The organism is Micromonospora sp. NPDC048839 (assembly GCF_040649915.1).
GTDB lineage: Bacteria > Actinomycetota > Actinomycetes > Mycobacteriales > Micromonosporaceae > Micromonospora.
In genome coordinates, this window is record NZ_JBEZGL010000006.1 from 111112 (window position 1) to 166475 (window position 55364).

Annotated in this window: 56 protein-coding genes (2 of these 56 only partly in view); 21 read left to right on the forward strand and 35 right to left on the reverse strand. The window is 70.6% G+C overall.

Features of this window, described 5'->3' with window-relative positions; genetic code table 11:
- From AB0C25_RS13685 to mqnC, 3 genes are all read right to left on the reverse strand, one after another.
- Positions 1-1209, reverse strand: partial view of an LPXTG cell wall anchor domain-containing protein gene (locus AB0C25_RS13685; RefSeq protein WP_357372912.1) — the 5' portion only. Its footprint begins 123 nt before the window's first position; 1209 of the gene's 1332 nt are visible here — the first part of the coding sequence; its start codon is at positions 1207-1209; the stop codon falls past the left edge of the window.
- A 584-nt stretch (positions 1210-1793) separates the two neighbouring features.
- Positions 1794-3008 carry an LPXTG cell wall anchor domain-containing protein gene (locus AB0C25_RS13690; RefSeq protein WP_357372914.1) on the reverse strand — a complete coding sequence of 405 codons (1215 nt, stop codon included), beginning with the start codon at positions 3006-3008 and terminating at the stop codon, positions 1794-1796.
- Between the two features lie 280 nt (positions 3009-3288).
- Positions 3289-4479, reverse strand: coding sequence for a cyclic dehypoxanthinyl futalosine synthase (mqnC, locus tag AB0C25_RS13695; protein WP_357251484.1), 1191 nt, complete (start codon positions 4477-4479; stop codon positions 3289-3291).
- A gap of 167 nt (positions 4480-4646) precedes the next feature.
- On the opposite strand from mqnC, the gene AB0C25_RS13700 reads away from it, so the two are divergent.
- Together AB0C25_RS13700 and AB0C25_RS13705 are read left to right on the forward strand one after the other, a co-directional pair.
- Positions 4647-5042 (forward strand): hypothetical protein, encoded by a 396-nt coding sequence (locus tag AB0C25_RS13700; RefSeq protein WP_357372916.1) that lies wholly within the window; start codon positions 4647-4649, stop codon positions 5040-5042.
- A 39-nt stretch (positions 5043-5081) separates the two neighbouring features.
- Positions 5082-5609 (forward strand): hypothetical protein, encoded by a 528-nt coding sequence (locus tag AB0C25_RS13705; protein WP_357372918.1) that lies wholly within the window; start codon positions 5082-5084, stop codon positions 5607-5609.
- 211 nt (positions 5610-5820) lie between these two features.
- On the opposite strand, the gene AB0C25_RS13710 is transcribed toward AB0C25_RS13705, so the two are convergent.
- The 7 genes from AB0C25_RS13710 to paaA all read right to left on the reverse strand — a co-directional run bounded on the left by AB0C25_RS13710 (position 5821) and on the right by paaA (position 10149).
- Positions 5821-6222, reverse strand: coding sequence for a hypothetical protein (locus AB0C25_RS13710; protein ID WP_357372920.1), 402 nt, complete (start codon positions 6220-6222; stop codon positions 5821-5823).
- Complete coding sequence (gene paaE, locus AB0C25_RS13715) at positions 6219-7328, reverse strand: 1,2-phenylacetyl-CoA epoxidase subunit PaaE (protein ID WP_357372922.1); 1110 nt, start codon at positions 7326-7328, stop codon at positions 6219-6221. The genes AB0C25_RS13710 and paaE overlap by 4 nt, the downstream gene beginning before the upstream one ends.
- A complete protein-coding gene (paaD, locus tag AB0C25_RS13720) occupies positions 7325-7798 on the reverse strand; it encodes a 1,2-phenylacetyl-CoA epoxidase subunit PaaD (RefSeq protein WP_357372924.1) in 474 nt (157 codons plus the stop codon). Before paaD ends, paaE begins: the two co-directional genes overlap by 4 nt.
- Before the next feature lie 92 nt (positions 7799-7890).
- Positions 7891-8616 (reverse strand): 1,2-phenylacetyl-CoA epoxidase subunit PaaC, encoded by a 726-nt coding sequence (gene paaC, locus AB0C25_RS13725; protein WP_357372926.1) that lies wholly within the window; start codon positions 8614-8616, stop codon positions 7891-7893.
- Positions 8613-8777 (reverse strand): hypothetical protein, encoded by a 165-nt coding sequence (locus tag AB0C25_RS13730; RefSeq protein WP_357372927.1) that lies wholly within the window; start codon positions 8775-8777, stop codon positions 8613-8615. The genes paaC and AB0C25_RS13730 overlap by 4 nt, the downstream gene beginning before the upstream one ends.
- On the reverse strand, positions 8774-9061 hold the full coding sequence (gene paaB, locus AB0C25_RS13735; RefSeq protein ID WP_355027413.1) for a 1,2-phenylacetyl-CoA epoxidase subunit PaaB: 288 nt from the start codon (positions 9059-9061) through the stop codon (positions 8774-8776). The genes AB0C25_RS13730 and paaB overlap by 4 nt, the downstream gene beginning before the upstream one ends.
- Positions 9058-10149 carry a 1,2-phenylacetyl-CoA epoxidase subunit PaaA gene (gene paaA / locus AB0C25_RS13740; protein ID WP_357372929.1) on the reverse strand — a complete coding sequence of 364 codons (1092 nt, stop codon included), beginning with the start codon at positions 10147-10149 and terminating at the stop codon, positions 9058-9060. The genes paaB and paaA overlap by 4 nt, the downstream gene beginning before the upstream one ends.
- A gap of 367 nt (positions 10150-10516) precedes the next feature.
- Here paaA and AB0C25_RS13745 point away from each other — a divergent pair, with 367 nt between their 5' ends.
- Together AB0C25_RS13745 and AB0C25_RS13750 are read left to right on the forward strand one after the other, a co-directional pair.
- Positions 10517-11509 (forward strand): hypothetical protein, encoded by a 993-nt coding sequence (locus tag AB0C25_RS13745; RefSeq protein WP_357372931.1) that lies wholly within the window; start codon positions 10517-10519, stop codon positions 11507-11509.
- Positions 11509-12471, forward strand: coding sequence for a hypothetical protein (locus AB0C25_RS13750; RefSeq protein WP_357372933.1), 963 nt, complete (start codon positions 11509-11511; stop codon positions 12469-12471). The genes AB0C25_RS13745 and AB0C25_RS13750 overlap by 1 nt, the downstream gene beginning before the upstream one ends.
- An 81-nt stretch (positions 12472-12552) precedes the next feature.
- Here AB0C25_RS13750 and AB0C25_RS13755 read toward each other — a convergent pair whose 3' ends face one another.
- From AB0C25_RS13755 to AB0C25_RS13765, 3 genes are all read right to left on the reverse strand, one after another.
- Positions 12553-13404: a menaquinone biosynthesis protein gene (locus AB0C25_RS13755; protein ID WP_357372935.1), complete on the reverse strand. Its 852-nt coding sequence runs from the start codon at positions 13402-13404 to the stop codon at positions 12553-12555.
- 90 nt (positions 13405-13494) lie between these two features.
- Positions 13495-14973 carry an MFS transporter gene (locus AB0C25_RS13760; RefSeq protein ID WP_357372937.1) on the reverse strand — a complete coding sequence of 493 codons (1479 nt, stop codon included), beginning with the start codon at positions 14971-14973 and terminating at the stop codon, positions 13495-13497.
- A gap of 40 nt (positions 14974-15013) precedes the next feature.
- The gene (locus AB0C25_RS13765) at positions 15014-15592 is read right to left on the reverse strand and encodes a winged helix-turn-helix domain-containing protein (RefSeq protein WP_357372939.1); all 579 of its coding nucleotides are present in this window, start codon (positions 15590-15592) and stop codon (positions 15014-15016) included.
- 324 nt (positions 15593-15916) lie between these two features.
- Here AB0C25_RS13765 and AB0C25_RS13770 point away from each other — a divergent pair, with 324 nt between their 5' ends.
- Together AB0C25_RS13770 and AB0C25_RS13775 are read left to right on the forward strand one after the other, a co-directional pair.
- The gene (locus AB0C25_RS13770; protein ID WP_357372941.1) at positions 15917-17167 is read left to right on the forward strand and encodes a DUF222 domain-containing protein; all 1251 of its coding nucleotides are present in this window, start codon (positions 15917-15919) and stop codon (positions 17165-17167) included.
- A gap of 397 nt (positions 17168-17564) precedes the next feature.
- Positions 17565-19964: an AAA family ATPase gene (locus tag AB0C25_RS13775; RefSeq protein ID WP_357372943.1), complete on the forward strand. Its 2400-nt coding sequence runs from the start codon at positions 17565-17567 to the stop codon at positions 19962-19964.
- Positions 19965-19998: 34 nt separating this feature from the next.
- On the opposite strand, the gene AB0C25_RS13780 is transcribed toward AB0C25_RS13775, so the two are convergent.
- Both AB0C25_RS13780 and AB0C25_RS13785 read right to left on the reverse strand, forming a co-directional pair.
- A complete protein-coding gene (locus AB0C25_RS13780) occupies positions 19999-20610 on the reverse strand; it encodes a hypothetical protein (protein ID WP_357372945.1) in 612 nt (203 codons plus the stop codon).
- Entirely contained in the window at positions 20607-20783 is a 177-nt protein-coding gene (locus AB0C25_RS13785) for a hypothetical protein (RefSeq protein ID WP_357372947.1), read from the reverse strand. Before AB0C25_RS13785 ends, AB0C25_RS13780 begins: the two co-directional genes overlap by 4 nt.
- A gap of 239 nt (positions 20784-21022) precedes the next feature.
- On the opposite strand from AB0C25_RS13785, the gene AB0C25_RS13790 reads away from it, so the two are divergent.
- The 3 genes from AB0C25_RS13790 (at position 21023) to AB0C25_RS13800 (ending at position 23657) form a co-directional block, all read left to right on the forward strand.
- On the forward strand, positions 21023-22048 hold the full coding sequence (locus AB0C25_RS13790) for an ABC transporter ATP-binding protein (protein ID WP_357372949.1): 1026 nt from the start codon (positions 21023-21025) through the stop codon (positions 22046-22048).
- 10 nt (positions 22049-22058) lie between these two features.
- Entirely contained in the window at positions 22059-22796 is a 738-nt protein-coding gene (locus AB0C25_RS13795; protein WP_357372951.1) for an ABC transporter permease, read from the forward strand.
- Between the two features lie 96 nt (positions 22797-22892).
- Positions 22893-23657 carry a VOC family protein gene (locus AB0C25_RS13800; RefSeq protein WP_357244012.1) on the forward strand — a complete coding sequence of 255 codons (765 nt, stop codon included), beginning with the start codon at positions 22893-22895 and terminating at the stop codon, positions 23655-23657.
- A gap of 16 nt (positions 23658-23673) precedes the next feature.
- Here AB0C25_RS13800 and AB0C25_RS13805 read toward each other — a convergent pair whose 3' ends face one another.
- The 3 genes from AB0C25_RS13805 to AB0C25_RS13815 form a co-directional block, all read right to left on the reverse strand.
- Complete coding sequence (locus tag AB0C25_RS13805; protein ID WP_357372953.1) at positions 23674-24504, reverse strand: ABC transporter ATP-binding protein; 831 nt, start codon at positions 24502-24504, stop codon at positions 23674-23676.
- On the reverse strand, positions 24501-25529 hold the full coding sequence (locus tag AB0C25_RS13810; RefSeq protein WP_357244126.1) for an iron ABC transporter permease: 1029 nt from the start codon (positions 25527-25529) through the stop codon (positions 24501-24503). The genes AB0C25_RS13805 and AB0C25_RS13810 overlap by 4 nt, the downstream gene beginning before the upstream one ends.
- Positions 25530-25737: 208 nt before the next feature.
- Positions 25738-26667, reverse strand: coding sequence for an ABC transporter substrate-binding protein (locus AB0C25_RS13815; RefSeq protein WP_357372955.1), 930 nt, complete (start codon positions 26665-26667; stop codon positions 25738-25740).
- A 353-nt stretch (positions 26668-27020) separates the two neighbouring features.
- On the opposite strand from AB0C25_RS13815, the gene AB0C25_RS13820 reads away from it, so the two are divergent.
- A complete protein-coding gene (locus AB0C25_RS13820; protein ID WP_357372957.1) occupies positions 27021-27323 on the forward strand; it encodes a hypothetical protein in 303 nt (100 codons plus the stop codon).
- 59 nt (positions 27324-27382) lie between these two features.
- Here the strand turns inward: AB0C25_RS13820 and AB0C25_RS13825 are convergent, their stop codons facing one another.
- A complete protein-coding gene (locus AB0C25_RS13825; RefSeq protein WP_357372959.1) occupies positions 27383-29263 on the reverse strand; it encodes a M14 family metallopeptidase in 1881 nt (626 codons plus the stop codon).
- A 212-nt stretch (positions 29264-29475) separates the two neighbouring features.
- Here AB0C25_RS13825 and AB0C25_RS13830 point away from each other — a divergent pair, with 212 nt between their 5' ends.
- Complete coding sequence (locus tag AB0C25_RS13830; RefSeq protein ID WP_357372961.1) at positions 29476-30813, forward strand: C39 family peptidase; 1338 nt, start codon at positions 29476-29478, stop codon at positions 30811-30813.
- Between the two features lie 68 nt (positions 30814-30881).
- Here the strand turns inward: AB0C25_RS13830 and AB0C25_RS13835 are convergent, their stop codons facing one another.
- From AB0C25_RS13835 to mqnE, 3 genes are all read right to left on the reverse strand, one after another.
- Positions 30882-31184, reverse strand: coding sequence for a DUF4229 domain-containing protein (locus AB0C25_RS13835; RefSeq protein ID WP_357372963.1), 303 nt, complete (start codon positions 31182-31184; stop codon positions 30882-30884).
- 73 nt (positions 31185-31257) lie between these two features.
- A complete protein-coding gene (locus tag AB0C25_RS13840; RefSeq protein WP_357372965.1) occupies positions 31258-31695 on the reverse strand; it encodes a hypothetical protein in 438 nt (145 codons plus the stop codon).
- A 23-nt stretch (positions 31696-31718) separates the two neighbouring features.
- Positions 31719-32888 carry an aminofutalosine synthase MqnE gene (gene mqnE, locus AB0C25_RS13845; RefSeq protein ID WP_091395685.1) on the reverse strand — a complete coding sequence of 390 codons (1170 nt, stop codon included), beginning with the start codon at positions 32886-32888 and terminating at the stop codon, positions 31719-31721.
- Between the two features lie 238 nt (positions 32889-33126).
- Between mqnE and AB0C25_RS13850 the strand changes: the two genes are divergently transcribed.
- The 4 genes from AB0C25_RS13850 to AB0C25_RS13865 all read left to right on the forward strand — a co-directional run bounded on the left by AB0C25_RS13850 (position 33127) and on the right by AB0C25_RS13865 (position 39564).
- Positions 33127-34740, forward strand: coding sequence for a C40 family peptidase (locus AB0C25_RS13850; RefSeq protein ID WP_357372967.1), 1614 nt, complete (start codon positions 33127-33129; stop codon positions 34738-34740).
- A 114-nt stretch (positions 34741-34854) separates the two neighbouring features.
- The gene (locus AB0C25_RS13855) at positions 34855-36591 is read left to right on the forward strand and encodes a hypothetical protein (protein ID WP_357372969.1); all 1737 of its coding nucleotides are present in this window, start codon (positions 34855-34857) and stop codon (positions 36589-36591) included.
- Positions 36592-36955: 364 nt separating this feature from the next.
- The gene (locus AB0C25_RS13860; RefSeq protein ID WP_357373364.1) at positions 36956-38836 is read left to right on the forward strand and encodes a DEAD/DEAH box helicase; all 1881 of its coding nucleotides are present in this window, start codon (positions 36956-36958) and stop codon (positions 38834-38836) included.
- Positions 38837-38943: 107 nt separating this feature from the next.
- Positions 38944-39564, forward strand: coding sequence for a putative glycolipid-binding domain-containing protein (locus tag AB0C25_RS13865; protein ID WP_357373366.1), 621 nt, complete (start codon positions 38944-38946; stop codon positions 39562-39564).
- Between the two features lie 4 nt (positions 39565-39568).
- Here the strand turns inward: AB0C25_RS13865 and AB0C25_RS13870 are convergent, their stop codons facing one another.
- Together AB0C25_RS13870 and AB0C25_RS13875 are read right to left on the reverse strand one after the other, a co-directional pair.
- The gene (locus tag AB0C25_RS13870; RefSeq protein WP_357372971.1) at positions 39569-40660 is read right to left on the reverse strand and encodes a PLP-dependent cysteine synthase family protein; all 1092 of its coding nucleotides are present in this window, start codon (positions 40658-40660) and stop codon (positions 39569-39571) included.
- 159 nt (positions 40661-40819) lie between these two features.
- On the reverse strand, positions 40820-41278 hold the full coding sequence (locus tag AB0C25_RS13875; RefSeq protein WP_357243983.1) for an Lrp/AsnC family transcriptional regulator: 459 nt from the start codon (positions 41276-41278) through the stop codon (positions 40820-40822).
- Between the two features lie 269 nt (positions 41279-41547).
- Between AB0C25_RS13875 and AB0C25_RS13880 the strand changes: the two genes are divergently transcribed.
- Complete coding sequence (locus tag AB0C25_RS13880; protein WP_007454516.1) at positions 41548-41814, forward strand: BldC family transcriptional regulator; 267 nt, start codon at positions 41548-41550, stop codon at positions 41812-41814.
- A 103-nt stretch (positions 41815-41917) separates the two neighbouring features.
- Here AB0C25_RS13880 and AB0C25_RS13885 read toward each other — a convergent pair whose 3' ends face one another.
- On the reverse strand, positions 41918-42547 hold the full coding sequence (locus tag AB0C25_RS13885) for a UbiX family flavin prenyltransferase (RefSeq protein ID WP_357372973.1): 630 nt from the start codon (positions 42545-42547) through the stop codon (positions 41918-41920).
- A gap of 149 nt (positions 42548-42696) precedes the next feature.
- On the opposite strand from AB0C25_RS13885, the gene AB0C25_RS13890 reads away from it, so the two are divergent.
- Complete coding sequence (locus AB0C25_RS13890) at positions 42697-43680, forward strand: terpene synthase (RefSeq protein ID WP_357372975.1); 984 nt, start codon at positions 42697-42699, stop codon at positions 43678-43680.
- Here the strand turns inward: AB0C25_RS13890 and mqnP are convergent.
- Together mqnP and AB0C25_RS13900 are read right to left on the reverse strand one after the other, a co-directional pair.
- Positions 43669-44580 (reverse strand): menaquinone biosynthesis prenyltransferase MqnP, encoded by a 912-nt coding sequence (gene mqnP, locus AB0C25_RS13895; protein ID WP_357372977.1) that lies wholly within the window; start codon positions 44578-44580, stop codon positions 43669-43671. The genes AB0C25_RS13890 and mqnP overlap by 12 nt on opposite strands.
- Positions 44580-46040, reverse strand: coding sequence for a menaquinone biosynthesis decarboxylase (locus tag AB0C25_RS13900; RefSeq protein ID WP_357372979.1), 1461 nt, complete (start codon positions 46038-46040; stop codon positions 44580-44582). Before AB0C25_RS13900 ends, mqnP begins: the two co-directional genes overlap by 1 nt.
- A gap of 228 nt (positions 46041-46268) precedes the next feature.
- On the opposite strand from AB0C25_RS13900, the gene AB0C25_RS13905 reads away from it, so the two are divergent.
- The gene (locus tag AB0C25_RS13905; RefSeq protein WP_357372981.1) at positions 46269-47231 is read left to right on the forward strand and encodes an alpha/beta hydrolase; all 963 of its coding nucleotides are present in this window, start codon (positions 46269-46271) and stop codon (positions 47229-47231) included.
- A gap of 85 nt (positions 47232-47316) precedes the next feature.
- On the opposite strand, the gene AB0C25_RS13910 is transcribed toward AB0C25_RS13905, so the two are convergent.
- From AB0C25_RS13910 to AB0C25_RS13935, 6 genes are all read right to left on the reverse strand, one after another.
- Complete coding sequence (locus tag AB0C25_RS13910; protein ID WP_357372983.1) at positions 47317-48111, reverse strand: ABC transporter permease subunit; 795 nt, start codon at positions 48109-48111, stop codon at positions 47317-47319.
- A 38-nt stretch (positions 48112-48149) separates the two neighbouring features.
- Positions 48150-49115 (reverse strand): ATP-binding cassette domain-containing protein, encoded by a 966-nt coding sequence (locus AB0C25_RS13915; protein ID WP_357372985.1) that lies wholly within the window; start codon positions 49113-49115, stop codon positions 48150-48152.
- The gene (locus AB0C25_RS13920; protein ID WP_357372987.1) at positions 49112-50593 is read right to left on the reverse strand and encodes a PH domain-containing protein; all 1482 of its coding nucleotides are present in this window, start codon (positions 50591-50593) and stop codon (positions 49112-49114) included. Before AB0C25_RS13920 ends, AB0C25_RS13915 begins: the two co-directional genes overlap by 4 nt.
- Before the next feature lie 35 nt (positions 50594-50628).
- On the reverse strand, positions 50629-51075 hold the full coding sequence (locus AB0C25_RS13925; RefSeq protein ID WP_357372989.1) for a PH domain-containing protein: 447 nt from the start codon (positions 51073-51075) through the stop codon (positions 50629-50631).
- 61 nt (positions 51076-51136) lie between these two features.
- Positions 51137-51427, reverse strand: a complete 291-nt coding sequence (locus AB0C25_RS13930; RefSeq protein WP_357372991.1) for a hypothetical protein — start codon at positions 51425-51427, stop codon at positions 51137-51139.
- Positions 51428-51510: 83 nt separating this feature from the next.
- Positions 51511-51837 (reverse strand): LysR family transcriptional regulator, encoded by a 327-nt coding sequence (locus AB0C25_RS13935; protein WP_357372993.1) that lies wholly within the window; start codon positions 51835-51837, stop codon positions 51511-51513.
- Between the two features lie 607 nt (positions 51838-52444).
- On the opposite strand from AB0C25_RS13935, the gene AB0C25_RS13940 reads away from it, so the two are divergent.
- Entirely contained in the window at positions 52445-52615 is a 171-nt protein-coding gene (locus tag AB0C25_RS13940) for an aureocin A53 family class IId bacteriocin (RefSeq protein WP_357372995.1), read from the forward strand.
- Between the two features lie 423 nt (positions 52616-53038).
- Here AB0C25_RS13940 and AB0C25_RS13945 read toward each other — a convergent pair whose 3' ends face one another.
- Positions 53039-53593 (reverse strand): carboxymuconolactone decarboxylase family protein, encoded by a 555-nt coding sequence (locus tag AB0C25_RS13945; RefSeq protein WP_357372997.1) that lies wholly within the window; start codon positions 53591-53593, stop codon positions 53039-53041.
- An 84-nt stretch (positions 53594-53677) separates the two neighbouring features.
- Here AB0C25_RS13945 and AB0C25_RS13950 point away from each other — a divergent pair, with 84 nt between their 5' ends.
- Positions 53678-54154, forward strand: coding sequence for a MarR family winged helix-turn-helix transcriptional regulator (locus AB0C25_RS13950; protein ID WP_357372999.1), 477 nt, complete (start codon positions 53678-53680; stop codon positions 54152-54154).
- 235 nt (positions 54155-54389) lie between these two features.
- Positions 54390-54590: a hypothetical protein gene (locus AB0C25_RS13955; RefSeq protein ID WP_357373001.1), complete on the forward strand. Its 201-nt coding sequence runs from the start codon at positions 54390-54392 to the stop codon at positions 54588-54590.
- Positions 54591-54643: 53 nt separating this feature from the next.
- Here the strand turns inward: AB0C25_RS13955 and ccsB are convergent, their stop codons facing one another.
- Positions 54644-55364 carry the 3' portion of a c-type cytochrome biogenesis protein CcsB gene (gene ccsB, locus AB0C25_RS13960; RefSeq protein ID WP_357373003.1) on the reverse strand. It continues 251 nt past the right edge of the window, so 721 of the gene's 972 nt are visible here — the last part of the coding sequence; the start codon falls outside the window, past its right edge — the gene reads right to left on this strand; the stop codon is at positions 54644-54646.

The window sequence follows — 55364 nt, forward strand, 5'->3', positions numbered from 1 at the left end:
CACACCCGTCACCGGCAGGCCACCACCGCCGGAGCCGCCACCACCGGCAGCCGGCGACGTGCTCGCGCCCGGAGTCGGCGTACCACCCGGACTGGGCGTACCACCCGGGCTGGACGTAGCACCCGGCGTCGGGGTGGCGGTCCCACCCGGGGTCGGCGTGGCGGTGGGCGTCGGGGTGGCCGTGGACGTCGGGGTGGCCGTCGGAGTCGGGGTCGGGGTCGGCTGCGCGGTCAGGTCGACGAAGACGTCGAAGACCGCCTGGTTGTCGATCTCGTCGACCTCGGCGAAGGCCTTGCGCTGGGCGCTGGTCGCCGGCTCGGGCTGCTCCTCGGCCTGACCCGTCGCACCGTCGAGACCCTGCGCGACCAGCTCACCGACCCGCAGCACCGACTCGGTGACGTTCGCGCCGACCGTCACCTTGACGTCCGCCGTGTAGTACTCGCCTGGCTTGATCACCGCGCCGTCGTCCTCGCAGAGCGCCTGCGCGACACCGTTGAAGATCTGCGACGTGCAGGTGTCGGGCAGCGTGGCGAAGGTGACGCCGGCCGGGAGCGTGAGCACGTAGGACAGGCCGGTGGCCTTGCGGCTGCCGTCGTTGTAGACCGCCCAGTCCAACGGCACCGTCTCGCCGCGCTTGACCGGCCGGAGGTCGGGATCATCGCCCTGGACGCCGTTCACCACGACGTTCGCGTAGACGTCCTGCACCCAGCTGGTCAGGTCGTAGCCGGGCTTGCCGACGGTGATGTCGTGCTCGACCGTGTTGTCCTTCTGCTTGGGATCGACGGTGGCCGACTTGATGGTGACCACAAGTGTGCCGGCCTCGCCGCGCGCACCCGTGGAGAAGAGCGGAATGCCGAAGTCCTCGCTGGTGCCGGCCGGCACGTCGCCGAGCGGGCAGGTGAACGTCCTGCCCTTCACCTGGCAGCCGTCGGGCACGACGACCCCGACCTTCTTCTTCAACCGGCTGGTGTCCACGGTGTAGGTGACGCCCTTGGCGGCGACCGTGCTCCGGGTGTTGTCGACCAGGAACTTGAACGGCTTGGCCTTGGCCGCCTTGACGCCCTTGGCCAGCTCCGAGCTGAGCGGCACCAGGGCCAGATCGGCCTGGTCGGCGGCCTGCGCCGGGGCGGCCACGGTGGCCAGGCCACCGGCCGCGAGCAGGGCCACCACGCCAGCGCGGGCCAGGGCCGAGCGGTGGAACGCTGTCATCGGTCCCCCGGGGGTAGGGAAGAAAGAAAGATTGATTGCGGAACGAGCGGACGTTATCGGAGGTCGATCACGCACGCCAGCGTGCGCGGCCCAATTCATCCGTCCGGCCCGGGGTCCGCAGACGGTACGGGCGGGATGGTCACCCATCCCGCCCGTACCGCCGTGCGTTATATGAACGACCCGCCACGGGCCGATGGAGGACAGCCCAGGAACGACCATCGGACCACCCGCCACCAGCACGATCGCGGTGATTCGCGCTCGTCGGTGGTGACGGATACGAGCCGGGACGCTAGCGGCCGACGATCACCTTCACCACCCCGTAGCGGACAGCCTGACGCTGCGTCGGCCGGGACCACCCGTACCGCCGGGGCGAGTCGGCGGGAGCATGAGCCTCGATCAGCCGAACGGCTGGACGTCGACAGGCGTCAGTTGGCCTCGACCAGGGGCAGCGACGTGCGACCGACGCTCGGAGGGTGGCGTGACCCGCGCCCCGGGCACGCGAAAGGCGGGTTGGTCGCCCACCCCGCCCTCGCGTCGTGCCAGCCTGCCGCCACTCTCGTTCAAGTGGTCTCGAAGCGGATACGTCAGTCGGTCGACTTCTCGTCGCCGGGGGCGACCAGGACGACCTTGCGCCGACGGGTGAGCACCAGCAGCGCACCGCCCACGAGCAGGATGATCGCGCCGATGCCACCGATCAGGCCGGCCTGCACACCGGTCACCGGCAACCCACTTCCGCCGCCAGCGCCGCCGGCAGCCGGCGAGGTGGTGGTGCCCGGGGTGGACGTCCCGGACGGAATGGGCGTACCGGTCGGCGTGGGCGTACCGGTCGGCGTGGGCATCGGCGCGGCGGTCAGGTCGACGAACGCCTCGAAGGTCATGTCGTTGTCCCAGATGTCGACCTCGGTGGACGCCTCGGGCTGCCCCGCGGCAGGCTTCAGCCCGTACGCGCTGAGGTCACCCTGGTACTCCAGCACCGGCTCGGTCACGTCGTCGCCGACGGTCACTCGGATGTCCGAGGTGTAGTACTCCCCGGGCTGCAAGACCGCACCGGCATCCTCGCACGACAGCCGCAGCCTGCGTTCCAACAACCACTCGCGGCAGCCCTCCGGCTTCTGCGCGAAGGTGAGGCCCACTGGCAGGGACAGGTCCCAGCGGATGCCCGTCACCTTGCGGCTGCCGTCGTTGTAGATCGAAAAGTCCAGCGGAACCGTCTCGCCCCGCCGCACCGGGCGCAGGTCGGGATCGTCGCCCCGGACGCCGTTCACCACGACGTTGGCCCGGACGCCCTGCACCCAACTGGTCAGGTCGTAGCCGGGCTCGGCGACGATGATCTCGGGGTAGACCGTGTTGTGGGCGAGATTGGGGTCGACGGTGGTCGACTTGATGCTGACCACCAACCTGCCGGCGTTGCCAGGACCACGGGTGGAGAACAGCGGGATGCTGAACCACGCGTCGCTGCCGCCCGGCAGATCGCCGAGTTGGCAGGGGAACGTCTCGCCCTCCACCTGGCAACCGTCGGGCACCACGACGCCAACCATGTCCTTCTTCAACACGCTGGTGTCCACGGTGTAACTGACACCCTTGGCGGCAGCCCTGCTCAGGCTGTTGTCGACCCGGAATTTGAACGGCTTGGCCTTGGCCTGCGTGACGCCCATGGCAAGTTTCCGGCTGACCGGTGCCACGGCGAGATCGGCCTGGTCGTCGGCCTGCGCGGGGGCGGCCACGGTGGCCAGGCCACCGGCCGCGAGCAGGGCTACGACGCCAGCGCGGGCCAGGGGCGAGCGGTGGAACGCTGTCATCAGTCCCCCGGGGGTATGAAGAAAGAATTGGTTGCGGAACGAGTGGACGCCATCGGAGCGACCAGAACCGTCAGACCGTCCGCGACCAGTACGGTTGCGCCGATCTCGGTAACCGACGGCGGCAACGGATACGAGCCGCGATGTTAGCGACCGATGATCATCTCCACCACCCCCACGCCGGGCAGCCTGCCGAAGCGGCGACGGGGACCACCCGTACCGCCGGGGCGTTCCGGCGGGAGCATGACCGGTGGTCAGCCGAACGGCCGGACGTCGACCCGCGTCAGTTGACCTCGACCAGTGGCAGGGACCGGCCCGCACCGCCGCCGGGAAGCGCGATCGAGGAGAAGTGCGACACCACCCGCTCGTCGGTCGGGTCGTCGGCGGGCGTGTGGTGCACCGCGAGCCGGTGGTAGAGGGTGTCGCGTTGGGCGGGGATCCGGTCCGCCGAGCGGATCATGCCGATCAGCTCGTGCAGGTTGGAGCGGTGCCGCGCACCGGCGGAGGAGATCACGTTCTCCTCCAGCATGATCGAGCCGAGGTCGTCCACGCCCATGTGCAGCGAGAGCTGCCCGACGTCCTTGCCGGTGGTCAGCCAGGACGCCTGGAGGTGCGGCACGGTCTCGAAGAAGAGCCGGGCCACCGCGACGAGGCGCAGGTATTCCAGGGTGGTGGCCTGGGTGCGGCCCTTGAGGTGGTTGTTCTCCGGCTGGTACGTCCACGGGATGAAGGACCGGAATCCGCGGGTGCGGTCCTGCACGTCCCGGATCATGCGCAGGTGCTCGATCCGCTCGGCGTGCGTCTCGCCGGTGCCCATCATCATGGTGGCGGTCGACTCGATGCCCTGCCGGTGCGCCAACTCCATGACCTCCAGCCAGCGCTCACCCGACTCCTTGAGCGGCGCGATCGCCTTGCGCGGACGCTCCGGCAGCATCTCCGCGCCAGCGCCCGCGATCGAGTCCAGACCGGCGGTCTTGATCCGGGCGATGGCCTCGTCCAGGCTCACCCCGGAGACCTTCGCCATGTGCAGGATCTCGCTGGGGCCGATCGAGTGGATGACAAGCTGCGGGTACGCCTGCTTGACCGAGGAGAACAGCTCCTCGTAGTACTCCACGCCGTAGTCCGGGTGGTGCCCGCCCTGGAGCATCACCTGGGTGGCGCCCAGCTCGACCGCCTCGCCACAGCGGCGCAGGATCTCCTCGGTCGGGTGGGTCCACCCTTCCGTGTGCTTGGGGGCGCGGTAGAACGCACAGAACTTGCACGCCGTCACGCAGACGTTCGTGTAGTTGATGTTGCGATCGATCAGGTACGTGACGACGTTGTCCGGGTAGCGCCGCCGACGCACCGCGTCCGCCGCCTCGCCCAACGCGTGGAAGGGCGCCTCGGTGTAGAGCAGCAGAGCCTCCTCGGGCGTGATCCGCCCGCCGTCCGCGCCCCGCTGCAGGATGTCGTCGATCTCCCGGCTCACCGTCACGCCCCCGAGCCTACGTCGGCGTCAACTGGTCTCGCCGAACTGGGGACGCTGATGTGACCGCCAACAGAATTCCGTCATATACCCAAGATCAAAATATGATGTAGAAAACCCATTGACATCTTATTTCATCAGCCGCGAAGATATCGGTGAGGTTGAGGAGGCACGATATGAGCGACACAGACACCGCTCCGGGCATCGCTGCCCGCTGTCGAGCCGACGGCGGACTAACGCAAGCAACTCTCGGCGAGTTACGGGACGAGTTGGGCTACCGGAAGCTCGGCCGCTGGGTCCTCGCGGAGATCGCTGAGACGCTCAGAGCTACTGGCCTCGGCTTCTTCCCTCCAGAGCGACTCACTGCCGAACTCAACACCGAGCCGCGCCAGTGGCAGACGGTCTGGATTTACGTTCGGGATGGCGGGCCGCGGGCGCGAGTGATCGATGCCGTGCTTCAGCCCGACGACTGCGATGTACGCGCAGAACTCGACGCCATCGGCACCAAAAACCCGGCAGCGCTGACACCTCAGCAGAGGCTGGATCGAATCCGAGACATCCTCAACGCGTAGGCCAGGGTCAGCGACCACCACAGGAAGGGTCCACGCGCCATGAATGCGCACGTCTTCGTGGACGAGACAAAGGAGCGAGGGCTTCTCGTCGCGGCTGCGGTCGTGCTTCCGGCGGACCTGGCCACTGCCCGCCGGACCATTCGCGATCTGATCCTGCCCGGCCAGCGCCGCATCCACTTCCACAAGGAGAAAGACGACCGACGCCGGCAGATAATCGCTGCTGTCGTCACACTGTCTACCCACGCGGTGATCTTCGACGCGAAGAGACACCGCGACCCCAGGGCCGCCCGCGAGGCCTGCCTCGTCGAGCTCGTGGAGCACGCAGCGAAGATAAACGCCGCACGCCTCGTCCTAGAGCGTGATGACTCGACGTTCCAAGCCGACCAACGCCTGCTCTTCGAGCAGGTGAGAAAGTCGGGGACGTCTGGCAACCTGCGTTACGACCAGCTGAGAGCCCACGAGGAGTGCCTGCTGGCCATTCCCGACGCACTGGCCTGGTGCTGGGCCAAGGGCGGGCGATGGAAGGCGTCCGTCCAGCGCGTCGTCAGGGAGACGCGGCAGGTCTGACCACGTCCGGGAGACGCGAGACCCGGCTCACCCACCGTCCGGAAGGCTGCCGGGTCCACTTCCAAGGGGCTACTGCCCCTGGCACTTGCCAGGCTACCTTCGCCCGTCGCTCACGGACAAGGAATTGGGCCGTTCCAACTCCCGCGCCCCATCCGGCCCACCAACGCCCCTCCCCGCGCACGTTCGCCTCAACGACTGACGTCGGGCTTGCTCAGCTCTCGCGTACCTCGACCCGGATGCCGTACATGTCCCGCAGATCCGCCGCGAGCGTCGGCCCCGCCCAGGCCGGCACGTGCGCCTCCCACCACTGCCGTTCGGCCCGCCCCGGCATCGACTGCTCGGAGAGCACCGCGCGGAACCGCTCGTCCGCCGCCTCGATCCGCTCCCGGACCCAGCCCATCTGCGGAAAGCCGAACAACCTCTCGTCGGTCAGTACGTGCTCGATCGCGTGTCGAACGCTCAGGTCGAACCAGTACTCGTCGAGGTTGTCGTCGTAGCCGTCCTCGCAGAACCCGACGAACTGCTCCCACCCCTCCACGTAGCCGGTTGGACGCCGTCCCCCGGTGACCTCGGCGAACCGCTCGACGAACTCCCGGTCGTTCGGCGCACTCACGCGTCGTAGTCCACGACGAGCTTGTCCGTGGTTGGGCTGGACTGGCAGGTCAGGACGTAGCCGGCAGCCAACTCGTCCGGCTCCAGGGAGTAGTTGCGGGCCATCGTGACCGACCCGTCGACGACCTTCGCCTTACAGGTCGAGCAGACACCGCCCTTGCAGGCGTACGGCAACTCGCCGCGCACCTTCAGCGCGGCGTCCAGCACCCGCTCCTCGCGACCCATCGTGAAGCTCGACGACCTGCCGTCCAGCACGATGGTGACCTCCGTCCCGACGCCCGCCTGGTCCACCGGACGGCGCACCGGCTCCGGCGGCGCGTCGACGTGGAACAGCTCGGTGTGCACCGCCGACTCGGGCAGGCCACGCGCGGTCAGCACGTCCCGGACGTCGACCACCATGGCGTACGGCCCGCAGAGGAACCACTCCTCGATCACGTCGCCCGGCACGATGGTGCCCAGCAACCGGCCCAGCCGCTCGGCGTCGATCCGCCCGGAGAGCAGCGCCGACTCGCCCTGCTCCCGGGACAGCACGTGCACCAGGTGCAGCCGGGTGGGATAGCGGTCCTTCAGATCGGCCAGCTCCTCGGCGAACATGACCGTGTTCGCCGTGCGGTTGCCGTACACCAGGGTGAAGGTGCTGGCCGGCTCGACGGCCAGGGCGGTCGCAACGAGCGCGAGCACCGGGGTGATGCCGGAGCCGGCGACGACCCCGCCGTAGTGCCGCACCCGGTCCGGCGCGAACGCCGTGGTGAAGGTGCCCAACGGCGGCAGCACCTCGACGGTGTCGCCACCGCGCAGCGCCCCGCACGCGAACGCCGAGAAGGCGCCGCCGGGGATCTCCCGCACCCCGATCCGCAACCGGCCGTGCCGGGCCAGGTCGTCGGGGGTGGAGCAGATCGAGTACGACCGGCGCACGTCCGTGCCGTCCTCCGCGGCTCGCCGCACGGTGAGGTGCTGGCCCGCGCGGAAGGCGAAGGTCTCCCGCAGATCCTCGGGTACGGCGAAGGTCACCGCGACCGCATCGTCGGTGAGCCGGTCGACGGCCGCGACCGACAGCGGGTGGAAGACCGGTCGGCGGCGGACCGGACGGGTGATGGTGACAGTCACAGCGCCTTCAGGTGGTCGAAGGGTTCGGAGCAGGAACGGCAGCGCCACAGCGCCTTGCACGCGGTGGAGCCGAACCGGCTGACCTGCTCGGTCTCCGGTGACCCGCACTGCGGGCAGCGGACCGCGAGCGTCAGCGGTACGACGCCGGCGGTGGGCACCGGGGCCGGCGGGGCGATCCCCGCGGCGGCGAGCTTGGCCCGCCCACCCTCGGAGATCCAGTCGGTGCTCCACGGCGGGCTGTAGACGGTGCGGACCTCGGCGTCGGGGTGGCCGGCGACCGCCAGCGCGCGGCGGATATCGGTGCGGATCACATCCATCGCCGGGCAACCGGTGTAGGTCGGGGTGATGGTGACGGTGACCCGGCCGCTCGTCGAATCTTCCTCGACGGCCCGCAGGATGCCCAGCTCGTCGATGGTGATCACCCGGATCTCCGGGTCCACGACACTGGCGGCGGCCTCCCGCGCGCTCACCGTGCCGCCGCCGCTCGCGACTGCCGGGCTCCGCTGCGCTGCACTCCTCGCGCTCACCGTGCCGCCGCCGCTCGCGACTGCCGGGTTCGCGCTCACCACCGCGCTCCGGGATGGGCGCGGTGCAGCACCTGCATCTCGGCGAGCAGGTAGGCCAGGTGCTCGGTGTGCACGCCGTCCCGTCCGCCGGCCGGGGCCCAGCCGCTCTCCGGCCGGGTGAGCGTCGCCTCGGCCAGCACCGCGCCGACGGTCTCGTCGAACGCCGGCCGCAGGGTCGCCGGGTCGACCGGCGCCGCCGGGTCCGCGGCGAACAACTCGTGGGTGTACGGCCACACCTGGTCGACGGCCGCCTGCATCCGACGGTGCGACTCCTCGGTGCCGTCACCGAGCCGCTTCACCCACAACGCGCCATGGTCCAGGTGGTACGCCGACTCCTTGCGCGCCTTCGCGCCGATCGCGGCCAGCCGCTCGTCGGCGCAACCGGCCAGCGCCGTGTACAGCGGCAGCTGGTAGGCCGCCAGGAAGAACAGCTTCGCCATGGTCACCGCGAAGTCGCCGTTGGGCAGCTCGACCAGGAGCGCGTTGCGGAACTCGCGGTCGTCGCGCAGGAACGCCAACGCGTCCTCGTCCCGGCCCGCGCCCTCCAGCTCGCCCGCGTACGACAGCAGCAGCCGCGCCGCCCCGAGCTGGTCGAGGGCGATGTTGGCCAGTGCGATGTCCTCTTCCATCTCCGGCGCGCGGGTCGTCCACTCGGCCAGTCGTTGCGCCGCGACCAACGCGTCGTCGGCGAGAGCGAGAGTGAAGTCGAAGGGCCCGTTCACGCCACCACCTCGCTGCGCTCGGCGGCGACGTGAAGCGCCCCGCTGCTGAGCCGGCTGGTTCGCTCGCTCTGCTCGCTTCCCGCCACCACCTCGCTGCGCTCGGCGGCGACGCGAAGCGCCCCGCTGCTGAGCCGGCTGGTTCGCTCGCTCTGCTCGCTCACAGGTGGGCCACCCCGTCCGGCACCTCGTAGAAGGTGGGGTGGCGGTAGACCTTGTCGGCGGCCGGGTCGAAGAAGGCGTCCTTCTCGTCCGGGCTGGACGCGGTGATCGCGCCGGCCGGCACCACCCAGATCGACACACCCTCCTGACGGCGGGTGTACAGGTCCCGGGCGTTGCGCAGGGCCAGCTCCGCGTCGGGAGCGTGCAGGCTGCCGACATGGGTGTGCGACAACCCGCGTCGCGCCCGCACGAAGACCTCCCAGAGCGGCGAGTGTTCGGTAGTCACGCGGCCACCTTCTCCTTCTGTTGCGCGCGCTTCGCGGCGTACGCCGTGGCGGCCTCGCGGACCCAGGCGCCCTCGGCGTGTGCGGCCCGGCGGTGGGCGATCCGCTCCCGGTTGCACGGCCCGTTGCCCTTGATGACCTGCAGCAGCTCGTCGTAGTCCGGCTGGGTGTAGTCGTACGCCTGCCGCTCCTCGTTCCAGCGCAGGTCCGGATCGGGGATGCGCACGCCGAGGATCTCGGCCTGCTGGACGCACATGTCGACGAAACGCTGCCGCAGATCGTCGTTGGAGAAGCGCTTGATCTTCCAGGCCATCGACTGGGCGGAGTGCGTGGAGTCGCCGTCCGGCGGGCCGAACATCGCCAGCGACGGGTACCACCACCGGTCCACCGCGTCCTGGGCCATCGCCTGCTGCCCCGGGGTGCCGTGTGCCAGGGTGTGCAGGATCTCGTAGCCCTGCCGCTGGTGGAACGACTCCTCCTTGCAGACCCGGATCATCGCGCGGGCGTACGGGCCGTACGAGCAGCGGCACAGCGGCACCTGGTTGACGATCGCCGCGCCGTCCACCAGCCAACCGATCGCGCCCACGTCGGCCCAGCTCAGGGTGGGGTAGTTGAAGATCGAACTGTACTTCTGGCGACCGTCGAGCAGCAGTTGGACCAGCTCGTCGCGGCTGATGCCGAGGGTCTCGGCGGCGGCGTAGAGGTAGAGGCCGTGACCCGCCTCGTCCTGCACCTTGGCCAGCAGGATCGCCTTGCGCTTGAGCGAGGGTGCCCGACTGATCCAGTTGCCCTCCGGCTGCATGCCGATGATCTCGGAGTGGGCGTGCTGGGCGATCTGCCGGATCAGCGTGCGGCGGTACGCGTCGGGCATCCAGTCGCGTGGCTCGATCTTCTGCTCGGCGTCGACCACCTCGGCGAAGTACGCCGCGAGGTCTTCGTCGGGCGCGGGTCCGCCGCGCCGGCCGCGCGCCGCCGCCGCGCGTAGCTCTGCCTCGGCGGCCTCGACCTCGCCCAGCAGGCCGGCTGCGGGCGCGTCGCCCGCAGCGGCGTCCGACGTGTCGGTCGGGGTCGGGAAGTCGTTGCCATACATGGGACAAGTGTTACAGCTGGCTATCCAAGAAGCCATAGGGTGTAACAGGATTCCGACATCCCATCCGTAACGGAATGAGCGCTTTACGTGACCCGGCCGGCCGGATGGCGTCGTGACTTAGGCCACGAAACAAAGGTGAATGCCCGCAAGAACCGCATAACGGTCGCATATCTCGCCTTTATCCCAGGTCGCCTAGTGTCGGGTCCTGGCAAGTCACCCAGCCGGACGTAGACTTTCGGCCGGCACACCGATCGGCTTCAGATGATTGCCGCCAGACAGAGGCCACCTCCCCCGGCCTTGGCGATCGGCCGATCCGTCCGGACAACAAGCCGGTCCCCCGGCCCTGACACCTGGAGTTCACCCACTCATGCGTCCCCGCGTGACCCTGGTGCTCGCCATCACGGCGGTCCTGCTCGGCGGCGTCCTCCTGGTCCCCGCCGCGTACGCCCGACTCTCCAAGGGCGACAGCGGCGGAGGCGGTGGAGGCGGCGCTGCCTCGCAGGTCGCCGCGCCCGCACCCGCCCCGCCGCCGCCGCCGACGCTGGCGGCCGGTCCGGTGTCGGTGGACTTCCAGGGCGACTTCTTCTCCTGGGCTCTGCTGGATCGGCAGACCGGCGCGATCTCCGGGTCGCCGAACATGGCCGCGACCAGCTCCACCGAGTCGATGATCAAGGCGTGGATCGTCTCGGACTACCTGCGGCAACTCGGTGACCGGGAGCCGCCCGCAGCGCTGAAGAAGGCTGCCAGCGTCGCCATCCGGGACAGCAACGATGTCGCCGCCAACAAGGTCTACGCCGCCGCGGGTGGCTCGTACCGGAAATTGCCGAACGGGCAGCCCAGTCCGGTCATCCAGCGGGCGATCAAGATCTGCGGGCTGACGGACACCAAGCGGGGCAGCGTGCCGAAGTACGAGGGCTGGTGGAGCTTCACCCAGATGTCTCCCCGGGACGCGGTCCGGGTCGGCGACTGCATCGCCGACGGCAAGGCCGCCGGTCAGAAGTGGACCAAGTGGGTGCTCAGTGAGATGAGCCAGGTTAGCGGCACCACCGCGGCGAAGGATCAGAAGGAAAAGTCCGGCGGTGGCCGCTGGGGGATCATCGACGGCCTGCCAAAGTCGATCACCGCGCAGGGCCCGGTCAGCATCAAGAACGGGTGGACGCGGATCAACGACGACGCCAGCTGGCACGTCAACTGCCTCGCCGTCACCGGCAAGTGGAGCCTCGCGGTGATGCTGCGCTACCCGATCAAGAACAGTCTCGACTACGGCGCGAAGGTCTGCGCCAGTGTGGCCACCCAGTTGGTCACCCCGCAGCCTGGCGCCGCGCTCAAGGTGCCCCAGCAACCGGTCGGGAAGCTCTGATGGCCGGGAATCGGCGGGCCGACCGGCGTGGCGGCGGCGAGACGTCCCCGCTGCGGCTGGTCGCCATCGCCGTCATCCTGATCGGGTTGGTGCTGGTGTCGCTGCGGCTGCTCCCGGGGTCACCGTTCGAGTCGGCGGCCGCCGCCAAGTGGGGCGACGGCGGCTCCGGCACGAGCGACCGCCCCACCGGCGCAGGCACCAACCGGAGTGCCCGCCAGCCGTCCGCGCCGTCACCGAGCCCCAGCCCGCCGCTGGAGCCGCTGCCGTTCGTGGCCAAGGACCTCAAGCTGGACATCGAGGGCTGGTACTCCTGGAGCGTGCTGGACCGGCGCACCGGGCAGATCATCGGTTCCAAGAACATGAACGAGACAAGCACCACCGCCTCGATGATCAAGTCCTGGATCGTGGCCGACTACCTGCGCCGCGCGGCCGACGCTGGCCAGACGCCCAGCGACGCGAAGCTCGCCGACGCGACGCGGATCATCCGGGACAGCGACAACACCCGGGCCGAACAGTTCTACAACCAGGTCGACCGGGACGCCTCGATCAAGCGGTTGATCTCCATGTGCAAGCTGACCGACAGCAAGGTGGCCCCCGACGGCGGCTGGAGTCGGACGGCGCTCTCCCCCCGGGACACCGCCCGCCTGGGCAACTGCATCGCCACCGGCACAGCCGCCGGGCCGAAGTGGACCAAGTGGCTGCTCAACGAGATGAAGCTGGTCCGCGGCGCTGGTGACTTCGGCATCCGCAAGGCCTTCCCGGCCGACGAGCAGATGCAGATCGCCATCAAGAACGGGTGGATCGACCGGACCAAGGAGCAGGAGATGCACATCAACTGCCTGGCCATCGGCGACACCTGGACGATGGGCGTGATGGTCAAGTACCCGATCAACATGGGCTACGACTACGGCATGAAGAACTGCGAGAAGATCACCGAGGCGCTCCTGCGCCCCGGCACCTGAGCCGCGGCCCCACGCACCACGGGGCCGAGCCGCCGGTCAGCGCCCTGCGGCCTCGCGCGCCGGCGGGGCCGAGCCGGCCGGTCAGCCGGCGAAGAACTCCGGGCCACCTGCCGGCAACTCCGGGGCCGCACCGATCGCGGCGGCTCGCCGGGCCCACTCGCGCAGCCCGGCGACCTGCCGGTCACCGAGCGAGAAATCCAGGGTACGGAAGTACGTGGCGAGCGTCTCCGCGTCGAACGTCTCCCAGCGGGCCGCGGCCTCGGCGACCTGGTCCAGCTCGGCCAGGCAGAGGTCCCGCGAGCGCAGGAACGCCTCGTGCACCTCCTTGACCAGGCCCGGGTGGGCGGCGGCGAAGTCGCGGCGGACCGCCCAGACAGCGAAGACCATCGGCAGCCCGGTCCACTCCCGCCACGCCTGCCCGAGGTCGGTGACGATGAGCCCGCGCTTCGGCGCCTCGTAGTACGCCCGCAGCGCCACGTCCCCGATCAGCACCCCGGCGTCGGCTTCGAGCAGCATCTGCGTCAGGTCCGGCGGGCAGCGGAAGTACTCGGGCTGCACGTGGTACCGCTCGGCGAGCAGCAACTGGGCCAGCATCACCCCGGTCCGCGAGGTCGAGCCGAGCGCCACCCGGGCGCCGTCCAGCTCGTCGAGAGGTCGGGTGGAGACCATGTTGACCGAGAGCACCGGTCCGTCACTGCCCACCGCCAGGTCCGGCAGGAGGAGCAGCTCGTCGGCGTGCTTCAGGTACTCCAACAGGGTGATCGGGCCGATGTCGAGGTCACCGGCGACAAGCGCCGCGCTCAACCGGTCCGGCGAGTCCTTCTGCAGGTCGACGTCGAGCAGGGCACCGGAGCGCATCAGACCCCAGTAGATCGGCAGGCAGTTCAGGAACTGGATGTGCCCGACCCGCGGGCGTGCGATGCGCTCAGCCATGACCCGACCGTATCCCCGGCCTTCGGGTCCGGCTCGGCGGGTCGGCCCGGAGTGGCCAAGCCCGCATCCGCCCTGCTGATCCGCTGGTACCTACCGCCGCTGGCGTGAACGCCGGACCGGCTGCTCGCACACCGGTCCGGCCGGTCTGTCGCACCCCGGTCCGCCCGCCCTGTCGCACACCGGCCCGGCCGGTTTCCCGCGCTCCGGCCCGCGTAGCGCCCGGGCGACGACCGGCACGAACACCAGCACCACCAGGATCCCGGCCGCGCCGGCCACCGCGATCAGCGGCCGGGGCGACGCTCGCGTGAGCAGCGCGCCGCCGAGCAGATAACCGGCCATCGAGCCGCCCTGCACCGCCGCGCCAAAACTGGCGTACGCGCGGGCGCGCATCGCCTCCGGCACCCGGAGAGCGATGAGCAGGCTGGCGAAGACGTTCGCCGCGCCGTTCGCCGCTCCCGCCACCAGCCAGAGCGGCACCAGCACGCCGGCCGTTGGCACCCACGCGGCCAGGAGCACCATCAGGCTGCACCCGGCGAGCGCGACCAGCACTCCGCGGACCAGCGCGCCGTCGTCGTCGAGCCGGCGGGCGAGCCGCGCCGCCAGCCAGCCGCCGGGCAACATACCGGCCATCCAGGCGGCACCAACGAGGCCGTACGTGGTGGCGGAAGCGCCGAGCGTCTCCCGGATGAAGAAAACCTCGATCACGTTGATGCCGCCGATGGCCGCGATCACCACGGCGGTGCTCGCCACCGTGACGAGCATCAGCGGATCCCGTCCCAGTCGCCAGCCCTCGGCCGTACCGCCGGCAGTGGGCAGCTCAACCACGGTCGACCCGGCCGCAGTCGGTGCGGCCTCGGCCTGCGGGCCGGCGATCGGCGCTCCCGAACCGGCAGCGCTCGACGCGGCAGCGCTCGACGCGGCAGCCCTCGACGCGGCAGCCCTCGACGCGGCAGCCCTCGACGCGGCAGCCCTCGACGCGGCGGTTGCGGTTCGGCGACCGCCGCGCCGGGTCCGCAGCAGCAGGGCGGCCGCCACCAGCGCGAGGTAGGTCGCGGCGTCCACCAGCAGCGGTACGCGGGTGCCGAACTGCCCCACCAGCAGCCCGGCCAGCACCGGCCCGCCGAGCGCGCCGAGGGAAACGCCGGTCTGGCTGATCGCGCTCGCCCGGGGCAGGTCGGCCGGGCGGACCATCGCCGGGAGCAGCGCCGCCAGGCAGGGCTGGGTCACCGCGAGCCCACAGGCGAGCAGCGCGACGAGCCCGACCACCAGAACCGGGTGGGCGACGACGGCGAGCAGCGTGCAGATCGCGGCCTGGGCCAGCCCGACGGTCACCAGCAGGGTACGGCTGTCGACCCGGTCGGCGAGCCGGCCGGCGAGCGGAGCCAGCACCACCAGGGGCAGGGTCGCCGCGAGCAGCAGCCCCGACACGGCAAGACCTCCCGCGCCAGCGCCCTGCAGGGCCAGCGCGAGCGCGGTGGCGGCGAGGAAGTCACCGCAGATGGTGGTCCCCCGGGCGGCGGAGGCCAACCAGACATCCGGCCAGCGCGACTCGACAGTTGTGAAGGACATACTTCGAAAATAATCCTTCACAACTGTTCTGTACAGCCCCTCACTGCGTCAGCGGCACCGCCCGGTACTGCACCGCCACGGCGCGAGCGCCCGGCGGCGGGTCGGCGCGGTGTCGTCTGTGATACGGCCTGAACAGCGCAGTGATGGCCTCGTTCAGCCCCGCCAACTCCTCCGCCGTGAGCATGAGCAGCGCCTCGTTGAACAGCGCGGCGTCGTACCACTCGGAGGGCTCGTCTCCGGCGCGGCGCAACCAGTCCCGGGTCCGCTCCATGGCGAGCACGGCGTGCGCCTCCACCACAGCCTGCTCCGCAGCCCGCGCCTCGGGTCCGGCCTCGCGGCCCGCGTCGACCATCAGGCTGGGGCTCGACGTGCGCCACACCCGTTCCCGGGCATCCCCCCGGCTCGGCGCCTGCTCCACCAGACCGAACTTCGCCAACGCCCGCAGGTGGTAACTGGTCGCGCTCGGTGACAGTCCGACGATCTCCGCGCACTCGGTGGCGGTGCCCCCACCCTTACGGCTGAGAAACTCCATGATCGCGATCCGGGCCGGATGGGCCATCGCCCGCATCACCTGCGGGTCACTGACCATCCGAAGCGGCTCGGGACGGGCCTCGTTCATCCCCCCATGATCCCGGCAGGCCCCCCAACCTGCCATCACCCCCCATGTTCGACCTCGGTCCACCTTGGGTCGCAGGGTGGGCGGCCTCGGCGGGGCGGCGGGTCGGGTCGCCATCTGGGCACCTCTCGGCGGAGGGGCGGCGAGGGGTAAGGCGGCATGGCGCGGTGGGGCGGCGCGGCGCGGTGGGGCGGGGCGGCGCGGTGGGGCAGGGCGGGGCGGTGGGGCAGGGCGGCGATTTGCAGGCTCGGTGATCGACGGAAACGATTCCCTTTCGTTGATCATCGGCGGCCCGAAAGTGTCGTACGTCAGTTCTATTCTGTCTTCATGTTGAGGGCGTTGGCGCAGGCAGGAGGTGCGGTCGACGACTGCGCCGAGACCGCGCTCTGGGGGCTCTCCGACGATGAGCTGCTCGCCTCTCTCGACGCGACTCACGTGTTGGCGCAGCGGCTGGCCACCGTTCAGCTCGGGCTGGTCCGCGAGTTGGACGGCCGCGGCCTGGCGGTCGCCCAGGGTGCCTCGTCCACCGCCGTCTGGCTGCGGGAGCGGCTCCGGCTCTCCGGTCGCTCCGCGCGCCAACTGGTCCAGCTCGCCGCCACCGTCGATGCCGCGCCAGCAGCGGTGCGCGACGCGCTGCTCAGCGGTGCCATCACCGTCGACCAGGGTCGAGTGGTGGCCGAGACGATCGCCGCCCTCCCGCTGGAAGCCGACCCCGAGGTGGCGGACAAGGCCACGCAACTCCTCGTCGCCTGGGCCGACCGGTTCGATCCGACCATCCTGAGCCGGCTCGGAGAGCGCGTCCTCACGCACGTCGCACCGGATCTGGCCGACCAGGCTGAGCTGAAGGCTCTCCAACGGGCCACCGAGCGGGCCGAGGCCCGCCGACACGTCACGCTCTCCGAGCAGCACAACGGTCAGGTACGCCTCAGCGGAAACCTCGACACCGAAACCGCGAGCCTGCTACGTGAAGCGATCGACCCGCTCTGCGCCCCGGCCGGTGCGCACGATGATCGCAGTCCAGGTCAGCGCCGTGCAGACGCGCTGGGCGAGATCTGTCGGTTGGCGCTGCGTACGGGTGAGCTGCCCGACAGCGGCGGGGACCGCCCCCAGATCGTGGTGACCGTGTCGCTCGACGATCTGGTCAACCAGGTACGTGCTGGCACCTTGGAGACCGGCACTCGTCTCACGCCGGGCGCGGTCCGCCGGCTCGCCTGCGACGCCAACCTGTTGCCGGCCGTGCTGGGTGGCAACAGTCAGGTCCTGGACGTGGGCCGCCAGCGCCGGCTCTTCACCGGCCCGCTGAGGCGTGCGCTGGTACTGCGGGACGGCGGTTGCGCCTTCCCTGGCTGCGATCGGCCGCCAAGATGGTGCGACGGTCACCATGTCCGACACTGGGTCGACGGTGGGACGACAGCGTTGGACAATGCTGTGCTGCTGTGCGGCTACCACCACCGGTTCGTCCACCGCGGCGACTGGACGGTCCGCATCGCGGTGGACGGCCGGCCCGAGTTCCTCCCGCCTCGCTGGCTCGACCCGCTGCGCGCACCACGCCGCAACCTCTACCACCAGCGCTGCTGATGCCGCCGACCACGCCCACGCCGCCCGTGCCCGTGCCTTGGATGTGCCAGGCCCAGGCCCAGGACAACGACAAGCCCGGCCCAACCCTGCGGCCCCGCGGCCCTGCCGCCCTACCGCTCTGCCGCCCTGCCGCCCTGCCGCTCTACCGCTCTACCGCCCTACCGCCCTACCGCCCTACCGCTCTGCAGCCCTGCGGCGTCTCACCAGGCAACACGCCATCTCGGATGGGTGGTCGTCTGGGTAATTCGTTGGATGCATCGGGTTCGGGAGCGTAAAGTTGCAGGCCGCTTGACGGCCGAGGTGAGCTGCACCGGACTGGACGTCTTCGCGCCGGGCGGCCGGCCATCCGCCCCCGGACACGCGAGCGCGCAGCAGATGTGAACGATGGGACGTCAGCATGCCCGCACCTGATCTCGACACCCAGCTCGACTCGGATCTGTCCGCCGAACGCGCACACCTGGCAGCCTCGCGGAGCGCGCTGCGGCGGATGCGGGAGCGCGCCGAAGCCCTCTTCGCCACCGGTGACCAGGTGGCCGGCGACGCGTACGCGGCGGAGACACTCGGCCGCACCCTGGCCCGTCGGGTGGCCGAACTGGCCGACGACCCGACGACGCCCCTGTTCTTCGGCCGCCTCGACTTTGCCGGATCCACAGACCCCGAGTCCACAGACACCAACGGCACTGACCCGGAGTCCACAGACCCCGACGACACCGACCCCGGCAGCACCGGCATCGGCATCGGCAGCACCGGCATCGGCATCGGCAGCACGGAGACCGCCAGCAGCAGCGGCAGCCGTACCGCGGACGGCAACACCCAGAACAGCACCGCAAGCAGCCGCAGCGCGCACGGCGACACCGACACCAGCAGCACCGCGCAGGGCAGCACCGCGCACAGCAGCACCGCGCACAGCAGCACCGCGCAGGGCAGCAGCACCGCGCAGGGCAGCAGCACCGCGCAGGGCAGGGCCAGCGACGGGGATCCCGGCGCGGTTGTGCGCAGTTCGGGTCATGACGGTCGGCGGTACCACGTGGGGCGGCGGCATGTCGCCGACGACCGCGGCGAGCCCCTGGTGTTGGACTGGCGGGCACCTGTCTCGCGGTCGTTCTACCAGGCCAGTGCGCGGGATCCGCAGGGAGTGGCGGTCCGGCGGCGGTTCGGGTTCAGCAACGGGGTGCTGACCAGTTTCGAGGATGAGCGTCTCGATCGGGGGGAAGAGCTCGGCACGACCAGTCGGATCCTCACCGCCGAGATCGAGCGGCCGCGTGTCGGGCCGATGCGCGACATCGTCGCCACGATTCAGCCGGAGCAGGACGAACTGGTCCGGGCCGACATTGCCGACTCGATCTGCGTGCAGGGCGCGCCGGGCACCGGGAAGACGGCTGTCGGTCTGCACCGGGCCGCGTACCTGCTCTATCTGCACCGGGAGCGGCTGCGGCGGGCGGGTGTGCTGATCGTCGGACCGAACAGGGCGTTCCTGTCGTACATCGCGGCGGTGTTGCCGGCTCTCGGTGAGGTAGAGGTCGAGCAGGCCACGGTGGAGGAGTTGATCTCGCGGATGCCGGTGCGGGCGGTCGAGGCGCCGGCGGTGGCCGTGCTCAAGCACGACGTCCGCATGGCGCATGTGTTGCGACGCGCGCTGGGTGCACAGATCGCTACGCCGACGGAGTCGATCACGGTGTCGGACGGTTCGTTCCGGTGGCGGATCGGGCTGGAGCCGTTGCACCGGATCGTCGAGGAGACCCGCCGGGAAGGGCTGCCGTACGGCACGGGTCGGGAGCGGGTCCGCGCGCGGGTGGTGAGCCTGCTACAACGGCAGGCCGAGGCGCGGCGGGCGGAGTCGCCGAGCGATGCCTGGTTGCGTCGGATGGGCCGCTGCCGACCCGTGGTCGACTTCCTGGACGCGGTCTGGCCGGCGCTCACCCCGGAAGGGCTGGTCTTCGGCCTGCTCTCCGACTCGGGACGGCTCGCCAGCGCGGCGGACGGGCTGCTCAGTGAGACCGAGCAGGCGCTGTTGACGTGGCCGAAGCCGGCCCGCACCGCGAAGGCGACCCGCTGGACCGCCGCCGATGTGGTGTTGCTCGACGAGGCAGCCGGGCTGCTGGAACGGCCCTCCGGTTTCGGGCACGTGGTGGTGGACGAGGCGCAGGACCTCTCCCCGATGCAGTGTCGCGCCATTGCCCGGCGCAGCGAGCACGGCTCGGTCACCCTCCTCGGTGACCTCGCCCAGGGCACCGCGCCGTGGGCGGCGACGGACTGGCGGGAATCCCTCGCCCACCTGGGCAAGCCGGACGCCGTGGTGGTCCCGTTGACAGTTGGTTTCCGGGTGCCCGCCGCGGTGGTCGCGTTCGCGAACCTGCTGCTTCCGGCCCTCGCGGTGGACGTACCGCCGGCCGAGTCGCTGCGCCACGACGGCGGGCTGGACGTGCGTACCGTGACCGACCTGGTCGCGGAGACGGTGGCCGAGGTGCGGGCGGCGCTCGCCCACGACGGCTCGGTGGGTGTGATCGCGGCCGACGACGCGGTCGACGAACTGCGCGCGGCACTGGCCGCCGCCGGTGTCGAGACCGCGACCGCCGACGACGTGGCGGCCGCGGAGCGGGTCACCGTGGTGCCCGCGACGCTGGTCAAGGGCCTGGAGTACGACCACGTGGTGGTCGTCGAGCCGGCCGCGATCGTCGCGGCCGAGCCGCGCGGGCTGCACCGCCTGTACGTGGTGCTCACCCGGGCGGTGTCCCGATTGGCGGTGCTGCACCGCGAGCCGCTGCCCGCCCCACTCGTCGTCGGCTCAGTCGGCTGACCCGGCCGCCGCGACCTTCGCGCCCGGCGCCGGCTCAGCCGGCTGACAGGGCAGCCGCGACCTCGCGCAGGGGGCGGCCGGAGTCGGCCAGCGGCACGTGGAACGACAGCCACGAACCGTCGGCGAAGTCGAGCCGCAGCCGTTTCCAGTTCAACCGGTACCAACCGACCCGTGCGGTCACCGTCGTGCGCGGCGCCGACCCGAGCAGTTCGACGTCGGTCTGCGCCCGTTCGCCCGCCGCCGAACTGGAGAACAACGTGACAGGTGCTGTCGCGCCGAGCAGCAACCGCTCATCGGTGACCCCCAGCACGAGGTCGCGGAGGTCGAAACCCTTCGTCGCCGCGGTCAGGGCGTGGTGCAGCAGCGAGGCCTGTGAGCCCGGCGCGCCTCGGCCTCCGACACCGAAGAAGAGCCAGTCGACGGCGCCGTCCGCCCGGCCGAAGGTGATGTTCGGCGACAGCACGCTGAGCAGGATGCCCAGTACGCTCAGCCCGCCGGGGGCGGGGGGTGCCGCCGGCTGCGGGGGCGCTGCCGGGACCAGACCTCCGCCCACGCGGACCTGGGCCACCGCGCGCACCCGCTCACCGGCGGGTAGCAGCCGGGTGAGCCCTTCGACGTACCGGGCGTGGATCTCGTCGACAATCATCGGTGCCCCTCGTGGCCGCCAGGCCGACGCGAGCCGTCACCCGAGGCGCCGATGACCGCAGCGGCCAACTCCCGGCGCAACTCGCGAACGCTCGCCCCCCGGTCCCGGGAAGCCGTGGCGAATGGCGCCCCGGCCTTCGGCTGGGCGTCCAGCTCGTAGTGCGGGCTCGACACGGACCCTCCTCTGTGTCCTGCGCGACGGGTCGGCCGCCGCGGCTCCCACCATAGGCACCGCCCGCGCAACCGGTGGCCCCGCCCACGACGTCGGGGTCACCGAGCTTTGACTTTGCGTCCTAAGGTTCGGTGCGGGAATCCAACGACGATCTGCTTCCGACCACGCCGGAAGGTCGGGGCCGGTTGGCGTTCGAGGAGCACGCCGAACGGTTCGACCCCACTCCGTCGAAGGAGCAGTCATGACCCTCGTCCGCGCCGACCAGGCCAGCCGCCGGTACGGCGACGTCCTCGCACTCGACCGCGTCGACCTGGAGGTCCGGGCCGGTGAGCTGGTCGGCCTCCTCGGGCCGAACGGCGCCGGCAAGAGCACCCTGATGAACCTGCTGGTGGGCCTGCGTCGCCCCACCTCCGGGCGGGTCGAGCTGTTTGGCGGCGACCCCCGCGACCCGGCGAGCCGCCGGCAGATCGGGGTCACGCCGCAGGAGACCGGTCTGCCGGGCACGCTGCGCGTCGGTGAGGTCGTCGACTTCGTTTCGGCGCACTACCCGGACCCGGTGCCGCGCGGGGAGTTGCTCGACCGCTTCGGTCTGGACGATCTCGTCCGACGGCAGTGCGGCGGCCTCTCCGGTGGGCAGCGCCGTCGGCTCGCGGTGGCGCTGGCGTTCGTCGGCCGGCCCCGCCTGGTGCTGCTCGACGAACCGACCACCGGCCTGGACGTGTCCGCCCGGCACACCCTGTGGGAGGCGATCCGCGCGTTCCATGCCGACGGCGGGACGGTGCTGTTGAGCAGCCACTACCTGGAGGAGGTGGAGGCGCTGGCACACCGGGTGGTCGTCATCGGGCAGGGCCGGGTGCTCGCCGACGACACGGTGGACGCGGTGCGCGGCATCGTCGGCGTACGTCGGGTCAGCCTGGTCACCGACGACCTCCCCGACCTGCCCGGGGTCGTTCGCAGTGAACGGATCGACGGGCGGCTGCACCTGCTCACCACCGACGCCGACGAGTTGGTCCGCGCGTTGGTCACGGCCGGGACCCCCTTCAGCGACCTGGAGGTGCGGCCTACCTCGCTGGAGGAGGCGTTCCTCGCCATCACCAGCGAGGACGCGTCCGGCGGGGACCAACCCGCCAGCGGCGACCGGCCCACCACCGCCGCCGCTGCCGGCGGCCGATCCACCGCCGCCGCTGCCGGCGGCCGATCCACCACCGCCGCTGCCGGCGGCCGATCCACCACCGCCGCTGCCGGCGGCCGATCCACCACCGCCTGAGGAGGCCATCGTGCCGCTTGCCCTGGTCCACGCCCGCTACCAGCTTCTGGAGACCATCCGGATCCCGGTGGCCGTCGTCGGCAGCGCCTTCTTCCCGGCCGCCGCCATGATCTTCTTCGTGGTGCCGTTCGCCCGCGACGACGCGGTCGGCGCCACCTTCGCCACCGCGTCGATGGTCACCTTCTCGGTGATGAGCGCCAACATCTTCCAGTACGGGGTCGGCGTCGCGGAGGACCGCGACCAGCCGTGGAACCCGTACACCCGGACCCTGCCGGCCGGTGCGGCGCCCCGCTTCGCGGGTCGGGTGCTGGCTGGCCTGGCGTTGACGTACCTCTCACTCATCCCGGTCGTGGTCATCGGCGCGACGCTCACGGCGGCCCGGATCACGCTGGCGGCGTTCCTGTTGACCGCTGTCACGGTGGCCGTCATCTCGGTGCCGTTCACGCTGATGGGCCTCGCCATCGGCTACTCGCTGCCGAGCAAGGCCGCGATCGTGGTGGCCCAGGTGGTCTTCCTGCCGCTCGCGTTCGGCGGCGGCCTGCTCTCCGCGCCGGGAGAAGCGCCCGGTTTCATCGAGACGATCGCGCCGTTCCTGCCCACCCGGGGCGCGGCCGAACTGATGTGGTCGGGCGTCGGTGACTACCCCGTCGAGCCGCTGGCAATGATCATGCTCGGCGTCTGGGTGGTGCTGCTCGCCGTGCTCGCCGCCTGGGCGTACCGACGGGACGAGGGTCGCCGGTTCAGCTGACGATTCGTCCGTTTCCGCCCCGCGCCGCAGCGGGACGGTGCCAGGATTCCGGCAGGGGGCCGCCGTGGCCACCCGGGCCGAGAGGGGTCTTTGACCGTGAGCACCGTCCCGCCGGGCACGCCCTGCTGGGCCGACCTGGCCACCCCGGACCTGACCGACGCGCGGCGCTTCTACCCCGAGCTGTTCGGTTGGACCGGCCGGGTCACCCCGGAGCCCGAGGCGGGCGGTTACACGGTCTTCCTGCTCGACGGCAGACCGGTGGCCGGGGCCGGGCCGCCCGCGATCCCGGACCAGGTGCCCATCTGGTCGACGTACCTCGCGACCGACGACGCGGAACTGGTCGCCGGCCGGGTCGAGCGGGCCGGCGGGCAGGTGGTGGTGCCGCCGTTCGAGGTCTTCGACCGTGGCTGGATGGCGGTCTTCGCCGACCCGGCGGGCGCCACGTTCAGCGTCTGGCAGCCGCTGGCGATGGCCGGCGCCGAGGTGTTCAACGTGCCGGGCGCGATGAGCTGGAACGAGCTGGTCACCCCCGACCCGGAGGGCGCGAAGGTCTTCTACGAGCTGGTGTTCGGGTGGCAGCCCGACGATCAGGCGGTCGGCCCGATGACGTACACCGGGTGGCGGCTCGGGACGCAGATCGTGGCCGGGATGATGCCGCCGCTGGCCGACGACTTCCCGGCCGACCTGCCCGCGTACTGGACGGTGTACTTCGCGGTGACCGACGCGGACGCCGCCGCGGCCCGCGCCGCCGAGTTGGGCGGGACGATCCTCGTCCCACCCCGCGACATCCCGGCGGGCCGCTTCGCCGCACTCCGCGACCCCCAGGGCGCCCTCTTCTCAGTCATCGACCTGGGTCCCTGACCCAGCGCCTGCGTGCTCAGGGCCGGGTGGGGCGGACCGGGACCACCAGCGGGCCATGGGCGCCGGGGACGACCCGCACGCTGGCCCGGTAGTGGGTGGCGAGCAGGTGCTCGGTCAGCACCTCGGCCGGGGTTCCGGCGGCCACCACCTGACCGCCGGCGAGCATGACCATCCGGTCGGCGTACTCGCCGGCCAGGGAGAGGTCGTGCATCGTGGCGAGGACGGTCAGGCCGTGCGCGCGGCGCAACTGGTCGACCAGCTCCAGCACCTCCTGCTGGTGACCGATGTCGAGCGCGCTTGTCGGCTCGTCGAGCAGCAGCAGGGTCGCGCCCTGGGCGAGCGCCCGGGCGAGGAACACGCGCTGCCGTTCGCCCCCGGAGAGGGTGGCCAGCTCACGGCGGTGGAAGCCGGTGAGGTCCAACCGACCGAGCACCTCGTGCACGGCGTCGAGGTCGGCGGTCGACTCCCGGCCCAGCGTGGGGATGTACGGGGTGCGGCCGAGCAGCACGTAGTCCAGCACCGACATGCCGGGCGGCACCACCGGGGACTGCGCCACCGTGGCCACCACCCGGGCGCGGTCCCGCCGACGCAGCGCGGCGCTCGCCGTACCGAAGAGGGTGATCGTCCCCTGCGCGGGCAGCAGGCCGCCGACGGCGCGCAGCAGGGTCGACTTGCCGGCGCCGTTCGGGCCGATCACGGTGACCCACTCGCCGACGGCGACGGTGAGGTCGACGCCGGTCAGGATCGGCGTCCCGTCCAGGCGCACGCGCAGCCCGCGCACCTCGACGGCCGGCACACCGCCGGACGGGAGATCCACGGACGGGCCGGCGGCGGGCTCGCCGCTCATGTGAGCACCCGTCGGGCGGTCCGCAGCACCAGCACGAAGAACGGGCCGCCCAGTAGTGCGGTCACCACCCCGATCGGCACCTCGGAGGGAGCGGCGGCGGTGCGGGCCACCACGTCGGTCAGCGCCAGGAACGCGCCGCCGAACAGCAGCGACATCGGCAGGATCACCCGGTAGCTCGATCCGGCGAGCAGCCGAACGGTGTGCGGCACGATGATGCCGACGAAGCCGATCAGCCCGGTGGCGGAGACCGCCGCCGCGGTGCCCAGGGAGGCGGCGGCGATCAGCAGGTACCTGGTGCGCTGCGGGTGCAGGCCCAGACTCCTCGCCTCGTCGTCGCCGACCGCGAGGACGTCCAGTTCGCGGCGGTGCAGCAGCACCACGACCGTGGTCAGCGCGGCGTACGGCAATACCAGCAGCACGTCGTGCCAACCGGCGGTGGCCAGCCGACCGAGCAGCCAGGAGTAGACCGGCTGGATGCTGTCGGAGTGCCGTTGCAGCAGGTACGTCTGCCCGGCGGAGAGGAACGCGGAGACCGCCACCCCGGCCAGGATCAGCATCGCGGGCGATCCGCGCCGCCCGCCGGCCGCGCCGAGCACGTAGGTCATCGTGACGGCCAGCAGCGAACCGGCGAACGCGGCCAGCGGGATGGTCATCGGCAGCCCGGAGAGCGTGCCCTCCCGACCGGCGCCGCCGAGGGCGATCGCCGCGGTGACCGCGAGGCCGGCGCCCGCGGCCACACCGAGCAGGTACGGGTCGGCCAGCGGGTTGCGGAACACACCCTGGTAGCACCCGCCGGCCATGGCGAGCAGACCGCCCACGAGCAGGCCCAGTACCACCCGGGGCAGTCGCAGTTCGGTGACGATCGCGGTCTCCCGCTCGGTCAGCCCACTGTCGAGGTGCACCCCCGGGATCAGGTTGAGCAGCTCGGCGGCGACGCTGCCCGGGGGCAGGCTCACCGGGCCGAGCGACACCCCGACGACGAGCGCGACGAGCACCGCGAACACCCCGGCGACCAGCCAGCGCATCCGCAGCCCGGCCGGCCGGGCCGCGGATGGCACCCCGAGGGGCGAGCCCGCCGACGGCTGCTCAGCGGGCCGGGCCGCGGACGACGGCCCAGCGGGCGAGCCGTCCGGTGGCGGCCCAACGGGCGCGCTCGCCGGCGGGGTCTCGGTCGGCCGATTGGGTGGTACCGGTTCGGACACCTGTCGTGACCCGCTCACCGGCTCGCGAGCGTCACGCGGGCACCTTGGCGACCGCGTCGATGATCACCCGGAGCAGGTCCACGACTCGCGGTCCCCAGCGCGAGGAGATGTCGTCGTCCAGCTCGACCACCCGGTCGTTCTTGACCGCGGCTAGGCCAGCCCAGCCGCTGCGAGCCTTCACCAGTGCGGCGCTCTGCTTCGCCTGCCTGACGTCACCGAGGAAGATGAAGTCCGGGTTGGCCTGGAGGACGAACTCCTGGGACAGCTGCGGGTAGCCGGCGCTCTTGCCGTCCGCGTCGGCCGGGTCGGCGATGTTCGTCAGACCGGCCTGACTGTAGAGCGAGCCGATGAAGGTCTTGCTCGTCGCGCTGTACAGCTCCGGGCCCAGCTCGTGGAAGTAGGTGAGCTTCTCGGCGCGCTGCGGCAGGTCCTTGACCAGCTTGGCGATTTCGTCCTTCATCCGGGTGGCGACGTCGGCGGCCTGGTCGGCGTGCCCGGTCAGCGCGCCCAACTCGGTGATCTGCCGGTACGAGTCGTCGAGCGTGGTCGCCGCCGGCGTCAGGTAGACCGGGATCTTCAGCGTGGTGAGCTGGTCGACGATCTTGTTGCGGTCGTCGGAGAGCACCACGAGGTCCGGGTTCCTACCGGCGATCGCCTCGGCGTTGGGCTGGAAGGCGGAGAGGTCGGTCTTCGGCGCGTCGGCCGGGTAGTTCGACTGGTCGTCGACGGCGGTGACCTGCGGGCCGGCGCCGATCGCGAAGAGCATCTCGGTGGCGGTGGGCGACAACGCGACGATCTTCTCGGGGCGCTTGTCGAGGGTGAGCGCGCCGACCGTCACCGGGTACGTGGCGACCGCGGTGCCGGCACTGGGCTTGTCGTCGGCCTTCTCGGCGCAGGCGCCGAGAGCGAGCGCGGCGACCGCGAGGGTCGCGGCGAAGAGCCGAGGGGTACGTCTGGACATGGGGGCCTCCTGTCGGTCGAGGAGTGTGGTGCTTCGCCGACAGGGACTTTCGTACGCCCGCCCACGAGGCGCCCTTCCTCGAGAGCGCGTATCGCGACCGATCCGTAGGCGACCTGGCTCGTCCCCGCCGGCCGGTGGGGCATCACAGTTGCGGGACAGCGCCGGGTTTCGCACCGGCTTCGCTGCGGGAAGGTCTGTCAGACCATACCGCGATAACCTGAGCGCCTCGGAGGCTGGCCCGGATCGGGGTTCAGTAGCATCAACAGCCGCCATTACCGGGCTTCGATCAGCGGTAATGGCATGTTGGTCGCGAGGGACACACGAACGATCATGACTCTGATAGAGTGCGTGGCATGCGCCTCTCCAATGAAACAGCCGGTAATAGGAAGCCCAGCGGTAGGCGTCATCTCGCGAGATTCCTAGTGGCGGCAACCCTAGTCAGCGTCGGCACTTTTGCCGTAGCTTCTCCCGCAGCAGCGGACGAGCCCTACGGTGCATGCCCGAGCAGGTATTTCGTCGAAGACGACCAGCTCTGGTGGTACCTGACGGAGATTCGGCGCGGGATTCCGCCGAAGGAGAACAACCGCTACATTTACGGGGAATACAACAACCCACGCAACTTCGCGATTCAGAAGCGGTTGTGCGGCCCGGCCTGACGCCATCAGGCTGTTGATTGGCGGTGCCCTCTCGAATTCGAAAGGGCACCGCCAACCGTTTATGACTGCGTGATACGCACCTCGTCCACGGCGGCCTCCACGAGGCTGGCTCCGGAGGCGTCCGCCGCCTCGACGAGGATGCGGACCGACTGCCCGGCGTACGGGGTGAGGTTGAGGTTGGCTACCGCCCAGCTCCCGTTGCGGTTGCTGGCCGCGCCGGCCTGGCTGAGCAGCGCGGTGGTGCCGCCGTTGTGCACCACGCTCACCCGCAGGTAGTCCGCCGACGAGGCGTTCGAGCCGTGCGCCAGGTACCAGGCGAGCGAGAGCGTCAGCGTCCCGGACGACGGCAGGGTCACCGCCGGGGACCGGGCACTCGTCACGCCGCCGTCGACGTCGTGGTCACCGGCCGCCGAGCCGGCCAGCCGGCCGGTCACCAGGTCGTTGGAGCCGGCGTACGGGGTGAGCTGCTTGGCGCCGGAGGACGTGGTCGCCTGGGCGGCACCCCGCTCGAACGCGCCGAGGGTGGCGGTGTCGGTGCCGGACGGGTTGATGGTCCAGCCGGTGGCGGTCTCGAAGGTGTCCGACCAGACCGTGGTGCCGCCACCGCCGCCGCAGTACTGCGCCTGCTTGCCGATCGCCCGGTACGGGCAGTCCGCGTACTCACTGAGCAGCAGCACAGCCTCCCGGTTCCGCGTGGTCTGGGCGGGGATCACCTCGTCGGGCGGGTAGAAGCCGCCGCCGCCGGACGAGCCGGGGTACATCTCGAAGGTGTACGCCCAGATGTTGTGGGTGGCCCACATCCAGTCGAGGCTGTCCCCGTCGGTGATGTAGAGGTCGCTGGACTGCTCCGGGGTGTAGTTGTTGGTGGCGGCCATCTGCTGACCGATGGTGGCGAAGGTGTTGTACTGGTCCGCGTTCATCCCGGTCGCGGTGTTCGCCGTGGTGTAGCCGTACGGCCAGAGCACCAACTGCGAGTACGTGTGGAAGTCGATGTTCGCCTTGATCTGCTGCACGCCGCCGACCACCCGGCCGTTGACGAAGTTGCGCAGCGCCTGCGTCTCGGGTGCGGAGAACGCCGACGGGCCACGGTAGGTCTCCGACGAGGTGGTACCGGACGAGCCGCCGCAGCAACCCCAGTTGTAGGACCAGTTGCGGTTCAGGTCGGTGCCGACGTTCGACGAGCCACTGTTGGGCTGCCGGTTCTTTCGCCAGGACCGGTACGACCCGGTGGCGATGTCGTACTCGCTGCCGTCCGGGTTGACCGTCGGCACGATCCAGATCTCGCGACCGTTGACGATGTTGGTGATCCGGGAGTCGTTGCCGTAGCTGTCGGTGAAGAGGTTCAGCAGGTAGATCGCCATCTCCACGGTCAGGTGCTCGCGGGCGTGCTGCTGGGAGTTGAAGAGGATCTCCGGCTCACCCTCGTCGGTGCCGACGTTGTCGGAGATCTTCACCGCCATCAGGTCGCGGCCCTCGTACGACGAACCGATGCTGATCTTGCGGGCGATCGCCGGATGGTCGGCGACGACCTGGTTCACGACGGCGGTCAGTTCCGCGTAGTCGTGGTAGTTGGAGTCGGCGGGCGGGAAGGCCAGGGTGCCGATCTCGCCGGCGCCGCGCTCGGCGTTGGGCGGCGGGGCGAGCGGTTCGAGCCGAAAGCCGAGCTTGCCGATCGCGGCGGCCTCACCGGCGGTCGCCGAGATGTGCAGGACTCCGTGTTCGGAGTAGTCGATGGCGGCTCCGGTGCGGGCCACCGCGTTGCGGTCGGCGAGGGTCCGGGGCCCGAGCACCCGGTAGCTGGCGGCGGCGGCCGGCTCGGAGGTGCGGTCCGGCGCCGGTCGGGCGGATACCGGACCGGCGCCGACGGTGACGATGCCCAGCCCGGTGACGACAGCGAGCACCAGGACGCGGCGGAGAGGGGTGGGCGTGCGGAGGGCCATGGACTACCTCCTCGATGGGCGGGAGATCCCGCTCGGTGAAGGACACTTCACCATCTGTCACATGGTCATATCAATATTGATCGTTAGCTGGTCCATCCCAGGCGGATCATCGCGGCGGCAATGATTTTCCATGCGCCAACATCTGGCGAAACTTCCTTCCGAGCGGAAAACTGACCAGCGACGATGCCCCTCTCGACACCCGCGGAGCACTCATGGCCAGATCCCGCTTGCGCGCGGGCGCCCTCGCCGGCGTCACCGCGCTCACCCTGCTCGCCACCACCGCGCCCGCGTTGGCCGGCCGCCCACCCGCCGCCCGCCACGACGAGCAGATCACCTACCAGGACTGGTCCGGGCCCGCCGACTGGCACCGGGGCAGCCGGGACGGCACCCGCGTGGCGCCCGGTGCCCGAGCGGGCCTCACCCTGGCCCGCCCCGCCGGCACCACCGAGTACGCCGACCCGCACACCGGCAGCACCCGCACCTGGGAGTACGGCACCTGGACCTCACCGGTGACCCGGATCGGGTTCGACGCCACCGAGTTGATCGCCTCGTGGAACGCGGAGACCCCCGCCGGCACCTGGATCCAGGTGGAGATGCAGGGCGGCTACACCAGCGGTGACCACACCCCGTGGTACGTCCTGGGTCGCTGGGCGTCCGGCGACACCGACATCAAGCGCACAAGCGTCGAGCCGCAGGGCGATCCCTGGTCGACGATCTGGACCGACACCTTCAGCATCGACGACGCCGCCGCCGGGGTGCTGCTGCGGTCGTACCAGCTGCGGCTCACCCTCTACCGTGCACCCGGGCAGACCGCCGCGCCGGTGGTCCGGATGCTCGGCGCGATGAGTTCGACGGTGCCGGACCGCTTCACCGTGCCGCCGAGCGCCGGGCACATCGCCTGGGGCGTCGAGCTGCCGGTGCCGCGCTACTCGCAGAACGTGCACGCCGGGCACTACCCCGAGTACGACGGCGGCGGCGAGGCGTGGTGCTCGCCCACCTCCACGGAGATGGTGGTCGAGTACTGGGGTCGCAAGCCGTCGGCGGCCGACACCTCCTGGGTGGACCCGACCTACCCCGACCCGACCGTCAACCACGCCGCCCGGATGACCTTCGACTACGCGTACGACGGCGCGGGCAACTGGCCGTTCAACACCGCGTACGCGGCCAGCTTCCCCGGGTTGGAGGGGCGAGTGACCCGACTGCACTCACTGGACGAGCTGGAACGGTTCATCGCGGCCGGCATCCCCGTCGTGACCAGCCAGTCCTTCCTCGCCAGCGAGCTGGACGGAGCGAACTACGGCACCTCCGGGCACCTCTTCGTGGTGGTCGGCTTCACCGCCGACGGCGACGTGATCGTCAACGACCCCGCGTCGTCCAGCAACGAGGTGGTGCGCAACGTCTACAAGCGCGCGCAGTTCGAGCAGATCTGGCTGCGGACCAAGCGCACGAACGCCAGCGGCGGCGTCTCCGGTGGCTCCGGCGGCATCGCGTACCTGATCAAGCCAGTCTCGAAGCCCTGGCCCAAGGCCGACAACTCCACCAACTGGTAACCCCAGAACTCCGTTGATCATGGGGTTATTGCCCTGACACGCCGAGTGATCGGGCAATAACTCCATGATCAACGAGTGGTGTCGGGGCCTTCGGTGGGGTCGGGGGTGGGGGTGGGGGTGGGGGCTTGGTCTTCGCCGGCCAGGGCGGTGCGGAGGCGTTCCTTCTCCGTGCGGCGGCGCTCGGTGGCGTCGGCCATCTCCCCCGCCAACTCGTCGCGCCAGCCGCGCAGCAGGAAGAAGGAGAGCGCGGCGGAGAAGGCCAACGCCAGCATCAGCTTCAGGAACACGTTCACGTCGACGAACCAGAGTGCCGCCAGCACGGCGACGAACAGCCCGATCCGGCCCAGCGTGTACTTGAGCGCGGCGCTCACCTGCACCACTCCGTTCTCTCCGTCGCCCGCCGGTGCCGGCGGGACAGTCGATCCGCCCGGCGGGCGGCCCCGGTCAGCCGGTCCGGCGGGTCAGCCAGCGGACCCCCGGGAACCAGATCATCGCGTACGCCACGGTGAAGGCCCCCGCCGCCAACGCCCCGGAGAGCAGCGTCGGCAGACCGGCGGCCAGACCGGCGATCAGCAGCCCGACGAACACCCCGACGGCGGCGGCGACCACCGCTGCCACCACCCGGGCCGCGCCGAACGACCAGGCCCGAAAATCGTCCCAGAACAGCCAGGCCGGCAGGATCACGGCCAACCAGCCGTTGGTGTGCCCGAAGTCGCCGGCGCCGAGCGAGGCGAACGCCCAGTCGAACAACACCAACGCCAGCGCACCGATCACCAGACCGGCCAGGCAGACCCCGAGCAGATCACCAAGGGTACGAACGCGCCCCTCGGCGTCCCGACGGGGAAACCCGCCCTGCTGCTCGGAACCACTCTGCTCGCTCATCGACTGCGAGGGTACGTGGCGGCTCAGGCCCAGACCTGCTGCGGCTCGGCGCGGCGCTCGGCCAGCGACGGGGCCTTGTCGTACTCGCGCACCACGTTGTAGCGGGTGTCCCGCTCGACCGGCTGGAAACCGGCGTCCCAGATCAGGTGCAGCAGGTCGTCGCGGTGCATGGTGTTCGGGGTGCCGTACGAGTCGGCGTCGTGCGTGATCTTGTATTCGACGACCGAGCCGTCCAGGTCGTCCACGCCGAAGTTCAGCGAGAGCTGGGCCACCGACAGCCCGTGCATCACCCAGAAGTTCTTCAGGTGCGGCACGTTGTCGAAGAGCAGCCGGGAGACGGCGAACGTCTTCAGCGACTCGGCCGGCGAGGCCATCGTGGTGCGCGCCTGGATCCGATTACGGATCTTGCCGTCCGCGGAGTCGACGAAGTCGTGCTGGTAGCGCAGCGGGATGAAGACCGCGAAGCCACCCGTCTCGTCCTGCAACTCGCGCAGCCGCAGCACGTGGTCGACCCGGTGCCGGGGCTCCTCGATGTGGCCGTACAGCATGGTGGCCGGGGTCTTCATGCCCTTGCTGTGTGCCAGGGCGTGGATGCGCGACCAGTCTTCCCAGTGGCAGGCGTGGTCGACGATGTGCTGCCGGACCTCCCAGTCGAAGATCTCCGCGCCACCGCCGGTCAGCGACTCCAGGCCGGCGTCCATCAGCTCGTCGAGGATCTCGTCGGCGCTCAGGCCGCTGATCTTCTCGAACCACTGCACCTCGGTCGCCGTGAAGCACTTGAGCTTGACGTTCGGCAGCGCCGCCTTCAGCTCGCGCAGCACCTTCGGGTAGTACCGCCAGGGCAGCGTGGGGTGCAGGCCGTTGACGATGTGCAGCTCGGTGAGCTGCTCGTCCTCCATCTCCTTGGCCTTGCGGACCGCCTCGTCGATGCGCATCGTGTACGCGTCCTTCTCGCCCGGCTTGCGCTGGAACGAGCAGTACGCGCAGGACGCCGAGCAGACGTTCGTCAGGTTGAGGTGCCGGTTGACGTTGAACATCACCCGCTCGCCGTTCAGCTCGGTGCGCTTGTGGTGCGCAAGCCGCCCCAACCAGGTCAGGTCGTCGCTCTCGTAGAGGGCGACCCCGTCCTCGCGGGTCAGCCGCTCACCGGCGTACACCTTCGCTTCGAGCTCACGCTTGAGTCCGGCGTCCATGGCACGTCCCTTCCACCTGCGGTCGAATCGAGCGTACGTCGAGGGGCCGAGCACCCCGGCGGCACGGTCGGCGACAGCGACCCACTTCACCAGACTCTCAGCCTCCCGTAACCCTGCAACGCATCGACATGAGTGGCGAGGTGCGGTAGTAACAAGGTGGGGCGGAACACACACACTGGTACCGTCCCGGCGGCCGCGCCCACCGAGCGCGGCGACGAGCGGTCGGACGGGGAGCGGAATGGTCTACAGCGGGCGCGGGCGACGGCAGCGACGACGAAGCCCGGTGATCTCGCCGGTCCTGCGTCCGAAGCTCTGGGCCGCCCTGCTCGGCGCGATCGCCGCCGCCGTGATGGCCACCCCCGCGTACGCCGATCCCGCAGTGCCCACGACCGTGCCGGACATCGGCGCCCGCCCGCCGGCGGTCGGCGCGCTCCAACCGCCCGGCGTTCCGCCCTTCGGCGGTGTCCCGACGCCTCCGGTGGGCAACATCGGCAACGGCCCGCTGGCCGCGCAGATCTACGCCGCCGAGACCCAGGTCGGCACGCTCGGCGAGGAGCTGCTGAAGAGTCGGCAGAAACGCACCGACGCCCAGGCCCAGCTCGACGCGGCCGGCAAGGTGCTGGCGACCACGCAGGACGCCCTGCTCCGGGCTCAGCAGGACGCCGACGCGGCCGCCGCGGACGCCGTCAAGGCAGACGCCGCGCTGCCGCCCGGCGAGTTCGCCCAGGACCTCCGTGGGCTGAGCCGCCTGCAGCAGATCACCCGCGGCGAGAAGGTCGACGGAGGCACCACCGGGGTGGCCGGGGCGTTGGCCCGGGCCCGCGCCGATGAACAGGCCGCCTACCAGAAGCACACCGAGGCCAAGGATCTGCTCACCACCGCCCAGTCGGAGTTCACGACGGGCGAGACGGCACTCCGCGCGGCCGAGGCGAGCCTGCTCACGCTGCGCAAGAACAACGCCACCCAGCTGATCGAGATCGAGCGCCAGCAGGAAGCCACCGAGCAGCAGTTCGGCGCCGGCTATGTGACCAACCAGAACATCAGCGGGATGGCCGCGCACCCCCGGGCGATGGCCGCGGTCCGGTACGCGCTGGCCCAGCTCGGCGACCCGTACAAGTGGTCCGAGGAGGGGCCGGACCGGTTCGACTGCTCCGGTCTGATGTGGGCGGCGTACCGGTCCCCGGGCGCCGACTACTTCGACCTGCCGCGGGTCTCCCGCGACCAGTACGCCGCCACCCGGAGCCGGACGGTGCCGCAGAGCGCGCTGCTCCCCGGCGACCTGCTCTTCTTCGCGTCCGGCAGCAGCTGGACGACGATCCACCACGTCGCCATGTACATCGGCAACGGCAAGATGGTGCAGGCGCCCACCACCGGCGACGTCGTCAAGATCTCGGTCGTCAGCTGGTCCCGGCTGTATGCCGCGACCCGGGTGATCGGCGCGGTGCCGGCACCGATCGTGACCGTTCCGACCGTGCCGGTCGCGCCGCCCACCATCAAGCCCACCCCGAAGCCGACGCCCACGCCGACCACCAAGCCGACGCCGACCGGGTCGGCCACGCCGACGCCGAGCGGGCCGGCCACCCCGACGCCGACCGGCAGCGCGACGACGCCACCGCCACCGCCGACGCCACCGCCACCGACGACGCCGCCACCACCTACGACGACGCCGCCGCCCACGCCGACCGAGAGCGCCTCGGAGACCCCGACGGCCACCCCGGACAACACGCCGTCGACGCTGCCCTCCGCGCCCACCAGCGCACCCAGCAGCAGCGCCCCGCCGAGCACACCGAAGGCCAGCACGAGCGGGACGGGCAGCGGCAGCTCGGCGGGCAGCCCCAGCGCCACTGGTTGATCCGCCACGACCGGCTCCGGCTGTCCGCTCGGGACGATCTGTGGCACCGTGACATCCAGGCACATCCGACCCGACGTCTCGGGTCCGGGTGCGAGCGTGGCACGGAGGGCGGAGATGGCCGAGCAGAGTGATCCGGCGGAGACTGTCGACCCCAGGGTCGAGCAAGCCGACCCATCCGGGCCGGCGTCCCCCACCGACGCCTCCGCGGCGCCCCCTACCGCCGGCCCGGCCCGCACGGACGCGAGCCCGGCCAGCACCGCCGCCAGCCCAGGCAGCACGGTAAGCACGGACGCCGGCCCGGCCAGCACTGCCGCCAGCCGGGCGGACTCCGACGCCAGCCCGGCGGACTCCGACACCGGCCCGGCCAGCTCCGCCGCCACCCCGGCCAGCACGGACGCCAGCCCGGTTTCGGACGGCATCGCCACCGGTGACGACGCGTCCGGCGACTCTGGCGCTGCTCTCGGCAGCAGCGGCGTCGGCGCTGACGTTCCCGGCCCGGACGCCGGACAGCCGGTGGTCGACGGCCCCGGCGCCGGCCAGTCTGCCCCCGCCGGCGATCAACCGGAACAGGCCGCCGCACCGGTTCGCGCCCGCGCCAGCGTCGCGACCGCCGGAGCTCTCCGCAGTGACCTGCCGGCCAGCGCCCCGGTCAGCGCGACCACCTACCGCGCGACCGGCTCAGCCGATTCGACCGGGTCACCCGGCCCCGTCGATGTCTCGTTGCCGGGACAGCGGAACGACTCCGCCGCGCCGGCCCGGGCCAGCGCCACGGTTCCCGGCAGCAGTCGGGCCACTCCCGATGCGCTGGGCACTCCGGACGCCCGGAGCAGCACGCCCGGTGTGTACCGGGCCGGACCGGTGCGCCCCGAGCCAGCCGACCAGGGGCAGGCATCCGAGCCCGCCCAGCCGCCGGAGCCGACACCCACGCCACCCGGCCCCGGGCCGACGCAGCCGTCGCCGGCCGAACCGGAGCCCGCTCCCAGCCCGGGGCCGTACCCGCCCGACCCGAGGCCGACGCCCGGGCCGGCCCCCCGGCCCACGCCGTCCCCCGGTCCGGTCCCGCCCGTTCCGGGTCCACCCATCCCGCCGCCCTCGCCGATGCCGCCCATCCCGGGTCCGCCGGCGCCGCCCATCCCGAGCCCGCCCGTGCCGCCACCCGGTCCACCGGTGCCCGCGCCACCCGGCCCGCCCGGTCCGATGCCGGCACCACCGTTCCCGCCGCCGCCGGCAATGATCGACACGCCCGGCGTACGGGCCAGCGCGGCTGTTTCCGCACCGTCGGGTGGGTGGCCGGCCACCGTCGGTACGGCGCGCCCGGCCTCCGGCGACGGGTGGGCCGGGGCACCCGTCTCCGCGCCGCCCGTGGTGCCCGCGCCCGCCTTGCCGAGTTGGCCGCCGTCCACCACCGGCGCTTCCCGGGCGGCCGGGAGTGACAGCGGAAATCCGCGCGGGGCCGCCGGCGCTTCCCGGTCGACCGGGAATGGCAGCGGAATCTCGCTGGGGTCCGCGTCGACGGGCAAGCCCTCGGGTGGCTCCACCGGCAGGGGCGCGGCCGGCGGAGGCCGGCACGAGGGCGGCTCTGACCTGGCCGGCACCGTCTACGGCAGCGGCGAGGGGCCGGGCTTCGCCACGATCGCGATCCCCGCCAACGCGGTGGAGAATTCCGGGTCGCTGACCGGGCACATCCTGGCCCAGGGATGGGCGGACACGCCGGCCGAACGATCCCGGAACACCCGGGTGATGATCGTCCTGGCCGCCGCTCTCGGGCTGCTGGTGGCGATCAGTGTCATGGTCGTACTCCTCGCTGGTGACGCGCTTGACGGTCTGGTGGGCAACGTGCTCAACGGGTGAGCCACCGAGCGGGACGATGGTGAGTCCGCCCACTACCGTCCGGCAACCGGCTGGCGGGTTCGTCGGATCGCCGTACACTTGCTGAGATCACTGACCCGGCGCGCGTGGTGTGCGCCCCTGGGCGATCTTGCGGGCGATCCGGCGGCACAGCCGCGGCAGGCCATCGCGAAGATGCGCCCCGCTCGAAAGGCTTTTGTTGACCACCTCTGCTGACCCCAGCACTGTTACGTCCGTTACCCACTCAGCTCCGACGACCGACACCGCCCGGGAGCAGCTCGACGCCTCCCCGAGCGAGGCCGCCACCGCGCCGGCCGAGACCGCCGCCCCGGCGGCCGAGACCGCCCAGGCGGCGACCGCCGATCCGATCAGCTTCGCCTCCCTCGGCCTGCCCGAGCCGCTGGTCCGGGCGCTGAGCCAGCAGGGCATCACCAGCCCGTTCGAGATCCAGCGGGCCACCGTTCCGGACGCACTGGCCGGCCGTGACGTGCTGGGCCGCGGGCAGACCGGTTCGGGCAAGACGTTGGCCTTCGGTCTGCCGATGATCGCCCGACTGGCCAAGCGCAACCGGGCCCGGCCGATGCGTCCGCGCGCCCTGGTCCTGGTACCCACCCGCGAGCTGGCCATGCAGGTCAACGACGCGCTCCTGCCGCTGGGCAAGTCCGTCGGCATCTTCCTCAAGACCGCCGTCGGCGGTGTCCCGTACGACCGTCAGATCGACGCGCTGCGGCGCGGCGTGGAGATCATCGTCGCCACCCCGGGCCGGCTCGGCGACCTGATCGAGCGGGGCATCTGCCAGCTCGACGACGTCGAGGTCACGGTGCTCGACGAGGCCGACCAGATGGCCGACATGGGCTTCCTGCCCGAGGTGACCGACCTGCTGTCGAAGACCCCCGCGAACGGTCAGCGACTGCTCTTCTCGGCCACTCTCGACGGTGACGTCGACGCGCTGGTCAGGCGGTTCATGACCGATCCGGTGACGCACTCCACGGCGCCCTCCACCGCGTCGGTGTCCACCATGGATCACCACATGCTGTTGATTCCGCCGCACGAGAAGTTCCCGGTGGCGGCCTCGATCGCCGCGCGGGACGGCCGGACGATGGTCTTCGCCCGCACCCAGCTCGGCGTGGACCGGCTGGTCGAGCAACTCGCGGCGGTCGGCGTACGCGCCGGTGGGCTGCACGGCGGCAAGACCCAGCGGATGCGTACCAAGACGTTGGCCGAGTTCCGTGAGGGCCGGATGAACGTGCTGGTCGCCACGGACGTGGCGGCTCGGGGCATCCACGTCGACGGCGTCACCCTGGTGCTGCACGTCGACCCGCCGAAGGACCCCAAGGACTACCTGCACCGCGCGGGGCGTACGGCTCGGGCGGGCGAGTCCGGCGCGGTCGCGACCCTGGTACTGCCCAAGCAGCGCCGCACCACCCTGGCGATGATGGAGAAGGCCGGCGTCGCGCCGGCCGAGACCCGGGTGCGGGTCGGCGACCAGGCTCTGGCCGAGCTGGTCGGTGCCCGCGAGCCCAGTGGCGTCCCGGTTCGCCTCGAGGCGGAGCCCCGGGGCTACGGCGACCGCTCCGGCGGCTCGCGTCGCTTCGACGACCGCTCCGGCGGCCCGCGCCGGTTCGGCGACCGCCCGCAGGGTGAGCGGCGTTACGGCGACCGCCCGACCGGCGAGCGTCGCTTCGGCGACCGCCCTCAGGGCGACCGCCAGTACGGGGACCGCCCGCAGGGCGAGCGGCGTTACGGCGACCGCCCGACCGGCGAACGCCGCTTCGGCGACCGCCCCCAGGGCGACCGTCAGCACAGCGACCGCCCGCAGGGTGACCGCCAGTACGGCGACCGTCAGCACAGCGACCGCCCGCAGGGCGAGCGGCGTTACGGCGACCGGCCCACCGGTGAGCGGGGCTTCGGCGACCGCCCGCAGGGCGAGCGGCGTTACGCCGATCGGGACACCCGGGGTTACGGCGACCGGCCGCAGGGCGAGCGCCGGTTCGGCGACCGGGACGCTCGTCCGACCGGCGAGCGTCGCTTCGGTGACCGCCCGCAGGGTGACCGCCAGTACGGGGACCGGCCGACCGGTGAGCGTCGCTTCGGTGATCGCGACACCCGGGGTGGCTTCCGCCCGGAGAGCCGTGTTCGGGACGATCGTCCCCGCGATGACCGGCCCCGCGACGACCGGCCGCGCGACGACCGCCCGCGGGATGACCGGCGCGGTTTCGGCGGGCGACCGCCGGCGCGTACCCACTGATCCACTGATCCACCCGAACGCCGTCGCGGAGCTCGTCCTTCGCGGCGGCGTTCGCGCATGCCCTGCCGATGTCGGCGCGGTCGCGTAACGTCCGGCTCATGCCGACCATGCCGAAGTCGATCTTCTGGTCCCGGACGGACACCGCCGGCAGCGAGCAGGTGCTGCTCGATGACGGTCACGGGTTGACGGCTCGGGGCACCCTGCTCGCCGTGGATCCGATCCCCTGGACCGCCCGTTACCAGCTGACCACCGCGCCGGACTGGACCACCACCCGGGTCGAGGTCGAGGCCGAAGGGCTGGGCTGGCTGCGCAGGGTGAAGCTGGAGCGGTCCGCGGACCGGTGGCGGGTGACCACCGCCGAGCAGGGGGACCTGGACGCGGCGCTGGTCGCGGCCGGTCACCCCCGGGCCGGTCTGCCGGGCACGGACGATCCGGACCGACTGGCCGACGCGCTCGACGTCGACCTGAGCGGTTCGCCGCTGTTCAACTCCCTGCCGGTCCACCGGCTCGGGTTGGCCGCCGAGCCGGCCGATCTGGCCCACCGGATCACCGTTGCCTGGGTGCTGCTGCCCGGTCTGGAGGTGGTGGCGGCGGAGCAGATCTACAGCGGGCTCGGGCCGGGTCGGGTGCGCTTCGCCAGCGGCACCTTCACCGCCGACATCGATCTCGACGACAGCGGTTACGTGGTGCGCTACCCCGGGCTGGCCGAGCGGATCGACCCGCGCTGAGGGCTCAGGCGGGCCAGGTGCCGCTGGTCAGGAAGTGTTCGATCGTGGCCAGGTGCGGCGTCAGGTCGAGGCCCTGGGCGGTCACCCAGTCGTCGGAGTAGTAGGTGTCGGCGTACCGGTCGCCTGGATCGCAGATCAGGGTGACCACCGAGCCGGTCCGGCCCTCGGCGAGCATCCCGGCGATCAGGCCGAACGCACCCCACAGGTTGGTGCCGGTGGAGCCGCCCACGCGGCGCCCGAGGAGCGCCGATCCGGCGCGCATCGCGGCCAGTGACGCCGCGTCCGGCACCTGGACCATCCGGTCCACCACCGAGGGCAGGAACGACGCCTCCACGGTGGGGCGGCCGATCCCCTCGATCCGGGAGCCCTTGCCGGTCCGCACCGACCAGTCGGCGGCCAGCCAGGCCGGGTAGAACGCCGAGTTCTCCGGGTCGACCACGCAGAGTTTGGTGGCGAGCCGGCGGTACCGGGCATACCGGCCGATGGTCGCGCTGGTGCCCCCGGTGCCGGCGCCCACCACGACCCAGGCGGGAATCGGGTGCCGCTCCAACTCCAACTGCGCGTAGATCGACTCGGCGATGTTGTTGTTGCCCCGCCAGTCGGTCGCCCGCTCGGCGTAGGTGAACTGGTCCATGAAGTGCCCGCCGGAGTCCTCAGCCAGCCAGCGCGCCTCGACCACCACTGTCGCGGGGTCGTCCACCAGGTAGCACCGGCCGCCCTGGAACTCGATCTGCGCGATCTTCTCGGGCGAGGTGGAGGAGGGCATGACGGCGATGAACGGCAGATCGAGCATCCGGGCGAAGTACGCCTCGGAGACCGCCGTGGAGCCCGACGACGCCTCGACGATCGTGGTACTCGGCCCGATCCAGCCGTTGCAGAGCCCGTAGAGAAACAGCGAACGGGCCAGGCGGTGCTTCAGCGAGCCGGTGGGGTGGGACGACTCGTCCTTGAGGTAGAGGTCGATCCCCCACGCCCGGGGCAGGGGGAACGGCAGCAGGTGGGTGTCGGCCGAGCGGTTCGCGTCCGCCTCGACAATGGCGATCGCCTCCGTCACCCAGGTCCGGCTGGCCTCGTCGCAGCGGTCGAGATGAGTCACGCTCGGAAACGTAGCAAGCAGGTCGGGGGCGGTCAGCGCCGGTCCGGTGGCGTGGACCTGCGGAGTTGCCGCCGTTGGCCGGCCCGGCCGGCGGCCTGGACGAGCGGGGTGAGCGCGACGGCGAGCCGGGGCAGCGCGTCCAGCAGGCGTACGCGACGGTCAGGCCGTGGTCGGGCCGACCGACTGGGGGCGGTTCTCCCATTTCGTGGAGAGCGCGATGGCGGTGCGGGTGGAGGCCACCCCGGGGGTCCGGTTCAACCGCACGATCAACCGCTCCAACTCGGCGATCGTGCCGACCCGCGCCTTCAGCAGGAACGACTCCACTCCGGCCATGAAGTAGCAGGACTCGATCTCGGGCAGCACGCGCAGCGACTCGAGCATGTCGTCGCTGTCGGCGCCGGAGTCCTCGACGATGCCGATCAGCGCGGTGACTCCCAGCCCGATCGCCTCCGGGGCCACGTCCGCGCGGTAGCCGAGGACCACGCCGCTGCTCTCCAGCTTGCCGACCCGCTCGTGCACGGCCGGGGCCGAGAGGCCCACCTGCCGGGCCAACTCGGCGTACGACAGGCGGGCGTTGCCGCGCAGCAGGTCGACGAGGGTCAGGTCGATGGCGTCCACGGAGAGTGACCTTAGCCGGTTACGCGTAACGCGACGCCTTCAGTATCCGTTGGACCGAACAGTGAGTAACTGTTCAGGAACCGACGGTCAAGTCAGGGGTTGCACCAGTACCATTTACTAACTTCCCAGTCAGTGCATTTTTCGCGTTTGGCGGACAGGCCAGGTCCCTGGTGCTGTAATTGCCATACGTCCCTCATGACGGCTCTGGGCTCGCACCAGCCGGGGGCAGTGTGTTCAGCCAGGGGCTTCGTCGACGCGAGGAGGGGGCTGTGGACACTGGAGATCGCCTGCTGACACCGGGTGAGGTCGCCGCGCTGTTTCGGGTGGACCCGAAGACTGTGACGAGATGGGCGGCGGCCGGCCGGATAGGAAGCATCCGGACTCCAGGCGGGCATCGCCGGTTTCGGGAATCCGAGGTGCGAGCCCTGCTTGAGGGGGAGGGCATGCTGGACGAGGTGGACGAGGTCGGAAAGCCACGCAATGTGGGGCCGGCCGCATCCACGGGGCCGGGTCCGGCCAACGCCGGCATGTACTGAACTGGTGCGGACTACGCCACGCGGACCGGACGTCAGTCCGGTCCGCGTACCGCTTCGGCCGGATCGGGTCGGGCGGCACGACGACACACGCTGAGCCGACGGCTCAGCTCCGGGCCGCGCCGAGCTGGCCGGACCACCTGCGGAACAGGGTGTGCGGGACGCCGAGCGCGTCCAGCACCTTGCCAGCCACGAAGTCGACCAACTGCTGGGCGCTGGCCGCCGCGCCGGCACCGTAGAAGCCGGGGCTCGCCGGCAGCACCACCGCACCGGCGTCGTGCAGCGCGATCAGGTGCTCCAGGTGGCTGCGGGTCACCGGTGTCTCCCGGGGGACCACCACCACGGGCCGCCGTTCCTTGAGGTTGACCTCGGCGGCGCGCTGCAACAGGTCCTTGGACAGCCCGATCGCGATGCCCGCGCAGGCCGCCGTGCTGGCCGGGACCACTGCCATGCCGCGTACCCGGTAGGAGCCGCTGCTGGGCCCGGCGGCCAGATCGCCCGCCGGCCAGTACCGCACGTCCGCTCCGGCCAGGTCCCGGTCGAGCCAACCGGCGAGGTCCCCGGCCCAGTGCCCGTCGCGGAACGGTCGGCCGGTCTCGTCGAGCACGGTGAGTCGGGCCGCCCGGGACACGATCAGGTCCACCGGCTCGCCCGCGTCGAGCAGTCCGCCGAGAACGGCCGCCGCGTACGGCGTGCCGGAGGCCCCGGAGACCCCGATCACCCATGGTTCCCGCATGCCCCCAGCCTGCCTGGTCCGGCTGGTCCGCTGGTGCGCACCCCCGGGATCCCGGATCCGACACTTCAGATGGGTGGATGGGCGTCCCGCCGACCTGAGATGCTGCCGCTGGCGATTCGCATCGGACACATCTCGCGCAGGAGGCATCGGTGACGACCGGCGAGATCCTCTGGGCGCTCCGTGCCGACTGCCCGATCCCACCGCGGCTCTCGCCCCACGCCGACCAGGTGCAGGAGTGGCTGCTCGGTGTGCTGCCCACGCTCGACCTACCGCTGGACGACGCCGCGTTGCACCGGCTGTCCCGGGGAGCTTTCGCCAGGTACGCCGGTCGGCTCTACCCGGCGGCGACCGAAGCCGACCTGCGGGTGCTGACCGCCCTGTTCACCTGGTTCTTCCTCGTCGACGACGCCTGCGACGGGCCGAACCGACTCACCCCGGAGCAGATCCGGGCACTGCGCGACGGCACGCTGGCACTGCTGCGCGACGGGCCGCGGGCACGCCACGCCGGGCTGACCGGCCCGCTACGACAACTGCTGGTGCTGGCCTGGCGGGAGCCGCACCAGCGGATGCCGGCCTGGTGGCGGCTGCGCGTCGCCAACGCGGTGGCCCGACATCTCGACGGCACCTGGCAGGAGGCGCTCAACAAGGAGACCGGTCACCGACCCACCGTCAGCGAGTACGTCGAACTGCGGCGGTCGACGTCGGCGGCGGAGGTGTCGTACCCGCTTGTGGAGTTCGCCGGCGGACGGCAGTTGCCCGACCCGGTCTACCACCACCCGCTGCTGCGCGAGATCGCCCACGTCGGCAACGACCTGCTCTCCTGGTACAACGACCTGGCCTCCCTGGAGCGGGACCGGGCCACCGCGGGCGGGCACAACCTGGTCCTGGCCCTGGAGGGCGAGCTGGCCGTGTCGTCGGCGGAGGCGGTCGAGCTGGCGGCCGGGCGCTGGCGGGACTCGATGCGGCGCTTCGTCGGGTTGCGGGCCGTGGTGCCGTCGTTCGGCCCGGCGCTGGACGGGGCGGTCAGCGACCATCTCGACGGGATCGCGTACGCCGTCCGGGGCACCATCGACTGGACCGTGGAGAGCGCCCGCTACCCCGCCGCCACCGTCCAGCGCGCCTCAGGGGCGTAGGTCGAGCCGGAGCACCAGGTCGAGCAGGGCGAAGACGAACAGCGCGATGCCGACGAACCCGTTGGCGGTGAAGAAGGCGCGGTTGACCTTGCTGAGATCGGTCGGGGTCACCACCAGATGCTGGTAGCCGAACGCCACAGCGGTCAGTGCGAGCCCGATCCACCAGAGCCAGCCCAGGCCGATCAGCCCGCCGAACCAGACGAACAGCGCGAAGGTCACCACGTGCGCGACAGTCGAGGCGTGCAACGCGAAGCGCCGACCGTAGCGTGCGGGCACGCTGTGCACGCCGATCTCCCGGTCGATCTCGGAATCCTGGCAGGCGTAGATCAGGTCGAAGCCACCGATCCACAACCCGACCGCCGCGCCGAGCAGCCAGGCCGGCCCGGAGCCGTCCAGGGTGCCGGTGACCGCCAGCCACGCGCCGACCGGGCCGACCGCCTGGGCGATCCCGAGGATGGCGTGCGGCCAGTTGGTGAACCGCTTGGCGTAGGGGTAGACGACCAACGGCACCACGGCGAGCGGCGCGAGCACCAGGCAGAGCGGGTTGAGCAGAGCGGCGGCGGCGAGGAAGACCACCAACGCGACGGCCGCGCCGGTCCAGGCCGTCCGCACGCTCACCGCCCCGGTGACCAGTTCCCGTCCGGCGGTACGCGGGTTCCGCGCGTCGATGCGCCGGTCGAGGATCCGGTTGGCGGCCATCGCGAACGTCCGCGCACCGACCATCGCCACGGTGATCAGCAGCAGGTCGAGCCACCGCACGTGCCCGCCGTTGACCTGCATGGCGGTCAGGGCCGAGAGGTAGGCGAACGGCAACGCGAACACGGAGTGCTCGATCGCGACGAGCTTGAGGAAGGACTTGACCCGGCTCGGCTTCTCCACCGTTGCGTCGAGGACGGCCATCAGATCCCGTACTCCTTCCAGCGCTTGTCGACCAGGGCCGTGACCTCGGGGGCCATGCTCATCTCCTCCGGCCAGCCGCGGGTGTAACCCTCGGTGGGCAGCTTGCGGGTCGCGTCGACGCCCGCCTTGCCGCCCCAGAACTGCTGGTACGACGAGTGGTCGAGGTGGTCCACCGGCCCCTCGGTGAGCAGCAGGTCACGTGCGTAGTCGACGTTGCCGAAGGCCCGGAAGGCGACCTCGTTGTAGTCGTGCACGTCGCAGTCCTCGTCGACGATCACGATGAGCTTGGTCAGCGACATGAGGTGCGCGCCCCAGATCGCGTTCATGACCTTCTGCGCGTGCTTCGGGTAGCGCTTGCGGATCGACACGATCGCGCAGTTGTGGAACACCCCGGCGGCCGGCAGGTCGTAGTCGACGATGTCCGGGATCATCAGCTTGAGCAGCGGCTGGAAGATCCGCTCGGTGGCCTTGCCGAGGCCGTGGTCCTCCTGCGGCGGCTTCGAGGTGACGATCGAGTGGTAGACCGGCTTGCGCTGCATGGTCATCGCCTCGATGTGCAGCACCGGGAACGGCTCGACCGGGGTGTAGTAGCCGGTGTGGTCGCCGAACGGCCCCTCGGGCAGCCGCTCACCGGGCTCCAGGTAGCCCTCCAGCACGATCTGCGCGTGCGCCGGCACCTGCAACGGCACGGTGAGGCAGTCGACCATCTCCACCCGTTCGCCGCGCAGAAACCCAGCGAACAGGTATTCGTCGATGTCGCCGGGCAGTGGGGCGCTGGCCGCGTACGAGACGACCGGGTCGCAGCCGATCGCGATCGCGACCGGAAGGCGCTGCCCGAGTCGCTCGGCGACCGCGTGGTGGGCCGTCGAGTCCTTGTGGATCTGCCAGTGCATGCCGAGGGTGTTGCGGCCGTGCTGCTGGAGTCGGTACAGGCCGAGGTTGCGCTTGCCGGTCTCCGGGTGCTTGGTGTGGGTCAGCCCGTAGTTGTGGAAGATCCCACCGTCGTCGGGCCAGACCTGCAACCCCGGCAGCCGGTTCAGGTCGACGTCCTCGCCCCGGTAGACGACCTCCTGGCAGGGCGCGGTCTTGACCTTGCGCGGCGGCACCGACTTGAGCTGCATGACCTTGCCGAGGCCCTCCCGGATGCCCGACCAGCCGACCGGCAGCTCCGGCTTGACCAACGCGCCGATCCGGGCGCCGATCTCGTCGAGCGACTCGACGCCGAGCGCCATCGCCATCCGCTTCTCGGTGCCGAACAGGTTGATCGCCACCGGCATCTCGCCCCGGGTCGGGCGTTCGAAGAGCAGCGCCGGGCCGCCGGCCCGCACCGTGCGGGTGACCACCTCGCTGATCTCCAGTGTCGGGTCGACGGGGACGTCGATCCGGCGCAGCTCCCCCGCGCGCTCCAGCGCCGCGAGGAAGTCCTTGAGATCGGTGTACGGGAAGCCACGAGCCGCCATGTCGCCCAGTCTCCCGCACCGGGTGCCGCACGGCCCAAGCCGGGTGCTGTGACACACGCGATGGACCGCCGGCGGGCGGCGGGCTTGAGCGGCGGGCGGCGGGCTTGGGCGGCGGGCGGCGGGCTTGAGCGGCGGGCGGCGGGCTTGGGCGGCGGGTCGAGATCGACTCGGCTTTCAGGAAACCGCGGTGTCCCGGGCCGCCGGACACCGCGACTTCAAGGAAGGCGAGTGGATCACCGCACCACGCGGGCATGGCGGGCGTTTGAGCGGGTAGCCGGGCGGCCGGCAGCGGGTAGGCGGCGGGCGGGGGCGGCGATGGGCGCGGAGCGGGTTCCGGCGGGGTTCACCGAGCAGCGGGCGCGGGTCGGCCAGATCGCCATGAACTACGTCCGGGGCGGCACCGGCCCGCCACTGGTGTTGCTGCACGGGTACCCGCAGTGCTGGTACATGTGGCGGCACCTGCTGCCCGATCTGGGACGCTCCTTCGACGTGGTCGTACCCGACCTGCGGGGCTTCGGGGACAGCGACGCCCCGGCCGGCGGCTACGACAAGAAGACTGTCGCCGCCGACCTGCACGGCCTGCTCGACCAGCTCGGCCTGGTCGGTGACCTCCGGCTGGTCGGGCACGACCTGGGGACGATGGTGGCGTACGCGTACGCGGCCGCCCATCCGCAGCGGGTGAGTCGGCTGGTGCTCAGCGAGGCGCCGATCCCCGACGAAAGCATCTACACCTTCCCCGCGCTCACCCAGGCCGGACCCGGGGTGTGGAACTTCGGCTTCTTCTCGCTCGGCAACGGGCTTCCGGAGGACCTGGTCAGCGGGCGGGAGTCGCTGTGGGTGGACCGGTTCACCGACGCGCTGATGGTGCGCAGGGGCAGCATCGCCGCGCCGGACATCGAGGAGTTCGCCGGTCACCTGCGCGACCCGGCGCACCTGCGGGCCAGTTTCGCCTACTTCCGGGCGTTCGAGCAGGACATCGCCGACAACGCGTCGTACCGGGAAATGAAGCTGACGATGCCGGTGCTGGCGGTCGGCGCGGCGGCCAGCCTCGGTGGGCAGGTCGCCGAACAGGTCCGCCGGTACGCCGACACCGTCCGCGGCGAGGTGATCGAGGACTGCGGACACTGGCTGTACGAGGAGCGCCCGGACGAGATGCTCGCCCTGCTGCGCGACTTCCTGCAGGCGGCCTGAGCCGGGCTCCCGCCGCCTGGACGTGTCACCGGTCCAGGCGGCGAGGTCCCTCCGCTTCGCCATGACGAGCCGGAATGGGTGCCGTTCACACGTCCCGGCGACGCATGGACAACACGGCACCACCAGCGAGTGCGGCGGACCATGCCGTGAGCGCCGCCACCGCGCCCAGCCACCTGCCGGTGTCGTTCGCTGATTCCAGGAGGGTGGTCACGGCCATCCCAAGACTGTGGCGGGAGATCGCCGACGGAAGCACCTCCGCCGGGACCGTCATCAGGGCGATCGTCAGAACGATCAGCAGACCGAGGATGGCGAAGATCGCACCGGCTGAGCTGCGCAGCAGGCACCCGAGGCTGATGGCCGACACACTCACGCCTGCCGTGGCCACCACGGCTCCGATCAGACTCAGGATGGTGGTCCGGTCGGTAAGGGGTGTGCCCATCGGGCCCGGTGTGAGGGCGAGCCAGTTGACCACCGCGGTCACGAAAATCGTCACGGCAACCAGGCCGGCGGAGACACCACCGACTGCGACCAGCTTGGCGGCCAGCACAGGTGTACGCCGGGGAGCCGCACCGAAGGCGAGCCTGATCGTGCCGTTGCCGAAGTCGCTGGCACCCGCGACCGCACCGATTGCGGCAATGAGAAAGATGGAGAGCTGCATGCCGATGAGCGTCGTGTTGACGAAGGTCGGCAGGACCTCGGCCGCGGACTGTTGGGCCTCCGGATCGGTGAAGAACGCCACAGGGATACTGAGACCAGCCGTGCAGAGAGCGACCATGATCAGGAGGACGACGAGCGAGCGCGCCGTGACGAGCTTGATCAGTTCGCTGCGTAGGAGGCCACCGAAGGTCAGTTCGTGCGTCGGTGGAACATGCCTACGCAAGGGGGCATCCACCTCTGTTGCCGTGCTCATCGCCCGGCTCACCTCACTTCAATCTTGACATTGTTCGCTGGCCCGGCCACGGATTGCTCGGGCTCGCCGATGTCGCGCCCACGGAACGTCACCGACTGCGCTGTGAGCTCCACGAATGCCTCCTCCAGCGAGGCCCGCAGGGGGACGAGTTCGTGCAGTCTGATGCCGTGCGCGGCGGCCAGATCACCCACCTCGACCGCGGTGAGGCCGTCGACGCGGAAGGCTCCGTCCGGCCCGTTCGACATCTGGCCACCGGAGGAGCGCACCAGCCGACCCAGTTCCTCGTCCTGGGGCGTGCGCAGGAGTACGCCCCGGGTCCTGCTGCGGCCGATCAGCGCGCTGACGGTGTCGTCGGCGATCAGCCGCCCCTTACCGATGACCACCACATGGTTCGCGGTGAGTGCCATCTCGCTCATCAGGTGTGAACTGATGAGCACTGCTCTGCCTTCGGCCGCCAACCTCTTCACCAGGGTGCGCATCCACAGAATGCCGTCCGGGTCCAGACCGTTGATGGGTTCGTCGAACATGAGGCTCGACGGGTCCGCCAACAGGGCGGTGGCGACGCCGAGCCGCTGGTACATGCCCATCGAAAAGCCGCCGATCCGGCGGTTCGCCACGTCACCGAGACCGACCAGATCCAGCACCTCGCGGACCCGGGACGTGCCAATCCTCGCGGTGGCGGCAACAGCTTGGAGATGGCGAAACGCGGTGCGTCCCGGATGCCCCGACTTCGGGTCGATCATCGCGCCCAGCGCGCCGAGCGGATTGCGGTGCTGGTTGAAGGGAACCCCGTCGACGAGGACCGTCCCACTGTCCGGTTGGGTCAGTCCCAGGATCATCCGCATCGTCGTGGACTTGCCTGATCCGTTGGGACCCAGGAATCCGGTGACGATCCCCGGCCGCACCACAAAGGAGAGGTCGTCGACTACCGCTGTCCCGCCGTACCTCTTGGTGACCCCGTTAACTTCGATCATGCCATCTTCTCTTTCCCCCGAAGCATTGCCGCGCTGGTCGTGGATTCGATGAACTGGTCGGTCAACGCCGTTCCGTGGGCCGGCACCCACAGCCGAACGGCTCGCGAGTCGTAGATCCCGAGGCATACCGCGCCGATCGACACGCGGTGGGCCGCGATCTGGTGTGAATGGACGAAGTACACGGAGTCGAGGGGAACCACGTAGTGGGTCACCCACAGAAAACCGCGTCTGAAACTGAGCACGGCGCCGTCCGGATCGAGCCTCACGGCCACCCAGCAGTAGTTGCTGGCAATCAGCAGGACGAGCGCCAAGACGACCATGAGGGCACCCGCCGTGACCGGGCGCAGGCTGCTTGCCGCCACGCCGGCCGCCGTCAACACCACCGCATTGACGGTGAGGAGCCCCCAGGTAACGGAACGCCGCACCGGGTGCGACTCATCCGCGGCAGCGGCGTAGGCCGGGAAATGGCTCCGAATCTCGTTCCTCAGGAACGCCAGGCGGGCCGCGGGGAACACGACGTTGGCCCCGATCCGCTCGCCGGACTGTCGGGCCACGACATTCAGCCGGGCGTGGCCGGTGGCACGCATGAGCGGATTCTGTTGGATCTTGATCCCCGCCACCTGGGAGCGGGACACCTGGCGGGACTCCGCGGACACGAGCCCGCCCGTCATGGCGAACACCGAGCCCCTGAGGCGAACCTCGAACGATCGGTACCGCAGCCAGGCGACTGTCGTCCCGAACCCGATCGCGACCGGCACGGCCAGCACCAGGACGGTGCCCGCCAGCACCCAGAGCGCCGCCGTGCCGTCTGGAAGGTCGGGAGTGGCCGCGGCCCAGGGCAACAGGGTCGCGACGTTTTCGTAGAGCCCGAACAGGAAGGGGACCACCAACAGGAACTGTCCGTAGGTGACCGAGAGCATGAAGTAGTCCCGGGGACGGATCCGATAGATCAGGTCGTCCTCGCCTGCCGGGTGGCCCTCCTCCCGATCCACAGCATCCGGCCGGTGCCCGGCAGACTCCGTTGCCGAAGCGACAGCGGGATGCTGTGGACGGGAGGCCGGGCGAGCCCGATAGGCCTCGAACAGGTCCTCGATCTCGGTAGCTACCGCCTCCGGCACCGCCTCGATGACCAGGTTGGCCTTCGACTGGGCACCGATGCCGATCAGGACCCGCGAGCAGCCCAGGGCCCGCCCGGCCGCCGACCGGGAGGTTTGGACGCTGGCGACTTCCGACCAGGCCAACGATGTGGAGCGCCGGAACACCAGCCCCGTGGCGAAGGTGACCCCGTCGGGACCCACCGAGAACCGGGTCATCCACCAATCCACGATCAGACTGAGCACGATGACGCCGCCCACCAGAGCGAAGATCGCATCTACCGGGAGACCGAGCACGACCGGCCACTTGACCCGTATCGAGAGCCAGACGATGAGCGCCGGGACGATGCCCGTCACGTGCTCGGCGGCGCGAACGGCGAACATGGCCGGGCTGTTGCGACGGTTTCGAATTTCTATCGTCATTCCGCGTACTCACGGATCAACAGCTCGAAGCGGTCGGCCTCGGCCCGTCCCAACGGGCCGAGGGACCGCGATTCGACGATCGTCGCCGCCCTGACGGTGAAGAGGTTGAACAGGCCCAGGATCGGGCCCTGGCGGACCTCGCAGTACAGGATGCGGGAGAGCGGGTACACCTGCCGCCGTCTCCAGAAGCGGCCCTGCTCGACGATGATGCAGTCCGCGGTCAGGGCATACCTGTAGTACCGGTAGCGCTGCGGGATCAACACCAGAGCGTCGAGCAGGGCGAAGAGCAGGGCGGCGAGAGCGAGCAGGCGGATCCACATGTCCCACTGCGGCGTGGTGAAAGGCAGCCGGGACAGGGTGAAGGCGACAACGAGCAGCGCCACGGCGCCGACAGCATTCTCCACCTGCCAGAAGATGACCGACCGCTGGTCGAGTCGCCTCATGCAGGGGTTGGCACCGTCGGCGCCCGGCGTCGTCCTGTCAACCGCATCGGTCACAGCGGCGTCACGACTCACGTCGAACTGAAGCCGAAGACCCACTCGCCTCTGCCTTGGTTTTCGACTGCCGCGCCCCGGCCCATATCCACAGCAGCGTCACCAGGCCGGCGAGCAGCACCACGTACGGCTTTCCCGCCGGGACTCGCCCTTGGGCGATGAGCACTACGGCTGCGATCACGAACAGGCATGGAACCAGCGCACCCAACCAGGCGGGTCCCCTGCGCGCCATGAGCAGGTGAAGGCCCAACACCGCCAGCACCGCCACAGTCACGCCGACAAGCGCAAGATTCTGCGACACGCGCTACCTCCCTTTCGACCCGAGTCGGGCAGGACAGGGGACGACGGGTCCGCTGCTGTCCAGCCGATTACGTTGAGCTCGATTCATGAAGCATTGTTCTTCCTCTGGACATTAGCATCGCCGTCACTGAATCGCTTATCCTGTCGCGTCTCGAACTTGACCGGTGGCAGCGACTTCAGTTCAGCGGCAATCCGCAGCAACTCCTGCGATATCCGCAGCGCAGCGTGCCCACTACGGGTGAGATTGAGACCTCGCACTTCACGTTCGAACAGCTCGACCCGGCAGACCTTCTCCACCTCACGGATGTGGTAGAGAACCGTCGACTTACCGTATCTGAGCCTCTTTGCGGCCTCCGAGACGCTGCCAGCCGAGGCGGCGGTAACGAACGTTCTCAGCATTTCGGTATTCATGTACTTCCCCCATGTGACGTGGGGTTCACTGCCAGTACTTCCCCCCAATTTGACGTGCGGTCCACTGCCAGTCTGCGGCGATGCGCCCAGCCGGGTCGGTCAGGAGCAAAGCGGTGCTGAGCGCTGCGACGCAGCTGAGAGCTGAGCTAGCACACCAAACCCCACTCTGAAACAGGCCAGCCCGACGAGTTGTGCACGCGTGGGCCAGCCAGGCACAAGGTATCAGAGTGTCGACGCCACAAGTGCCCCCCGCCATTGCCCGGCGGCGGCCATCTGCCCCTACGTCGCAACCCACGATGATCCACATGGGCGCCGATCCGCTCGGCTATTCCCGCAACTTGCATCCAGTGATGCCGACCCATGCCGGCCAGTGCCCGATACGGCCCTTAGGTCAACTTCTGTGTCATTGCCAGACCATGAACGAGCTCAGTACCACAGCGGCCAGGACCTTAGCAACCACTGTACGGAAACTTCGTCGCTCGTCGCTGTCTCGGGATTTGAATGTTAGTTTTTCCTCGCCGCTCAACGGGGCGGAAAAATACGGGTCGTTTCTGCAGGACATTTTCTGTCCGCCTGCTAGAACGCCACGGTTATTGGAGGCAATTAGATGGGTTGGCTGAAGCTGGCAGCGCAGATCATCAAGGCCGGCGCGAAGTACGGCAGCCGGTTTGCGAAGTGGGTGTGGGCGAACAAGACCCAGATCCTGAAGTGGTCGAACGCCGGCTACACGGTGTACGAGATCGTTCAGCTGATCGCCCGCCTCCTCGGGCTTGCCTGAGCCCTTCCGGATCCCCCAGATCCTGAACGCCTGATGACGAAACGGGAAGGTCGGCCAATCAATGGCCGCCTTCCCGTTTCGTTTGCGCATTTCTAGCGCTGATGCCAATCCGCAGCCGACCTGGTCGCGATCGCGATCGGCCTGGTACGCCCGCGAGAGACTCTGGGTGGACCGGTTCACGGGTGCGTTGATGGTCCGCAAGGGCAGCATCGCCGCGCCCGACATCGAGTAGTTCAGCAGTCACCCACGCGACCCGGCGCATCTGCGGGCCAGCGTCGCCTACTTCCGGGCGTTCGAGCAGGACATCGCGAACAACACGGCGTACCGGGAGATGAGCTGGAGACGCCGGTGCTGGCCGTCGGTGCGGCGGCCAGCACCGGCGGGCAGGTGGCGGCCCGATCAGGGGTCCGCACGTGCCCTCGGTCAGGCGGTGGGCGTCCAGGCGTGGGCGGCCAGGGGCGGGTCGAGCGGGGCGCGGGTGAGCCGGTTGGCGAATGTCGACATCGTGTACGCCCCGACGCCGAGCACCACGTCCAGCGCGTGCCGGGGCTGGTAGCCCGCGGCCAGGAAGCCGTCCATCTCGTCGTCCGGCACGCCGCCCCGGTGTTCGAGCACGGCCAGCGTGAAGCGGCGCAGCGCCTCCAGGCGCGGGTCGGGCAGCACCGAGCCGGCACGCAGCGCGGTGATCAGCTCGGGGGTCGCTCCGAGTCGGGTGAGCTTGTCGGTGTGCAGGGCAACGCAGAAATGGCATTCGTGACTGGTGGAGACCGCCAGGATGACCACCTCCCGCTCCAGCGGGGCGAGGTCGGTCTGCTCGAAGCCCGCGCTGGCGGTGAGGAAGCCGGTGAGCAACTGCGGCGAGTCGGCCATCAGCGCCACCGGGGTGGGCAGCCAGCCGAACCGGCCGCGTACTCCCTCGATGGACCGACGGGCGGCGGCGGGTGCGGTCTCAGCGGTGTGGGCGGTGAAGACGGACATGGTTACCTGCTTTCCAGAGCGTGTATCGGGGACCCGGTACGATAGTCAACATGGTTGACGAAATAGTAAACCTGGTTGTCGAACATGGCAACCGCTGATCCCGCGCGGCCCGGCTTCGCGCTGCCGCTGTTGCTGCTGGCCGGTTTCCGGACGCTCATCGACGACCTGCACGCCGAGCTGGCCCGGGAGGGGCATCCGGAGCTGCGACCGCTGCACGGATTCGTGCTCCAGGCCGTCGGCGCGGACGGCACCACCGCCACCGAGCTGGGCCAACGACTGGGCATCTCCAAACAGGCCGCCGGCAAGACGGTCGATCGGCTGGTCGCCGTCGGCTACCTGGAGCGGGTCGACGATCCCACCGACGCCCGACGCCGACTGGTCCGGGTGACACCGCGCGGGGCCGACGGGTTACACCGGTCGGCCGAGATCTTCGATCGGCTGCGCGAGCGATGGGTTGAGACCCTCGGCCCGAAACGGGTCGCTGCCATGGAGGACGACCTGCACACCGTGGCCTCGGCCAACTGGTTCCGGCTCGACGTGCCCGGCTGGTTCGGCGGCTGATCGCAGGCGGCGAGGGAGACCTCCGGACTCGGTGGCCGCCACCGCAAGATCTACTCGGGTTTCAGAAAGTCGCGGCGTCCCAGGGCGCAGGACACCCCCACTTCCTGAAAGCCGAGTGGATCAACGGCCAACTGGCGCGAGGTAGCGCCACATTGCCGCCCAGCGCCGGTCAAGTCCTGCAGACACATCTCACCGTGCCTGGCCGAACGGCGGGACGCGGGAGCAGAGTGAATCCATGTCGGACGCGTACGTCGCCGGCGACCCGGACGGGTTGTCGCCCCTGCTGGTCGAGCTTCGTGACGCCGTCGCCCGGGAGCTGCACGCCCAACTGGCGATGCGCGGCGAGCGGATCGAGCTGGCCGATCTACCGGAGGTGTCCTACCAGGTCGCCCGGCAGGTTGAGCGGACGTTGCGGGCCTGGCAACCCACGCGGTAGACGCGCGCCGGTCACTGACGAATTCGTGACCGGCCCGCATCGCGTTACCAGGATCAGTCCAGCCCGCCGTACGAGTGCAGGCCGGTGAAGAAGATGTTCACGCCGAACAGGTTCATCAGCATGGTGAGGAAGCCGAGCACCGCCAGCCAGGTGGCCACGTTGCGCTTGACGCTGGGCGTGGCGCGGGCGTGCAGGTAACCGGCGTACACGACCCAGGAGATGAAGGCCCAGGTCTCCTTCGGGTCCCAGCCCCACGGCCGACCCCACGCCGCCTCGGCCCAGATCGCGCCGGCGATCACCGCGAAGGTGAAGATCGGGAACGCGAAGGCGTGCAGCGCGAAGGTCAGCCGCTCCAGGCCCACCGCACCGGGCAGGCGCTTGGCCAGGGTGTACGGGAAGCTCCGCTTGCCCTGCTCGAACCCGTTGCGCATCAGGTAGCCGACCGCCGGCACCACGCCGAGCAGGAAGATGCCGGACGCGAAGACGATCGTCGAGACGTGGATGACGAACCAGTACGAGTTCAGGGCCGGCACCAGGGGCACGATCGGCACGTACAGCACCAGCTCGGCGGTGGCGACCAGCAGCACCATCACCAGGGTCAGGAACAGCCCGAGTTTGCGCAGCGACGGCCGCTTCCAGAGCACCACCAGCCAGGCGGCGACACCGATGAACGTCACCGTGAGCACGAACTCGTACATGTTGCCCCACGGCATCCGGTCCGCGGCGAGGCCGCGCGTGACAAGCGCCGCCAGGTGCAGCACGGCGGCTACCGCA

What these genes read in the sequence shown, in the direction of transcription:
- AB0C25_RS13760 (WP_357372937.1), bottom strand. Translation starts at nt 14,973, where the DNA reads ATGTCCTTCACAACTGTCGAGTCGCGCTGGCCGGATGTCTGGTTGGCC.
- AB0C25_RS13700 (WP_357372916.1), top strand. Translation starts at nt 4,647, where the DNA reads ATGAGCGACACAGACACCGCTCCGGGCATCGCTGCCCGCTGTCGAGCC.
- AB0C25_RS13920 (WP_357372987.1), bottom strand. Translation starts at nt 50,593, where the DNA reads ATGTTCGCCGTTCGCGCCGCCGAGCACGTGACGGGCATCGTCCCGGCG.
- AB0C25_RS13955 (WP_357373001.1), top strand. Translation starts at nt 54,390, where the DNA reads ATGTCGGACGCGTACGTCGCCGGCGACCCGGACGGGTTGTCGCCCCTG.
- AB0C25_RS13705 (WP_357372918.1), top strand. Translation starts at nt 5,082, where the DNA reads ATGAATGCGCACGTCTTCGTGGACGAGACAAAGGAGCGAGGGCTTCTC.
- mqnE (WP_091395685.1), bottom strand. Translation starts at nt 32,888, where the DNA reads ATGGACGCCGGACTCAAGCGTGAGCTCGAAGCGAAGGTGTACGCCGGT.
- AB0C25_RS13805 (WP_357372953.1), bottom strand. Translation starts at nt 24,504, where the DNA reads ATGAGCGGCGAGCCCGCCGCCGGCCCGTCCGTGGATCTCCCGTCCGGC.
- AB0C25_RS13830 (WP_357372961.1), top strand. Translation starts at nt 29,476, where the DNA reads ATGGCCAGATCCCGCTTGCGCGCGGGCGCCCTCGCCGGCGTCACCGCG.
- AB0C25_RS13690 (WP_357372914.1), bottom strand. Translation starts at nt 3,008, where the DNA reads ATGACAGCGTTCCACCGCTCGCCCCTGGCCCGCGCTGGCGTCGTAGCC.
- AB0C25_RS13855 (WP_357372969.1), top strand. Translation starts at nt 34,855, where the DNA reads ATGGCCGAGCAGAGTGATCCGGCGGAGACTGTCGACCCCAGGGTCGAG.
- AB0C25_RS13840 (WP_357372965.1), bottom strand. Translation starts at nt 31,695, where the DNA reads ATGAGCGAGCAGAGTGGTTCCGAGCAGCAGGGCGGGTTTCCCCGTCGG.
- AB0C25_RS13865 (WP_357373366.1), top strand. Translation starts at nt 38,944, where the DNA reads ATGCCGAAGTCGATCTTCTGGTCCCGGACGGACACCGCCGGCAGCGAG.
- AB0C25_RS13770 (WP_357372941.1), top strand. Translation starts at nt 15,917, where the DNA reads ATGTTGAGGGCGTTGGCGCAGGCAGGAGGTGCGGTCGACGACTGCGCC.
- AB0C25_RS13935 (WP_357372993.1), bottom strand. Translation starts at nt 51,837, where the DNA reads ATGAATACCGAAATGCTGAGAACGTTCGTTACCGCCGCCTCGGCTGGC.
- AB0C25_RS13825 (WP_357372959.1), bottom strand. Translation starts at nt 29,263, where the DNA reads ATGGCCCTCCGCACGCCCACCCCTCTCCGCCGCGTCCTGGTGCTCGCT.
- AB0C25_RS13945 (WP_357372997.1), bottom strand. Translation starts at nt 53,593, where the DNA reads ATGTCCGTCTTCACCGCCCACACCGCTGAGACCGCACCCGCCGCCGCC.
- AB0C25_RS13820 (WP_357372957.1), top strand. Translation starts at nt 27,021, where the DNA reads ATGCGCCTCTCCAATGAAACAGCCGGTAATAGGAAGCCCAGCGGTAGG.
- AB0C25_RS13780 (WP_357372945.1), bottom strand. Translation starts at nt 20,610, where the DNA reads ATGATTGTCGACGAGATCCACGCCCGGTACGTCGAAGGGCTCACCCGG.
- AB0C25_RS13925 (WP_357372989.1), bottom strand. Translation starts at nt 51,075, where the DNA reads ATGAGGCGACTCGACCAGCGGTCGGTCATCTTCTGGCAGGTGGAGAAT.
- AB0C25_RS13950 (WP_357372999.1), top strand. Translation starts at nt 53,678, where the DNA reads ATGGCAACCGCTGATCCCGCGCGGCCCGGCTTCGCGCTGCCGCTGTTG.
- AB0C25_RS13750 (WP_357372933.1), top strand. Translation starts at nt 11,509, where the DNA reads ATGGCCGGGAATCGGCGGGCCGACCGGCGTGGCGGCGGCGAGACGTCC.
- mqnP (WP_357372977.1), bottom strand. Translation starts at nt 44,580, where the DNA reads ATGGCCGTCCTCGACGCAACGGTGGAGAAGCCGAGCCGGGTCAAGTCC.
- AB0C25_RS13765 (WP_357372939.1), bottom strand. Translation starts at nt 15,592, where the DNA reads ATGAACGAGGCCCGTCCCGAGCCGCTTCGGATGGTCAGTGACCCGCAG.
- AB0C25_RS13775 (WP_357372943.1), top strand. Translation starts at nt 17,565, where the DNA reads ATGCCCGCACCTGATCTCGACACCCAGCTCGACTCGGATCTGTCCGCC.
- AB0C25_RS13940 (WP_357372995.1), top strand. Translation starts at nt 52,445, where the DNA reads ATGGGTTGGCTGAAGCTGGCAGCGCAGATCATCAAGGCCGGCGCGAAG.
- AB0C25_RS13885 (WP_357372973.1), bottom strand. Translation starts at nt 42,547, where the DNA reads ATGCGGGAACCATGGGTGATCGGGGTCTCCGGGGCCTCCGGCACGCCG.
- paaA (WP_357372929.1), bottom strand. Translation starts at nt 10,149, where the DNA reads ATGTATGGCAACGACTTCCCGACCCCGACCGACACGTCGGACGCCGCT.
- AB0C25_RS13815 (WP_357372955.1), bottom strand. Translation starts at nt 26,667, where the DNA reads ATGTCCAGACGTACCCCTCGGCTCTTCGCCGCGACCCTCGCGGTCGCC.
- AB0C25_RS13745 (WP_357372931.1), top strand. Translation starts at nt 10,517, where the DNA reads ATGCGTCCCCGCGTGACCCTGGTGCTCGCCATCACGGCGGTCCTGCTC.
- AB0C25_RS13755 (WP_357372935.1), bottom strand. Translation starts at nt 13,404, where the DNA reads ATGGCTGAGCGCATCGCACGCCCGCGGGTCGGGCACATCCAGTTCCTG.
- AB0C25_RS13810 (WP_357244126.1), bottom strand. Translation starts at nt 25,529, where the DNA reads ATGCGCTGGCTGGTCGCCGGGGTGTTCGCGGTGCTCGTCGCGCTCGTC.
- AB0C25_RS13915 (WP_357372985.1), bottom strand. Translation starts at nt 49,115, where the DNA reads ATGATCGAAGTTAACGGGGTCACCAAGAGGTACGGCGGGACAGCGGTA.
- AB0C25_RS13790 (WP_357372949.1), top strand. Translation starts at nt 21,023, where the DNA reads ATGACCCTCGTCCGCGCCGACCAGGCCAGCCGCCGGTACGGCGACGTC.
- AB0C25_RS13900 (WP_357372979.1), bottom strand. Translation starts at nt 46,040, where the DNA reads ATGGCGGCTCGTGGCTTCCCGTACACCGATCTCAAGGACTTCCTCGCG.
- AB0C25_RS13850 (WP_357372967.1), top strand. Translation starts at nt 33,127, where the DNA reads ATGGTCTACAGCGGGCGCGGGCGACGGCAGCGACGACGAAGCCCGGTG.